Here is a 41762-nt window from a genome sequence, read left to right as displayed (position 1 = left end):
GATGACCCACCAACCGTGTGAGGTCGCATAAGTCAGCGTGGGCGCTCGGCACTCCTCACAGCACACCGCGCACTCCGGCCAGGTCTTCTAACGCCAGCAACCACCGGCGACAATGCCCCACGCACCACCTATGACTTGACACGACCTACAGCCAGCTAGCGCGCCGCTGATGTAATTGCCCCGAGCCCCTTCGACGGCCCGCAGTGATCTGGCCTGACACCATCGACACGTGACTGCCGACCTCCACGTCCACCGTTACGGTCCCTCCGGCCCTGTGCAGGTGCTGACGATTCACGGAGTCACCGAGCACGGGCGGTGCTGGGAACTCTTGGCCGATCGCTTGCCCGAGGTCACCATCGCCGCACCTGATCTACTGGGTCACGGCAGGTCATCGTGGGCGGCCCCGTGGACCATCGATGCCAATGTGTCGGCGCTGGCCGCACTGGTCGATGAACAGGCCGACGGACCGGTTGTGGTGGTCGGACACTCGTTCGGCGGTGCTGTCGCGTTGCGGCTGTCGGTGGCCCGTCCGGATCTGGTAGCAGCGCTGGTGTTGCTCGATCCGGCGGTCGGTCTGGATGGATCGCGGGTACGCGAGGTGGTCGATGGGATGGTGGCGTTCCCCGACTACCCCCACCCGGCCGCGGCGCGCGCGGAGAAGGCGACGGGAGCCTGGGCCGATGTGGACCCCGCTGTGCTCGACGCCGAACTCGCGGAGCACCTCGTCGCGTTGCCGAGCGGACGGTTTAGCTGGCGGATGAGTCTGCCGGCAATGGTGTGTTATTGGAGCGAGCTCGCTCGGGACATCGTGCTGCCTCCAGCCGGAACCCCGACAACGCTGGTGCGTGCGGGGCGGGCGGATCCGCGGTATGTCAGCGACGAGCTCGTCGCCGTCCTCGGGCAACGGCTGGGAGCCGATCTTGTGCTGCACGAATTCGACTGCGGACACATGGTGCCGCAAGCCAAGCCCGCCGAGGTTGCCGCCCTGATCCGCCAGCAGCTGGCAACGCCCTCGCCATGGCATCGGTGACCGACGAGGAGATCGAGCGGGTGCGTGCGCTGGTTGCCGCCATACCGCCCGGCAGGGTCGCGACCTACGGTGACATAGCGTCGGTGGCGGGACTTTCCAGTCCGCGCATCGTCGGCTGGATCATGCGGACCGACTCCGCGGATTTGCCATGGCACCGGGTGATCACCGCCTCCGGACGTCCGGCGCGGCACTTGACCACGCGGCAATTGGAGCTGTTGCGTGCCGAAGGTGTGCTCAGCACCGACGGCAGGGTCCCGCTGGGCCAGGTGCGGTACGAGTTTCCACCCGGGCTGTCAGAGCATTAGCCGGACCAGCGCCGCGGTGCTGGCCAGACCGGGAAACGCCTCGGCTGTGGAACGCGGGTGCAGCGCATGCACCGCCAGCCGAAACATCAACGCGCGCAATAACATCTGTGGCCATTCTGGCAGCGCGCTCCACCGCTCGATGAGCCCGTCGTCAGCCTCTCCCCACGACAGCGCATCCACGACGACCACCCCTGCCGCCCACGACGCGGGCCGCCAGTACGGCGTGATATCGGTGATCCCGGGTGCCGCTGCCCCCACGAAAAGCACTGTGCCGTACAGATCCCCGTGCACCACCTGGTTGGGGCTCCTGGTCGGCTTGCGCAGCGTGGCAAGCTGATTGATCAGATCGATCGATCGCTCGGTATCCGCCGTCGGTGAAGACGACCGGGCACCGGGCGGAATGGACTGCAGCGGCCGTTCCTCCCATGCCGCGCGGTCGGCGGCGATGAAGACGTCTACTTCCGCCCAAGGCGTCGTGGGCCCCTGGGTCAGGAAGCGTGGCCGTTCCAGCTTGCTGGTGGCCTCGTGCAGGCGTACCGCCGCCGAGACGACTTCATCGTGTCGGGCCTCCGGAGTGCCGGCGACGAAAGTGTCTGCCCGCCAGCCGGAAACCACATACCGGCCGTCGGTCGAGCGAACCGGCCGGGCCAACCGGACCCCGTCGACAAACAAGGTTTCGCGCACCCGCGCCGACCAAGCCGCGCGGGCGTGGTCGGCCACCATGGACAACACCACTTCGCCACACCGCCAGCCGCCTTCCCAGCTGGAACCCAACGAGGCGGGCTGCACACCGGTCAAACCAAACGCCGCCAGTACGTGCTCGGGCGGTGGCTCGACACTCACACGGGTCAGCCTAGTCGGGCGACCCGCCATATCCGAGCGGGTCGACACGACCCGCTGAGGAGCCCGACAAATGGGTTCACTACCGGCCGTCTGGACCAGCGGTCGGTATCCGGCTCAGTACATCACCATGTCGGGCTGCATTTGCCTGGCCCACGCCACGATTCCGCCCTGCAGGTGGACCGCATCGGAGAAACCTGCCTTCTTCAGCGCGGCCAACGCCTCGGCGGAACGCACACCCGTTTTGCAGTAGAGCACCGGCATCCGGTCCTGGGGCAGCTTGGCTAGACCCTCACCCGACTTGATGGATGACTGCGGGATCAGTGTCGCTCCGTCGATATGCACGATGTCCCACTCCACGGGCTCGCGGACGTCGATCAGCGCCAGCTTCTTGCCGGAATCCATCAGCGCGCGCAATTCCCGCGGGGTGATCGTCGATCCGCTGGCCGCGTGAGCGGCATCGTCGAACACCACGCCGCAGAACTGTTCGTAATCGACCAGTTCGGCGATCTTGGGCGTCGACGGGTCCTTGCGGATCCTGATCGTGCGGTAGGTCATCTCCAGCGCGTCGTAGATCATCAACCGGCCCAACAGTGTCTCACCGAGCCCGGTAATCAGCTTGATCGCTTCTGTCCCCATCACCGACGCGATCGAGGCGCAGATGATGCCCAACACGCCGCCTTCTGCGCAGGAGGGCACCATGCCGGGGGGCGGCGGCTCCGGGTACAGGTCACGGTAGTTGAGCCCCAGCCCGTTGGGCGCATCCTCCCAGAACACCGACACCTGGCCCTCGAAGCGGTAAATGGAACCCCACACGTACGGTTTGCCGGCCAGTATCGCGGCATCGTTGACCAGATACCGGGTGGCAAAGTTGTCGGTGCCGTCCAGGATCAGGTCGTATTGCCTGAACAGGTCGACGGCATTGCCGGGCTCGAGCCGGTACTCGTGCAGTTGCACGTCGATCAACGGATTGATCGCGACGATCGAGTCACGTGCCGACTGGGCCTTGGACCGTCCGATGTCGGCGACGCCATGAATGATCTGGCGCTGCAGGTTGGACTCGTCGACGACGTCGAAGTCGATGATGCCAATGGTGCCGACGCCTGCGGCAGCCAGATAAAGCAGCGTCGGTGATCCGAGCCCACCGGCCCCGATTACCAGCACCCGTGCGTTCTTGAGTCTCTTCTGCCCGTCGACACCCAGGTCGGGAATGATGAGATGGCGACTGTAACGGGCCACCTCTTCACGGCTCAGCGCCGGTGCGGGCTCAACTAGGGGCGGCAGCGATGTCGACACCGAACATCTCCTCTGTGCAGGTTGTCAGGGCACTGTCAGGGCATCGTCTAACACCCATCACAGCAGCTGTCCGAATCGACGGCAATCAGATCAACACCCACGCCGGCGGTGTTGTTTCCCGGGGTCGCGTCATCGGCCCGCTGCACCGGCTTTTCGAGCGTCGAGCGTGCGGTGGCAGCGCCGGGCCCGTGGTCAGGCGATCGGGTATGGCCAGGGATTGAATCGGCAAGTCTTGCCGTCCGCCTTCACCCATTCGGGGTCGAACTTGGCTGCATCGTCGTCAGATGTGGAGAACGTCTGCTGCATCATCACCGGCGCCAGTCCACCCTGCTTGTCACAAGGCTCGTGACGCAGGTACCCGATGGCGTGGCCGACCTCGTGGTTGATCACGTACTGCCGGTAGGACCCGACATCGCCTTCGAACGGGACGGCTCCGCGCACCCAGCGAGCCTCGTTGATGAAGACGCGCCCTTGCCGGTCCGCTCCGAAAGACGGGTTGTAACAGGAGGTCTCGAGCCGGAACTCGTAACCGCACCCTTCACGCACCGTCAACGGTGACACCAGGGAAATGCGGAAGTCGGGCTTTGCCTTGTCGGTTCCGTCGATCCGGACGAACCCAAATTGCGGATCGTGGGTCCAGCCTTTGGGATTGGCCAGCGTCTGGTCAATCATTTGGGCGAACGCGCTGTCGCCGCCGTACATCGTCGGATCCAGCCCGTTCTCGATCTCGACGGTGTACTTGAAGACCTTTGCCGTACCCTGCCCAACCTGCGGCGTGGTACCCGGAACCACGCGCCACGACTTTTCGCCCCCTTCGGTGAAGGGGCCACCATCGGGCAGTGTTCCGGCCGGCAGGTTGGCATCGAATGCGGCCAGACCGCGAGGCGGCGTATCGATGATCGCCGTCCCCACCGAACCGATGGAGGGCGGGTCATGAGTGGTGGCGGCCACCGCCGACCTGGGTGACGTCGTCCCAGTCACCGTCTGATACACCACCACGGCGGTGAGCACCATCAGGAATGGCAACGCATACGCGCGCCAACCGTAGGTCGACACGAACCGCCCCAGCCAGGTTTGTTTGCGCCATTGGCGCGGCCTGTCGCGGTCAACGCGCGGCCGTCCGGCGGCCTGCCCGAGCGGGTCACGCTGGGCCCGCAGCGGTTCACGCCACGGCTCGCGCAGCACCGGCACCCGAGCGGTGCCGCCCGGCGGGCGGGTGGACGTCATTTCCCCAGGATGGCACAGTCGGCCGTGACTGCCACCCCTGGCGCGCCCGAATACGCCCGCCGGACCCCTTCAACCAGCGTCGACAATGTCTGCTTGGATGTCTGTTCGGATCGGCGGGCGCCTCGGGTAGTAATGTCTTGCGATAAACCGTGCGGGCGCGGGGATGGCAAGTTGCCCGCGAATCAGCACGATCAGATTGAGGACCGATGAGCGATCTCGCCAAAGCTGCACAACGGCGTGCCGTCAGATCGGCCGACCGGATGCGGCCGGTGGAGGTTTCGGCCCAGAACCGCAAAGGCAATCGGCTGCCCCGCGATGAGCGCCGTGGCCAGTTGCTTGTCGTGGCCAGCGACGTCTTTGTCGACCGCGGATACCACGCCGCCGGGATGGACGAGATCGCCGACCGCGCAGGTGTCAGCAAACCTGTTCTGTATCAGCACTTTTCGAGCAAGCTGGAACTATATCTGGCGGTACTCAAGCGGCATGTGGACAACTTGGTATGCGGCGTCCAGCAGGCGCTGCGCACCACCACCGACAACCGCGGACGCCTACACGCGGCGGTGCAGGCATTCTTCGACTTCATCGATCACGACGGCCAGGGGTACCGGCTGATCTTCGAGAACGACTATGTCACCGAGCCCGAGGTCGCCGCGCAGGTGCGCGTTGCCACCGAATCATGCATCGACGCGGTGTTCGCCCTGATCAGTGAGGACTCGGGCCTGGACCCGCACCGCGCCCGGATGATCGCGGTGGGCTTGGTCGGCATGAGCGTCGACTGCGCCCGGTACTGGCTGGATTCCGATCGCCCCATTTCCAAATCGGACGCCGTCGAAGGTACCGTGCAGTTCGCCTGGGGCGGTCTGTCGCACGTGCCGCTTGCCCGCTCCTAGCTCCGCGCGGCTTCTGCGCCGATTCCGAACCCAACCCGGCGGGCGTCGGCGACGCCGATCTCGACATAGGCGATCTTGGCGGCATCGATCAGGAACCGACGGCCCCGGTCGTCGCTGAGGCTCAGCAGACCCGAATCCTCACGCAACGCCGCGCTGACGAGTTCTTCGACCTCATCGGGGGTCTGTGTACTGGCGAAGACCAGCTCGCGCGGACTGTCCGTGATACCGATCTTGACCTCCACGGGGGCCCCTTCCGTTGGTATTGAAGTCGCAGGCGTCTCAGTCAGCAGGCTAGTAGACGCTCTCGGCGCCGACCGCACCCCCAGCCCCTAGCGCCATCATCACGATTGGGTCTAACTCGGCTCGACACGCCAACCGGCACCGGGCCGTTGCCGTGGGCGTCGATAACATCAGCCTCATCAGCAACATGTATCACATCCTGTACCGGGATTCTCGTGACTTTCGAGATTCTCGAGACTCTCGTGACGTCCGGGACTACCCGGACGAGGTAAGCCATGCCGCCGAAGCCGACGACTACGGCTACGACTACGACGACGACGACGACGACGACGGCTACTACGACGGCTACCAGGACGACGGCTACGGCGAGCTGGTCTGGTCGACCGAGAGTCGGTGGCGTCCGGTCGCCGCAATCCTCGGCGTGGTGGTGGCGCTCGGCGCCGTCGCGACCGCAGTCATCATCAACAGCGGCGACAGCGCCACGACAAAAGCGACGGTGGGGGCGCCAGTGGGAGCGCCAACGCCCCGGACGGTGGTCTCCACCACGCCGCGGACGACGGCCCCACCCAGCACGTCACCGAGTCCCCCGCCGAGTACAAGCGCACGGCCCAGCACGTCGGCGCCGCAACTGGCCCCCGAGACCGTCACCACGGTGACGATTCCCAGCGCTGCGCCGACGCGAATCCCGACCGCCGCGCCGCCACAGCCGGGCACACCGCCGTCGGCCGCGCTGAGTCCCCGTGCCGTCTTCTACAGCGTGACCGGGACCAAGCAACTCCTCGACATTGTCAACGTCGTCTACACCGACGAGCGAGGCTTTCCCGTCACCGAGTTCAATGTGGCGCTGCCGTGGACCAAGATGGTGGTGTTGAACCCCGGCGTGCAGACCGAGTCGGTGGTCGCGACCAGCATCTACAGTCGCCTCAACTGTGTGATCGTCAACGCCCAGGGTCAGCCGGTCGTGGCGTCGACCACCAACTCGATCCTGGCGACGTGCACTCGCTGACAGCGGTCAGGCCAGGCCGAGTTCGCGCATCCGTTGGTCGTGTGTCTGCTGCAGACGTTCGAAGAAGGCGCTGAGCTGGCCCAGGCCACCGGAGCCCGCTACCACCAAGTCGACCAGTTCGTCGTGGTCGGCCAGCAGCAATTGAGCTTGCGTGATTGCCTCGCCCAGGAGTCGGCGTGACCACAGCGCAAGCCGGCTGCGCTGTTTGCCGCTGGCGGTGACTGCCGCACGTACCTCGGCGACCACGAACTGGGAGTGCCCGGTCTCAGCCAACGCCGCCCGCACCACGTCGGCAACCTCGTCGGGTAGTGCGTCGGCGATCTGTAGGTACAAGTCCGCGGCCAGCGCGTCACCCACGTAGGTCTTCACCAAGGCTTCCAACCATGTACTCGGCATCGTCAGCCGGTGGTAGTTCTCCAGTGCCGACACGTACTTCGACATCGCCCGTACCACGTCGACACCCCGACATTCCAGGGCATCGCGCAATAGCTCGTAGTGAGCCATTTCGGCGGCCGCGATGCTGGCCATCGAGATCCGCCCCTGCAGATTCGGCGCCATCCGCGCCTCGTCGGTCAGCCGATAAAAGGCCGCCACCTCGCCGTAGGCCAGCAGCGCGAACAACTCGTTGACGCCGGGATGGTCCGCCGGTAACCGTGGCCTGGTCGAATCGGCCACCTGATCGGCGGATGTGGGCGAAGTCATGGCAACACTCTAGTCGCCGGAATCACTCGCACACCGCTGGCAGTTGGCCAACCAGCTATCATGGGATTTGGTAGTGGCTGGATCTGTGCTGCTACTACCGGGAAATGTGCGTGCACGTAGCTGCGCCCGCCCAGATCGAGCAGCGGGCCGGCCTCTCGGCGACATATCGGAGTCGGAACTCGTGCGCGCGATGAACCGCGACAAAGAAGTACCGACACCAGTCCGATACTCGTCACCGAAAGGCTCTTCACCCCCCTAATGACTGCACTTAAAAGCACAACCGAACACAGCTTTGCCCAACTCGGAGTCCGCGACGGAATTGTGCGCGCACTGCGGGAAAAGGGCATTGAGCACCCCTTTGCTATCCAAGAACTCACCCTGCCATTGGCACTGGCCGGCGAAGACGTGATTGGCCAAGCCCGAACTGGCATGGGCAAGACTTACGCGTTCGGCGTGCCACTGCTGCAGCGCATAACCTCCGACACCGCAGTGCGGCCGCTCACCGGCACCCCCCGGGCCCTGGTGGTGGTGCCCACCCGAGAGTTGTGCCTGCAGGTAACCGATGACTTGGCCACCGCGGCCAAGTACCTCACCGCCGAGGAAACCCGTCGGTTGGCGGTGGTCTCCATTTACGGCGGGCGTGCTTACGAGCCCCAGGTCGAGGCGCTGCGCGCCGGCGCGGACGTCGTCGTGGGGACCCCGGGCCGGCTGCTGGACCTGTCCCAGCAGGGCCACCTGCAGCTGGGCGGACTATCGGTGTTGGTGCTCGACGAAGCCGACGAGATGCTGGACCTGGGCTTTCTACCCGACATCGAGCGCATCCTGCGGCAGATCCCGGCCGAGCGGCAATCGATGCTGTTCTCGGCGACCATGCCGGACCCGATCATCACCCTGGCCCGCACCTTCATGGTCCAGCCGACACATATCCGAGCCGAGGCACCGCACTCCCTGGCCGTGCACGACACCACCGAGCAGTTCGTCTATCGTGCCCACGCCCTGGACAAGGTGGAGCTGGTCAGCCGGATTCTGCAAGCCCGGGAGCGGGGCGCGACGATGGTCTTCACCCGCACCAAGCGCACCGCCCAGAAGGTTGCCGACGACCTGAACGAACGCGGTTTCGCGGTGGGCGCCGTGCACGGTGATCTCGGGCAGGTGGCCCGCGAGAAGGCGCTCAAATCGTTCCGCGCGGGCGAGATCGACGTCTTGGTCGCCACCGACGTGGCCGCACGCGGGATCGACATCGACGACGTCACCCACGTCATCAACTACCAGTGCCCCGAAGACGAGAAAATGTATGTCCACCGCATCGGGCGCACCGGCCGGGCCGGACGCACCGGCGTCGCGGTCACCCTGGTCGACTGGGACGAGCTGGACCGCTGGACGATGATCGACAAGGCACTGGGCCTGGGCTCTCCCGACCCCGCCGAAACCTACTCCAGCTCACCGCACCTGTATGCCGAGCTGTCCATCCCGGCCGAGGCCGCGCCCACCGTCGGTCCCCGGCGCGGATCGCAGCCCAAGCGCCGCGCCACCGATCAAGAAGGCCAGCAGTCGGTAACCGCTCGCTCCGGCGCGAGGCGTCGGCAGCGTACCCGCGGCGGCAAACCGCTCACCGGACACCCCGCCACGGGCCCGGCGAATGAGGCCGTCGCAGAGCCGGGGTCCGGTTCCGGGTCGAGTTCCCCCTCGGCGAACGCCGGGAGCACCCGGCGCCGGCGTCGACGCCGCAAGCCCGCCTGCGTCCCGGACAACGCCACCGCCCCGGCCAACTGAGGCCGACGCTCGAGCATGGTCAAACCGGAGCGGCGCGCCAGGGGCGATGTGCTGGCCGCCGCGGCCATCGTCGTGGTCGTCGCCGTGGCCGCGGCACTGATCTGGTGGACCAGCGACGCCCGGGCAACCATCAGCCGGCCGGCCGCGACTCCGGTGCCCAACCCCACGCCGGCCCGGGAAGTCCCGGGCACACTGAAGCAGCTCTGGAGCGCGCCCAGCCCCGCCAGCCGGGTACCCGTCGCGGTCGGCGGGACCGTGGTCACCGGCGACGGACACCACGTGGACGGGCGAGATCCGGCCACCGGTGAGACGCTCTGGAGCTACGCCCGCGACACCGACCTGTGCGGGGTGACCTGGGTCTACCGCTACGCCGTCGCCGTCTACCGCGATGACCGCGGTTGCGGTCAGGTCAGTACCATCGACGGGTCGACCGGACGCCGCGGTCCCGCCCGCAGCAGCTACGCCGACCCGCGGGTTCGCCTATCCTCCGACGGCACGACGGTGTTGTCGGCCGGCAATACCCGCCTGGAACTGTGGCGATCCGACATGGTCCGGATGCTGTCCTATGGCGAGACCGACGCCCGGGTGAAACCGTCAAACCGGGGTCTGCACTCCGGATGCACGCTGGAATCGGCCGCGGCCAGTTCGTCATCGGTGGCAGTTCTCGAGGCTTGCGCCAACCAGGCCGATGTGCGGCTGGTCCTGCTACGCCCGGGCAAGGAAGAGGACGAGCCGGAACAGCGGATCGTGCCTGAACCCGGAATTCGGCCGGGATCGGGCGCTCGGGTGCTGATCGTCTCGCAGAACAACACCGCGGTGTACTTGCCCGGTGAATCCGGCGCGCAGCCACGAGTCGACGTGATCGACGAGACGGGGACCACCGTGGCGAGCACACTGCTGCCCAAGCCGCCGTCACCTGAGGCCACGGTGTCGCAGAGCGGCAACCTGGTGACTTGGTGGACCGGCGATGCACTGCTGGTTTTCGACGGCGGCAAACTGACCCAGCGCTACACCATCGCCGCCGGCGAGACGGCGGCGCCGGTAGGACCCGGGGTGATGATGGCAGGTCAGCTGATCGTGCCGGTTACCGGCGCGATCGGTGTCTACGATCCGGTCAGCGGCGCCAACAACCGTTACATCCCGGTGGACCGTCAGCCGAGCGGCTCGGCGGTGATCCCGGTGGTGGTGGGATCCAGGGTGATCGAGCAGCGTGGCGACTCCGTGGTGGCCTTGGGCTGAACCCGGCGCCCGTCGCCATGGGCGAGGAGACGCACAATCGCACAGTGCCGGCTCTTGGGATGCGATTCGGCGTCTGTTCGCGCAGCTAAATCTAAAGCTCCACAGCGAATGTGGGCAGCGGCTTGCCCGACTTCCAGTGCTTCAGTAGCGCCTGGGCCAGGTCGCGATAGGCCACCGCTCCCTTGTTCTTGCGCCCGGCCATGACCGACGAGCCCGATGCGCTGGCCTCGGCGAAGCGCACCGTGCGCGGAATCGGCGGGGCCAGCACCGGCAGGCCGTAGCGATCGGCGACATCGAGCAGCACGTCGCGGGTATGGGTGGTTCGGGAGTCATAGAGGGTAGGTAGTGCCCCCAGCAACCGCAGATTCGGGTTGGTGATCTGCTGAACGTCAGCAACGGTGCGCAGGAGCTGTCCAACACCACGGTGTGCCAGCGTCTCGCACTGCAACGGAACAATGACTTCGTCGGCGGCCGTGAGTCCGTTGAGCGTAAGCACCCCCAACGACGGTGGACAGTCGACGATGACCACGTCGAACTGGTCGGAGAATTTGGCCAGCGCCCGCTTGAGCGCATACTCCCGGCCGGCACGCATCAACAACATCGCTTCGGCGCCGGCCAAGTCGATGTTGGCCGGCAGCAGTGCCATTCCTTCCATGGTGGTCACCAGCGCGGTGTTCGGCTCCACTTCCCCGAGCAGCACCTCGTGCACGGACACCGGTAGCTTGTCGGGGTCCTGGCCAAGCGAGAACGTCAAACAACCCTGCGGATCCAGATCGACGAGTAGCACCCGCCGACCCTTATCCACCATCGCCGCGCCGAGCGAGGCGACCGTCGTCGTCTTGGCCACCCCGCCCTTCTGGTTGGCCACCGCCAGTACCCGGGTCTCTGTCACAGTGCCATCCTGGCACGTACCCGGCAGTCTGGTAGGGGCGACGGGTCCGGCATGTCGTCCGGCACAATCGGTCGGCATGGGCATACACGAGCACCGGCTGCTGCTGGTCCGCCACGGCGACACCGAGTGGTCAGATTCGGGCCAGCACACCGGCCGAACCGATATCGAGCTGACCGAAGCCGGCCGGATACAGGCTGAGCTGGCCGGAAAGGCTCTGGGCGAACTCGATCTCGACAACCCACTGGTGATCAGTAGCCCACGTAAACGGGCGCTGACCACCGCCGAGTTGGCCGGGCTGACGGTCGATGAGATATCTCCACTGATCGCCGAATGGGACTACGGCGCCTACGAGGGGCTGACGACCGCCCAGATCCGCCAGGTCGAACCAGACTGGCTGGTGTGGACGCACGGATGCCCCGACGGTGAGAGCGTCGCGCAGGTCAGCGAGCGCGCTGACCGTGCTGTCGCGCTGGCACTGGAACACCTGGCGTCACGCGACGTCGTGTTCGTCGGCCACAGCCACTTTTCGCGGGCGGTGATTACCCGCTGGGTCGAGCTACCGCTCGTCGAGGGCACCCGCTTTTACATGCACACCGCTTCGGTCAGCATCTGCGGGTTCGAACACGGGATACGCCAGCTATGTGCGCTCGGAGTGAAGGGGTATCCCGGCAATTGAGCCCCCTTGAGCCGCCCTTCGCGCTGTGCGGACCCGGACGAACTCTGGTCGCCGACGGGGTGCGGACACGTTACCGCGACATACGGGCGGCGCAAGCGGCGCTGCGCTCCGGTTCTGCGCCGATGATATTGGGCGCGTTGCCTTTCGACGTCAGCGAACCGGCCGCGTTGATGGAGCCGACGAGCGTTCAGCGCCTCGAGGCGCTGCCCGGCTGGCCAACCGGCGCGCTGTCGGCGGTTCACATCAGCTCCGCCGTTCCGCCGCTCGCCGAGCACCGCGCCCGAATCAGCTATGCGCGGGATCAGCTTGCTGCACTTGATAATCCGCTGCGCAAGGTGGTGCTGGCCCGGGCACTGCGGCTTACCGCCGACGCTCCGCTGGACGCCCGCGTCATCCTGCGCAGGTTGGTCGCGGCCGACCCGGCGTCCTACGGCTATCTCGTCGACCTGAGCGCCGCCGGCGACGATTATCTGGGGTCGGCTCTGGTGGGCGCCAGTCCGGAACTGCTGGTCGCGCGATCCGGTGACCGGGTCAGCTGCCAGCCGTTCGCCGGGTCAGCCCCCCGCGCTGCCGACCCCGAAATCGACGCCGCCAATGCGGCTGCGCTGGCCGGCTCGGCCAAAAACCGGCACGAGCATCAGTTGGTTATCGACACAATGTACGCGGCCCTGGAACCCGTCTGCGACGACCTGGAAATCGCATCCGAGCCCCAACTGACCCGCACCGCGGCGGTCTGGCACCTATGCACACCAATCACCGGTCACCTGCGCGACACCACCACTACCGCAATCGATTTAGCGCTGGCGCTACATCCCACGCCCGCCGTCGGCGGAGTGCCGACAAGCGCCGCCGGCGAGCTCATCGCCGCGCTGGAAGGCGACCGCGGCTTCTACGCGGGCACCGTGGGTTGGTGCGATGCGCGCGGTGACGGCCGCTGGGTGGTGTCCATCCGCTGCGCTCAGCTGTCAGCGGATCGTCGGACCGCGATCGCGCACGCCGGCGGCGGGATCGTCGCCGAATCCGATCCTGATGACGAAGTTGAGGAAACCACAACGAAATTCGCGACGATGCTGACTGCATTGGGAGTGCAGCAGTGACCGAGAACATCCGCCGCGCCATACCGGACGACATCGCCGATATCGTGGCCATGGTTCACGATCTCGCGGAATTCGAGCGCGCCGCCGATCAATGCACTGTCACCGAAAAGCAAATGTACACAGCGCTTTTCGGCCCATACCCGACGGTTCGAGGACACGTCGTCGACAGCGACGGTCAGATCACCGCGATGGCGTTGTGGTTTCTGAACTTCTCCACCTGGGACGGTGTCGCCGGCATCTTTCGCCGAAGATCTCTATGTGCGGCCAAGCTTTCGCCGCCGTGGCCTGGCCCGCAGGCTGATGGCCACACTGGCCGGTGAATGCCTCGACAACGGCTACACGCGGCTGTCCTGGGCCGTGCTGAACTGGAATTCCGATGCCTCCGATGCCTTCGATGCCTCCGATGCCGTAGCCCTCTACGACGGGATCGGTGGACAGCCGCAGCGCGAGTGGACCAACTATCGGCTGTCCGGGCCGGACTTGGTTGCGTTGGCTGGACCGCGGTGATCGCTGCCGGCCACCCAGCGCAGCGTTGGAGGGCTGAAGAGCAGTACCAGAACCGTCAGCGCCACGATCGCTACCGGGATCCCGAACGCCGGCTGCCGCGAGCCGACGCTCAGATACCATGCCACCGGCAGCAGCAATAGCTGGGTGAACACGGCCACGCCGCGGCCCCAGCGTTTGCCGACCACCAGAGCGCTGCCGCCGGCCAGCACCCCGCCACCAATCAGCACGAACCAGACCGCGGTTCCGAGCCCGTTGACCACGTGTTGATCGGCCCCGGCAAGGCCGCGCACCACCAACACCGCGGCCGTCACCAAGGCCGCTGTGCCCTGTACCACGACGATCAGTCCGGCGCCGCGCACGGTAGTCGGGGCACGAAAAGTCACAGCCCTCAGCGTAGTCACAGCAGCGTTGGCGGACCGTCGGCCCGCCCAGGCTGGGCCATGGGCGGGCCACCGTCCGCCCATCCCGTCACATAGGTCGCAATTTCCACTTGAGTCTCTATACCCGCGGGCACACATTTTGCCTCCGTTACCGCCCCGCATCGTCGCACGGCACAGCCCAATTGCCGCGCTCCTCAACGGGCCCCACCGCCCCGCATCGTCGCACGGCCTAGGCTCATGCCTCATGCGCGCCGTGCTGATCGTCAACCCCACCGCCACTTCCATCACACCGGCCGCCCGCGACCTGGTCGCCCACGCGCTCAAGAGCCGGCTGCAACTCACTGTCGAGCACACCAGCCACCGCGGTCACGGGGCCGAACTCGGTCAAGCGGCCGTTGCCGCCGGGGTGGACGTGGTTGTCGTGCACGGCGGCGACGGCACGGTAAGCGCAGTGGTCAACGGCATGCTGGGCCGCCCGGGATCGACCCCGTCGGGCCCCATACCGGCGGTCGCAGTGGTACCTGGTGGCTCGGCGAACGTCCTGGCCAGAGCGCTGGGGATGGCGCGCGACCCGATTGCTGCCACCAACCAGCTCATCCAGCTGTTCGACGATTACGGCCGGCGTCCACAGTGGCGCCGCATCGGGCTGATCGATTGCGGTGACCGGTGGGCCGTGTTCAACACCGGAATGGGCGTTGACGCCGAGGTTGTAGCGGCCGTCGAGGCCGAACGCAGCAAGGGTGGCAAAGTCACGGCCTGGCGCTACATCCGTGCCGCGGTTCCCGCCGTGCTGCGCTACCGGAATCGCGAACCCGTTCTTACGCTGGAACTTCCGGGCGGTGAGCCGATTCCCGGGGTGAGCTTCGTCTTCGTGTCCAACTCGAGTCCGTGGACCTACGCAAACGACCGGCCGGTGTGGACCAACCCCGGCTGCACCTTCGAGTCCGGCCTGGGCGTGTTCGCCCTCACGACCGTGAAAACGATCCCGACGCTGCGCATCGTTCGGCAGATGTTCGCCAAGAGGCCGAAGTTCGAGTTCAAGCACCTCATCACCGACGATGACGTGGCTTGCGTACGAGTCACCAGCACCGCGGCGCCAGTTGCCTGTCAGATCGACGGGGATTACCTCGGCGAGCGTCAAACCATGACCTTCCGGGCGGTTCCCGACGCGTTGGCGGTGGTAGCCCCGCCCCCCAAAAAATGGTTCTGACCTGCGGCGATCCAAGTTGTGACAGCCTTGGGACGCAAATGTGGGGCGCAATCGGGAGGCAGTGTAGTACAAATGAGTAAGGGCTTTGGTAAGAGAACGTCAAAGTGAGATAGCCCACGCGCTCAGGTAACACTATTGACATCTGTTGAGCCTGTGAAACGATCAAAAGGTTGCATGCAGAGACATGTAGGGGTACGGATACCTTTCTTGTGCACGCGTTAAGCCAGGAAATACGCCCGTGCGCCTTGCTGCGCATTTAGTGAGGAGTAGTGACTAATGGATTGGCGCCACAAGGCGGTCTGCCGTGACGAAGATCCGGAGCTGTTCTTCCCGGTAGGGAACAGCGGCCCGGCGCTCGCGCAGATCGCTGACGCGAAATTGGTCTGTAATCGGTGCCCGGTAACCACGGAATGCCTCAGCTGGGCCCTGAACACCGGCCAGGACTCGGGCGTCTGGGGCGGCATGAGCGAAGACGAGCGGCGCGCGCTGAAGCGCCGCAACGCCCGGACCAAGGCCCGCAGCGGAGTCTGACGACTCGGTAGCACAGCTGTGCGGCCCCGGCAAATGTCGGGGCCGTATTGTTGCGCGCTCATTGCACCATCAACCGGCCACGCCGCCCGATCGGCACCCGCAACACCACATCGGTTCCGCGCTCGGCAGCCTCACGCATACCCAAGGAACCGTCCAACTCCGCTGAGACCAGCGTCCGCACGATCTGCAAACCGAGGCTGTCGGACTTCTCCAGGTTGAACCCTTCGGGCAAACCCCGTCCGTCGTCGTGAACCACGACATCGAGCCAACGCGCCGAGCGCTCGGCTCGTATCGTCACAGACCCACCTTGAGCGGCAGGGTCGAACGCGTGCTCGATCGCGTTCTGCACCAATTCGGTGATCACCATGATCAGGGCCGTCGCGCGGTCGGAGTCCAGCACACCGAGGGCACCTACCCGGTTGATGCGGATCGGCCGGTCCACCGACGCCACGTCGTTCATGATCGGCAAAATCCGGTCGATGACCTCGTCGAGATTCACCTGTTCGTCCACCGACATCGACAGCGCGTCGTGGACTAAAGCGATCGACGACACCCGACGCACCGACTCGATGAGAGCTTCCCGACCTTCGGCATTGGCGGTCCGCCGGGCCTGCAGCCGCAGCAGCGCCGCTACCGTTTGCAGATTGTTCTTCACCCGGTGGTGGATTTCCCGGATCGTCGCGTCCTTGGATATCAGGGCCCGGTCTCGCCGTTTCACCTCGGTGACGTCGCGGATCAGGATGGCGGCACCGGCGCTTGCGCCGTGGACCATCAGCGGCAACGTCCGCAGCAGCACCGTGGCACCGCCGGCGTCGACCTCCATCCGCATACTGGGCCCGCCGGTCAGCAGGTCGCGCACATGCTCGGCCACCTCTTCGGCCTCGAACGGATCCGAAATCAGCGGCCTGGTGACCTCGACGAGGTTGTGTCCCTCCAATTCCGTGGTCAGGCCCATCCGATGGTAGGCCGACAACGCATTGGGGCTGGCGTACGCGACGACACCGTCGACGTTCAACCGAATGAAGCCGTCACCTGCCCGCGGAGTCGAACGCGACATAGCCACGTCCCCGACGTCGGGAAATGTGCCTTCGGACAGCATGTGCAGTAGGTCGATAGCGCACTCCCGGTAGGCCGTCTCCAGGTGACCGGACGCTCGTTGTGCCGCCACCGCCGTTTGATGCTGCGTCAGCACCGCCACCACCCGGCCGCCATACCGCACCGGGGAGGCCGCAACGTTGGGGCCTGGCAGTTCGCCCGAATGGCATTCGGCATCGCCTTGCCATTTGGCGGCGCCTGACGTGAAAGTCTCCGCAACCAGCGGCAGCTTGTCGCCGGCGACGGCGGTGCCCACCGCGTCGGTCTGCAGCACCGTCGGCGCGGTGTTGGGCCGGCATTGCGCCACGCATACCAGCACGCCGTCGTCGCGACGAACCCACATCAAGTAGTCGGCGAACGACAAGTCGGCAAGGAGCTGCCACTCCCCCACCACCGCATGCAGGTGGTCGACGGCGTTGCCCGGCAGGACCGTGTGTTCGGCCAGTAGATCACCGAGAGTGGACATCAAGAACTCCCGAGTCGCTCCCGGTTGGCGGGTATGGGTCCAACGGCTAACTGATCACCGCGATGAGATCGCCGGCCTGAATGACATCGCCCACGGCCACGCTCACCTTGCTGACGGTGCCGTCGACCTCGGCCAGGACGGGAATCTCCATCTTCATCGACTCCAACAGCACCACGACGTCACCCTTACCGACTTGGTCACCTTCGCTAACCACGACTTCGAGCACGCTGGCCACGATCTCGGCGCGAACATCCTCGGACATCTTCACCCCACTCGTTCCGGCCATTTCCCATGCTGACTGCTGGGTCTATCGGGCTGTGATCAGCTCATGTATATCGAACCATAAGGCCTGCGAGGGTTGCGGCGCGCGGGCTACCGCAGCCGCGTCGGTGACAGCGTGAGACACTGGACCCCAACCGCGGGCCCGAGTTGCCCGCTTCTGAGCTCGATACGGAGGTTCGGTGATGGCCAAGCGTGGCCGAAAGAAGCGCGACCGCAAGTACAGCAAAGCCAACCACGGCAAGCGCCCGAACTCCTAGCGCGGCGACGATGCAGACCGCGTAGCGGTCTGAGGAGGAGCCGGGCAATCAGGCTTAGCGCGGCGACGATGCAGACCGCGTAGCGGTCTGAGGAGGAGCCGGGCAATCAGGCTTAGCGCGGCGACGATGCAGACCGCGTAGCGGTCTGAGGAGGAGCCGGGCAATCAGGCCCGGCCGGGCAATCCTTACTCGCTACGACGGATGATGGTTGTCCGGCGTATCTCCAGTCGCACCCGCTCGTGCAGGCTCGCGGGTGCCTTCTCGCCTTTGCACTTGGTTGCTATCAGCAGCTTGATCCGTTCCTCCAGCCCGTAATGCTTCAGGCAGCCGGGGCAGTCCTCGAGGTGTTGGCGTAGCTTCTGGCGTGTCTCGGCTGTGCACTCACCGTCGAGCAGGGTCCATACCTCGGCAATCACCTCGGCACAGCCGACGTAACCATGGGAGTCCTCGCGGTCCGGGCTCGAGTCGCTTGAGCTGACTACATCGCTCATGACGACACCTCCTCGTGGGATTGGTCACCGCGGACAAAGCCCCGCTCTTTGGCGACGTCAGCCAACAGGGCCCGCAGCTGACGTCGACCGCGGTGCAGCCGCGACATCACCGTCCCGATCGGGGTATCCATGATCTCGGCGATCTCCTTGTAGGGAAAACCCTCGACGTCGGCGTAGTAGACCGCCATCCGGAATTCCTCCGGCAAGGCCTGCAGCGCCTCTTTGATTTCGGAGTCCGGCAACGCCTCGAGCGCCTCGACTTCAGCCGAACGCAGCCCGCTCGAGGAGTGCTCGGCGTTGGCGGCCAGTTGCCAGTCGGTGATCGCCTCGGTCGGATACTCCGCGGGTTGACGCTGTTTCTTGCGGTAGCTGTTGATGTAGGTGTTGGTCAGGATCCGGTACAGCCAAGCCTTGAGGTTGGTGCCTTCCCGAAAAGAACGGAATCCCGCGTAGGCCTTCACCATGGTCTCTTGCAGCAAGTCCTCGGCATCGGCCGGATTGCGTGTCATGCGCAGCGCGCCACCATATAGCTGGTCGAGCAGTGGAATCGCGTCGCGCTCGAAGCGCGCGGTCAGTTGCTCGTCCGTCTCCGCATGCGGCTGGGGACCGGGAACCTCCGACCGGGTCTCGCCATCGATGTCGGCCATCTTGATTAACACGGTCCCTTCGGTTGCGGTGTCACCGGACAGCGTCAAAGGCCATGCCGGATTCGCAAGGAAGCGATCCAACTGCTCCTCACATAGCAGGCTCGTCGCAGTTGACACCAGGCTCCCTTCCCCCAATGTAGAGGTCGCGACCGACGGCATTTGCCTCGGTCCGTTGATTCTTGTTATCGCCGGACGGCCGCAAGGACCGCATCAATCAACGGCGTGAGCAGGCACACTATTTCCGAGCCGCACCTCCGACGGTTCGCCGGCGGCCGGACGGGACGCCCGCCGACACCTCCGGCGGGGCCCCGGAGGCTCATCGAGCTACCGAGGCGCGCCGCGGACGTCCCGCAATTCGGATGGGTCGCCGGTCACGTTAATGTGACGCCATGTCCCTTAACGGCAAGACCATGTTCATCTCTGGCGCCAGTCGTGGCATCGGCCTGGCGATCGCCAAACGCGCCGCACAAGACGGTGCCAACATCGCCTTGATCGCCAAGACCGCCGAACCCCACCCGAAGCTGCCGGGCACGGTGTACACCGCCGCCAAAGAGCTGGAGGAAGCCGGCGGTCAGGCCCTGCCGATCGTGGGGGATGTCCGTGACCCAGATTCGGTCGAGTCTGCGGTCGCCCAGACCGTCGAGCAGTTCGGCGGCATCGACATCTGCGTCAACAATGCCTCGGCGATCAACCTCGGGTCCATCACCGAAGTCCCGATGAAGCGCTTCGACCTGATGAACGGCATCCAGGTGCGCGGCACGTACGCCGTGTCGCAAGCGTGTATCCCACACATGAAGGGTCGGGAGAACCCGCACATTCTGACGCTGTCGCCACCGGTGTTGCTGGACAAGAAGTGGCTGAAGCCGACGGCCTACATGATGGCCAAATTCGGCATGACACTGTGCGCGCTGGGGATCGCCGAGGAGATGCGCGACGAGGGGATCGCGTCGAACACGTTGTGGCCACGCACGCTGGTCGCCACAGCTGCGGTGCAGAACCTGCTGGGCGGCGACGAGGCGATGGCGCGGGCCCGTAAGCCCGAGGTGTATGCCGATGCGGCCTACGTCATCCTCAACAAGCCTTCCCGCGAATACACGGGCAACTCGGTGCTGTGCGAGGACGTTCTGGTGGAATCCGGCGTCACCGATTTGTCGGTATACAACTGCATACCGGGGGCCAAGCTCGGCGTCGACCTGTGGGTGGAAGAGGTCAACCCGCCCGGATACGTCCAGCCTTGATCCCGCCTGGCCGGATCGGCAACACCGGGTGTCGCTGCGTGCGCCTGGACTTGGCCGCGCGACCGTCTCAGCCCAGGAACCGTTCGATGACGGGAGCGAGCTCGACCGCGTTGTGCACGAGGTCGATGTGACCCCCGGAATGCAGGTGCAGCCGCGAATGAGGCAACAAGGTGTTCATGATGTGAGCGTTGGCAACCGGAATGATCGGATCATCGGTACCCGCCACGATCAACGTCTCCTGGCGCACCGTCGGTAGCGCGAACAGACTCGTCCACACCGAACCGGCGAGCAGCTGGTGAAGGTAGCCGATCTTCGATCCGGCACGCAATTGCCGCACGAACAGTTGCGCCACGTCGTCGCCGTGGGCACGGACGGTACCACCGTAGAGTTCAGCGGCGATGGATGCCGCATAGTTGGGATCCGAAAAGCGGCGCGGGGTAAGCATTTTCGTCAGAACCCGGGGGTGGCCGGGAACCATGACCACCCCGGTGCCCGTGGCGACCAATACCAGGCGACGGCATCGGCGCGGATTCTGGAAGGCGAACTGCTGCGCCAATGCGCCTCCCCAGGACAGTCCGAGTACATCCACCACCCCGAGATCGAGCTTGCGCAGGAGCCTGCCCAACACCCAGGCGAGATAGGGAAACCCATAAGGCAGAGCGGATATGGGTGATCCGCCGGTCCCGGGAACATCGAATCTGACGACCGTGGAGTCCAGTTCCTCCACCAGCGGATCGAGCACTTCCAGGCTCGCCCCGATGCCGTTGCACAGCACCAACGGCACGCCGGTTCCTTGGCGTACGTTGACTCGGATCCGCTGACCGCCCGCGGAGACGTAGCTCTCGTCGCCGTGTGCGCTCGGGAGGTGGGTGTCAGCCATGGCTCACTTCTCCTTCACATAGGTACCCGGTGCCGGGCCGAGCGGTGGCAGACCCTGTCCGCCAAGCGCCGTCGGCGCGTCGACCTCCGGACCGCTGCGCTCGGCGAGCCAGCTCACATAGTCGGGCCACCACGAGCCCGCGAACTGCTGAGCAGCGTCAAGCCAGTGTTGGGGATCCTCGCCGTCGACCGGACCCGTTCGGAACGACGCCTTCGGGTTGCCGGGCGGGTTGACCAGAGCGGCGATGTGACCGCTGGTCGACAAGACATAACGATTGTCCTTGCTGCCCAGCAGCCGGGCGCTGCGATAGGTCGCCTGCCACGGGGAGATGTGGTCGGCGACGCCGCCGATCACATATGCGTCGGAGGTGATGTTGGCCAGGTCGACCGGGCTGCCGAGCATGGTGACTTCGCCGGGGGTCACCAGCGCGTTCCGTAGCCCCATGAGCACCATGTCGCGGTGCAGTGCCGCGGCCATCCTGGTGGTGTCGGCGTTCCAGAACAACACGTCGAAAGCCGCCGGCTTGCGACCCTGCACGTAGTTGTTCACCCAATACCGCCACACCAGGTCGGTGGGTCGTAGCCAGGCGAACATCTCGGCCATGTCGCGCCCGTCCAGGTAGCCCTTCCTGGCCGAAACCCGAATGGCGGTCTGCGCGGCGCGATCGCTCATGGCCGCGACCGCAAGACCGGCACGGGTCTCGTCGAGCACGGTGACCGCCAACGTAAGCCCAGCCACCCGATCGCCCTCACCGATATGGGCGAGGTGGGCCGCCGTCATCGCCGCGATGATGCCGCCCGAGCAGCTTGCCAGCAGGTGAACGCTGTCGGTCCCGGCGATATTCTGGACCGCGTCCATCGCCTCCACGATCGCCCCACCGTAGGCGTCGAAACCCCAATCCCGATGGCGCGCCTGGGGATTACGCCACGAAATCGCGAAGACCTGTTGGCCCTGCTGCAGGAAGTACTCGACCATGCTGCGTCCCGGTGCGATGTCCATGATGTAGAACTTGTTGATCACCGGCGGCACCATGAGTAACGGAATCGTCCGTACCTTGGCCGTCTGCGGGGTGTACTGGATCAGTTCGAACATCGAGGTTTGCAGCACCACCGCCCCTTTGGTAATGGCGACGGTCTCGCCTACCACGAAGGCGTCGGGCTCGACCATCGACGGCACCCGTGGCTTCGAAAGCATATCCCGGACAAAGGCTTTCACACCCCGCAGGGCACTCAGGCCACCGGTGTCGATCAGGGCCTTCCAGCCGAGCGGACTGATCAGCGGGTTGTTGCTGGGCGCCAAGCCCTCCACCAGGTTGTCGACGACAAACTGCATCTTCTCTTGGTCGCGCCAATCCAGCTCAGCGTCGGCGAGCAACCCTTCGGCCGTCTCAGCACCGGCCAGATAGGCCTGCATGACCCGATGCAGCAGCGGATTCTGTTGCCAGGCAGCGTCACTGAAGCGCTTGTCGGCCCGCGCCGGGGCACGGTGCGACTTCCCCGCCGCGATAGCGCCAAGCTCACGGGTGAGCGTGGCGGCGCGCCCGGCCACGGCGCCGGGGCGCTGGGCGAGGTTGCCACCGAGCCGGGCCCAGGTGGTGTCGGGCATCATCCGGCTGGCAAACGGCCGGGTGGCGCTGGTGAGCAGCAGGTCCAGCGGTGCGGCCAACTCGTCGGGCGTGCTGGTTGGTTTCGGAGATTCGGCCATGGTTATCGTGTGCTTTCACTTGTTGGAACGGTGATTTCGCGTTTGAGGACCTTTCCAGTGGGCCCCTTGGGAAGCGCATCGATGAGCCAGACCCGGCGCGGGTACTTGTAAGCGGCGATTCGGTCCTTGACGTAGTCACGCAGCTCGTCGGGACTGACCACCGCACCTTTCTTCAGCGCGACTGCGGCACCGACCTCCTCACCCAGGGAGTCGTGCGGGATGCCGATGACGGCGGCTTCGGCCACCGCCGGATGCTCGTAGAGCACTTCCTCGATCTCGCGGGGATAGACGTTGTAGCCGCCGCGGATGATGAGGTCTTTGGTGCGGTCGACGATGTAGAAGTAGCCGTCGTCGTCGACGCGTCCGACGTCCCCGGTGGCCAGCCACCCGTCAGGCGTGATCGCGGCCTTGGTCGCCTCGGGCAGGTGCCAGTAGCCCTTCATCACGTTGTGGCCGCGGATCTGGATCTCACCGGTTCCGCCGGCCGGGACCTCGGCTCCACTGGGGTCGACGACCCGCATCTGGACCCCTTCGATCGGCGTGCCGATCGACCCGGCCTTGCGCGGCCGGTGCGGATGATTGAACGCGGCCACCGGAGAACTCTCGGAGAGTCCGTAACCCTCGAGAACGGCTGAGCCGAAGACCCTTTCGAACTCCGCGAGGACCTGGACGGGCAGCGCCGCGCCACCGGACACACAGACCCGCAGTGTCTGCGTCGCCTCCGGTTTGACCTCGTCGGCCACGCTGAGCAATGCCGAGTACATCGTCGGCACCCCCTGGAAGACGGTGACCGCGTCCCGCTCGATCACCTCGAGCGCCTTGCGCGGGTCGAACCGGGGAATGAGCGTCAACGTGGCACCCGCGACTACGGCCGCGTTGAGGCCGCAGGTGAGACCGAAGACGTGGAACAGTGGCAGGCATCCCATCACCACGTCGTCCGGCCCGGTTTCGATCAGGGTGCGAACGCTGACCTCGGCGTTGCGGCCCAGGTTTGCGTGAGTGAGCGTGGCGCCCTTGGGTTTTCCGGTCGTTCCGGAGGTGTGCAAGATGATCGCGACGTCGTCGTCGTCACGGTGCACGGGGCTGTCTTGGGCGGGTAGGTCTGCGATCAGCGCGGCCAGTCCGGGGTCATCCACGAGCCAGCATTGTGCGCCTGCCTCGGCGGCGCCCGTGCTGGCCTCGTCAGCGAAGGCAGGTGTCGCGAACAGGGCTTTGGCGCCGCTGTTGGACAGGTAAAACGACACTTCGCGGGCCTTCAGCAACGGGTTCATCGGGACCGCGACGGCACCGCGGTACATGATCCCGTAGAACACGATGGCGAATGCCGGGGTATTGGGCAACATCACGCCCACCCGATCACCTGGCTCGACACCGGCCCGCTCCAGCAGCGTCGCCACCCGGGCCGCGGCGGCGTCGAGCTCACCGAAGGTGAACTGCAGATCGTCGCAACGCAACACAATGCGTTGGGAGTGGCGGTCTTTCGATGCGACGAGGTTGGCGCTCAGGGTGGCCATCAGGTGCCTCCGAAGGTGCTTGGGTAGTTGTTTCCATGGTCATTGCGGGGGCTTCGCGTCACAATGTCCGCGAACACAACAGTCGGGGCAGTTCGCTGTGACGGCGCACATCGGCAACCGGTTGGGGCATAAAGTTCACAGGATGAGCGCGGCGACACATCCAGCCGGCGTCCGGCATGGCGCCACACCCGATCCGCACATCATCGAACTCGGGAAGCTGATGCTCAGGCGCGCCCCGCAACTGGGCGAGGCGATGGCGGATCTGCTGTGCCGGGAGATCGACGCATATCGCGACGGCACCGTGGTCACCAAGGACGAAGTACTCCAAAGCTGCGTGGCCAACCTCACGTTCATCTTCGACTCACTCGCCGGCGACGCCGATGCGGACGTCTCGCCCGCGGAGCACACCGGCACCATCCGCGCTCTGGCCGGGGTGCCGCTGCCGGCGGTGATGACCGCCTATCGAATCGGTTTCCGATTCATCTGGGAGCAGACCCTGGCCGCCGGGCGAGCCGCGGGCATGCCCACGGAGTCGATCCTGGATGCCACCGCGCGGGTGTTCCTGGCGCAGGACACCTTCACGCAAGCGATGGCCAGCGCTTACCGCCAACAGCTGACCACCCAGATCCTCGAGCTGGAGGAAGAGCGCTCGGCGCTGGTCGAAGCGCTGCTGTCGCGGCGGATCACCGACAGTCATAGTCTCTGGGAGACGGCCGACCTGCTGAGGTTGCCCACTTCGGGGCCGTACGTGGTCGTGGCGGCGGAGCTGCCGGCGATCGGCAAGTCGGGATTGCCCACCATCGAAAGCAAGCTCTCGGCCCGCGACATCCGGTCGGCGTGGCGGCTGTTGCCGGAATTACAGGTCGGCATTGTCCATCTGCGGGGCCGGGATTCGGTCGAGGCCCTCGGCGTACTTGTCGAGGTGCTGCGGCAGTCCGCCACCGCGCGCGTAGGGATCAGCCAGCCGTATCACGAACTCGCCGAAACCAGCGACGCGTTGCGCTGCGCCCGGCTGGCGGTCACCGGAAAGCCGTCGGGCGACTCGCTCGTTGCCGTCTTCGACGACGCCCCGCTCGCGGTCGCGGCGGTCAGCGCCCCGGAAGTCATGGCGAAGGTCAGGTCGTCGGTGCTCGGCCGGCTGGATGCACTGCCGGCCGAGGAGCGCTCGGTGCTGCTCGACACTTTTCAGGCTTGGCTGCACGCGGGCGGCTCTGCCAGCCAGGCCGCCGCGACCATCTACTGCCATCCCAATACCGTGCGGCACCGGCTGCGCCGTTTCGAGGAGCTGACCGACCGGTTACTTTCGCGCCCAACGGATCTCGCCGAGTTGTGTCTGGCCCTCGAAATCCAGCGGCGACTGCCCTGACAGCGCACCCGCCGCAACGGCTTTGTCGCCGGAAGACAAAGCCGGGTCGCAACTTCGTCGATTGACGACATTCATCCGCCCGGGCGCAGTCAGTATGTTTTTCGGATCAGCGCGCGCTGACCAAGCACTGATCTCGAATTCGGTCACCGGGGCCCGGATCACGCAGTGAAGCAACCTTTTTCACCTCTGCACTACAGCGGAAGAAATGTGAGTCACAACATGCAGTACTTGACCATCGCCGGAATGCTCGTTCTCATCCTGTTCCCCGTGCTCGTCCCGGCGGTCATCACCTTTGTGCACGCCCTCACCGCCCCGGCCGCGGGCTGAGCCGGCGACCGGCCGGGCTATTTCGGCTGCAGCACCGCGGCGCCATACCAGTGACAGGCAAGCAATGCCAGTTCCACGTCGAGCCGGTCGCCGCCGATGTCCCGGCCCCGCCGGGCGACGGCGCGGCCGACTCGATACTTCACCGTGTTGAAGTGCATGTTGAGTTCCGCGGCGGCCGTCTTGTAGCTGGCGCCGCAACCCAGGAACACGCGCAGCGTCTCGCGCAGGTGCTCGTCGTTTTCGTCGTCTGCTGGGCGAGCAGACATAGAATCGCCCAAATCCCCATGGAATAGTGCGATTTTGCGTCTGCTCGCGCATAGCTGCGGGTGCCGCAAGTCGTCGTCAGGTAGCGAGCCTGTCTTCGGTAGACAACATTGACCTCAGGTTTGAGCTGCGCCAGACTCCCCGCGGTGCTGCGACCGATTCGGTAGCATCGTCAGTCCGCGGCATCGGCGTATTTGAAATTGGCTATGAAGGGCCAACGGCCTGCCGCGGAACTGCGCGACGCGGGGTTCATATTCGGCACTACAGCAGCTTCATCTGCTCCGACTGCCGCTCGGCGGGCTCTAGCAGTTCCGGCCCGTTGTTGCGCACGCTGTTGACCAAGGTCGACACCTGACGCAGCTCGATGTCGTGCACGTCCGGCGGACGGGCCAGTAACGCCGGATCCAGCGGCGCGTCCGGATTCAGCCAGGCATCCCAGTCGCCTTCGGCCAGCATCAGCGGCATCCGGTCATGGATCTCGGCCATCTGCCCCACGGCGTCGGTGGTGATAATCGTGCAGCTCAGCAGGGGCGCAGCAGCGTTGTCCGGCTTCCAAACCGACCACAATCCGGCCATGAACACCGGGTCGCCGTCGCGGCGGTGCACAAAGAACGGGGTCTTGGCGGTCTTGCGCCCCGGCGCGGCATCGGGATTGGCGCGCCATTCGTACCATCCGTCCATGGGCACCAGGCAGCGTTTGCGCTGCGCCAAATTCCGGAACGCGGGGGACGTGGCGACCTTGTCGGCGCGGGCGTTGATCGGCAACGGACCCTTCGTGTCGGGCGCGCCGTCCGGCGCGGCCTTGGCCCACGGCGGGATCAAGCCCCAGCGCATGAGCCGCACCCGGCGCGATGGCTGGTCGTCCGGCTCGCTGTGGCGCGACACCACCGTCATGATCGTGTTGGTCGGCGCCACGTTGTAGTTGGGCGCCGCGGCCGTGGACCCGGCGCCGGCGGCTTCGTCGATCGCCTTGATTTTCTTGGCCAGCCGGGCGGGATCGGTGGTGACCGCGAATCGTCCGCACATGAGTCCCATGGTGCCTGGTACCCACGACAACCGCCGACACGGCAGGATGTAGTCGTGAGCAGCACCGAGCCCCTGAAGGCGTGGCGGGCCCCGTCCGCGCCGGCACCGGTGCACGCGACGGTGACCATTCCGGGCTCGAAATCGCAGACCAACCGTACTCTGGTGCTGGCTGCGCTGGCGGCCGCGCAAGACCACGGCCCCTCGACGATCAGCGGCGCGCTGCGCAGCCGGGATACCGATCTGATGATCGCCGCGCTGCGAACTCTGGGCCTGCGCGTCGACGGGACGGGCTCCGAACTGACGGTCAAAGGCCGGCTGGACCCCGGTCCCGACGCCCAAGTGGATTGCGGCCTGGCCGGCACGGTGTTGCGTTTCGTGCCGCCGCTGGCGGCGCTGAGCGCAGCCTTGGTCACGTTCGACGGCGATGAGCAGGCCCGGGCCCGGCCCATCGCACCGCTGCTGGATGCGCTGCGCGGTCTGGGCGTTCAGGTCGATGGTGCGGGTCTGCCTTTCCGCGTCCAGGGAATCGGATCGGTCACCGGCGGCACGGTGGCCATCGACGCATCGGCGTCGTCACAGTTCGTGTCGGGCCTGCTGCTGTCCGCGGCATCGTTCACCGAGGGACTGACCGTGCAGCACACCGGTGCGGCGCTGCCGTCGGCACCGCACATCGCGATGACGGTGGCGATGCTGCGCCAGGCCGGCGTCGACGTCGACGACTCGGTTCCGAATCGCTGGCGGGTCGCGCCCGGCGCGGTCAAGGCACGCCAGTGGGATGTAGAACCTGATCTCACCAACGCGGTCGCGTTCCTGGCGGCGGCCGTGGTCAGCGGCGGCACGGTGCGTATCACCGGCTGGCCGGCCGACAGCGTCCAGCCCGCCGACCACATCCTGCGTATCCTGCGACAATTGAATAGCGTTGTCTCGCATACGGATTCAATGTTAGAGGTGCGAGGGCCCGCCGCCTACCACGGGTTCGACGTCGACCTGCGCGACGTCGGTGAGCTCACGCCGTCGGTAGCCGCACTGGCGGCGCTTGCCACCCCGGGATCGGTGTCGCGGCTGACCGGCATCGCCCACCTGCGCGGCCACGAGACCGACCGACTCGCCGCGCTGAGCACCGAGATCAACCGCCTGGGCGGTGACTGCCGGGAGACGTCGGACGGCCTGGTGATCACCGCGGCACCGTTGCGACCCGGTCTCTGGCGCGCCTATGCGGATCATCGGATGGCGATGGCCGGCGCGATCGTCGGGCTGCGGGTCGCCGGCGTCGAGGTGGACGACATCGGCGCCACCACCAAGACGCTGCCGGAGTTTCCGCGGCTATGGGCCGAGATGCTCGGGGAGCCCGGCGGTTGAGGCGCGGCGACTACGACGAATCCGACGTCAAGGTCCGTTCCGGCCGTGGTTCGCGGCCGCGGACCAAAACACGTCCCGAACATGCCGACGCCGAGACCGCCATGGTGGTCAGCGTCGACCGCGGCCGGTGGGGTTGCGTGCCGGGCGGGGACCCGGATCGTCGCATCACCGCCATGCGGGCACGCGAGCTGGGCCGCACTCCCATCGTCGTCGGAGACGACGTCGACGTGGTGGGCGACCTGTCCGGCCGGCCGGACACGCTGGCCCGCATCGTCCGCCGCGGTCCGCGACGAACGGTGTTGCGCCGCACCGCCGATGACACCGACCCCACCGAACGAGTGGTGGTCGCCAACGCCGATCAACTGCTGATCGTGGTCGCGCTGGCCGATCCCCCGCCGCGCACCGGCCTGGTGGACCGGGCACTGATCGCCGCCTACGCGGGCGGGCTGGCGCCCATCCTGTGCCTGACCAAGACCGACCTGGCCCCACCCGAACCGTTCGCCGAGCAGTTCGCCGACCTGGACCTCACGATGGTCGTCGCGGGCCGTGACGATCCCTTGCTCGCGGTGGCCAACTTGCTCGACGGCAAGATCACCGTGCTGCTCGGGCATTCCGGAGTCGGCAAGTCGACGCTGGTCAATCGCCTTGTGCCGGAAGCTGATCGGGCGGTGGGGGAGGTGACCGAGGTCGGCCGGGGCCGGCACACCTCGACACAGTCGGTGGCGTTGCCGCTGGATTGCGGGGGCTGGGTGATCGACACCCCGGGGATCCGCTCGTTCGGGTTGGCACACATCCAGCCTGACGACGTGCTGTTGGCGTTCGCCGATCTGGCCGGGGCGATTCACGACTGCCCGCGCGGCTGTGGGCATATGGGGCCGCCGGCCGATCCCGGATGCGCACTTGACAGCTTGTCCGGGCCTGCCGCGCGGCGGGTTGCCGCCGCCCGCCGACTGCTCGCAGTACTCAGGGAGACGTGACCAGCCGAATACCAAGCTTGTCGGGCGGTACCAGATGCCCTTTGCTGCATCGTATTTCGATCTGCGCAGCGGCGCCGCAGCCCAAGTGGGTCAGCTGGAGCCGGTCGCCGCCCGACAGATGCCGCTTGCCCCATTGGAACATCGCAAAGACCACCGGCATGAAATCGAAACCGGGGTCGGTGAGCACATACTCGTCGCGGCTGCGCTGCCCGGGTTCGCGATAAGGTCGCCGGGCAAGGAGTCCGAGGTTGACCAATTCCGCCAGCCGGGCCGAGGCCGCCGCCTTGGTGATGCCGACGCGGCGGACGAAGTCGTCAAACCGGGTGGTGCCGTAGTAGGCCTCGCGCATGATCAGCATCGCGGACCTGGTGCCCACGACCGACATCGTCTTCTCGATCGGACACGCACCGACCGCCGACCAACCGTCGCGGTCGGCCAGCGGGCCTTCCAGCATTGTCACGAAGATCACCCTCCGAACCAGGTTGTGTTGAGTATACCCAGCCTGGTATAGCTGAGTATACCTACAGATACTCAGCTACCCATGAGGAGGAACCATGAGCCAGGGCCTCGACCGTCATCGACGGAGCCGTCCGCACCCCGGTCGGCAAGGGCAAGGGCACTGGCGCGCTACATGGCGTGGCCCCCGCCGACCTGCTGGCGCACACCCTGCGCGAACTGGTAGCCCGCACCGGAGTTGACCCGGCCCGGATCGACGACGTGATCGCGGGTGCCGTCACCCAGGTCGGTGACCAGGCCGTCAACATCGCACGCAACGCGTCGTTGGGCGCCGGCTTCCCGGAGTCGGTTCCCGGCGTCACGATCGACCGCCAGTGCGGCAGCAGTCAGCAGGCCATCGGCTTCGCCGCCCAGGGCGTGCAGTCCGGCGCGTACGACCTGGCCGTTGCCGGGAGCGTGGAGTCGATGAGCCGCGTTCCGATGGGCGGCTCGGTACTGCACGGCAGCAACCCGCTGGGTGACGCCATGACCCGCCGCTACCCGCAAGGCCTGGTGCCGCAAGGCATCAGCGCCGAGCTGATCGCGGCACGGTGGGGCTTTTCTCGTACTGAGCTCGACGAGTTCTCGGGCGACCAGCCACGAGAAGGCGGCTCGGGCCACCAAGGAAGGGCTCTTCGACAACGAGCTGATCCCGATCGTCGGGCTCGCGTCCGACGAGAGCCTCAGGCCAAGAACCTCGGACTGCGCCCGCTGGCCCGCATCCACACCGCGACGGTAGTCGGCTCCGACCCGCTCTACATGCCGACCGGGGCCATTCCCGCCACCGACAAGGTGCTGCGCCGCGCCGGTTTGACCTTGGCCGACATCGACCTGTTCGACGTGAACGAGGCATTCGCGCCGGTCGTGCTGGCCTGGGCACACGACACCGGCGCCGATCTGACCAAGGCGAATGTCAACGGCGGGGCCTCGCGATCGGCCACCCACTGGGGGCCAGTGGCGCGCGCATCATGACCACGCTGGTCAACGCGCTGCACCAGCGCGGCGGGCGCTACGGGCTGCAGACGATGTGCGAGGGCGGAGGCATGGCCAACGCCACCATCATCGAGCGGTGGTAACACGCGCCGAGCGTGTTCTCGCTGCGAGAAAAAGGCCAAAATTTCGCAGTGATTTCACGCTGGCAACGGAGCTTAGGCCGCCAGATCCTCTGTGGCCGGGCCGATCTCGATAAGCCTGCCGCGCCGCCAACGACGCACCGCCGCAATCGCGCTCTTGAGACCACGACGGCGCCCGCTCGCCGGATCAATGCCTGCGAAACCTGGTTCCAGCTCAGCGAACATCCGCTCGCTGCGGGTCTCCGGCGCGTCGTCGGCATTGTGGCGCAGATACTTGTTGGGCAGCGACAGCTTGGCCAGCGTGCGCCACGTCTTGGCGTACTGCACCAGGAACGGGCCTGTGGTGTAAGGCAAGTCGTACTTGTCGCATACCTCGCGCACCCGCACCGAGATCTCGGCGAGGCGGTTGCTCGGCAGGTCGGGGTAGAGGTGGTGCTCGATCTGGTGGCACAGATTGCCGCTCATGAACCGCAATGCGGGCCCGGCATCGAAGTTGGCACTGCCCAGCATCTGGCGCAGGTACCACTGGCCCTTGGTCTCGCCGATCATGTCCGTCTTGGTGAACTTCTCAGCGCCGTCGGGAAAATGACCGCAGAAGATCACGGCGTTGGACCACACGTTGCGGATCACGTTGGCCACCGCGTTGGCGGTCAAGGTGGACCTGTAAGTCGCGCCGGGTGACAACGAAGTCAACGCCGGGAACGCGACGTAGTCCTTGAACAGCTGGCGGCCGGCCTTGCCGGTGAACTCCCACAGCCGGATCTTGGCGGCGTCACGGTCCGCGCGGCCCTTGAAGATCTTGCCGATCTCCAAGTGCTGCAACGCAACTCCCCACTCGAACGCGATCGCCAGAATGGTGTTCCACACCAGGTTGAAGATGTTGTACTTCTTCCACCGCTGATCCCGGGTGACGCGCAGCATGCCGTAGCCGACGTCGTCGTCCATGCCCAGGATGTTGGTGTACTTGTGGTGCACGAAGTTGTGGGTGTAACGCCAGTGCTTGGACGACCCGGTCATGTCCCACTCCCAGGTCGAGGAGTGAATCTCCGGGTCGTTCATCCAGTCCCACTGGCCATGCATCACGTTGTGGCCGATCTCCATGTTCTCGATGATCTTGGCCACGCCCAGGGTCGCCGCGCCTGCCCACCATGCGCTGCGCCGCGAGCCGGCAGCCAGCATCAGCCGGCCACTCACCTCCAGCGCACGCTGGGCGGCAATGGTGCGGCGGATGTAGCGGGCATCGCGCTCGCCACGAGAGTCTTCGATGTCCTGGCGGATGGCATCGAGCTCAACCGCAAGGTTTTCGATGTCGGCGTCCGTGAGATGCGCGAATGCGTCGACGTCGGTTATCGCCATTTTCTTCTCCCTACGTCGTACGTCTCTGGATCGAATCCGTACCTACGCCATCGTAGGCTACGTATCCGTAAGTTACCAGCGGGTAGCTTTAGATGTCGACCACACAGTCACCCGAGGCGACCGACACACAGGTCTGGATCCGGGTGCCGGGGTCACGCTCCTGACCGGTCCGCAGGTCACGCACGTGGCCCGCGACCAGGTCGACCACACACGATTGACAGATGCCCATGCGGCATCCAAAAGGCATCTGCACACCGGCACCTTCGCCCGCATCCATCACCGATGTCGCGGCATCAGCCGCCGCAGACTTGCCGCTGCGGGCGAACGTGACCGTGCCACCCGCGCCGGCGGGTGCCGCCTTGGACACCGCGAACCGCTCCAGGTGCAGTCGGTCGCTGATGGCGGCTGCGGCCCAGACCTTTTCGGCCTGGTTGAGCATGGCGGCAGGCCCGCACGCCCAGGTTTGCCGGTCGCGCCAGTCCGGCACCTGCTCATCGAGCCGGGCGAGATCCAGACGGCCCTCGGTGCGGGTCTTGCGCACCTTCAGCCGGTAGCCGGGATGATCGTCGCTCAGGGCGGCCAGCTCGGCACCGAACATCACGTCAGCTTCGGTGGGTGCCGAATGTAGATGTGCGACATCGGTGATCTGGTTGCGGCGCACCAATGTTCGCAGCATCGACATCACCGGGGTGATCCCGGACCCGGCGGTGAGCAACAGCATCGAGGGCGGCGCCGGGTCGGGCAGCACGAAGTTTCCCTGGGGGGCGGCCAGTCGCACCACGGTCCCCGGTTCGACACCGGCCACCAGGTGGGTGGACAGGAAGCCTTCGGGCATCGCCTTCACGGTGATGGTGACGGTGCGCGCGGATCCGGACGTCCCGACGGGGCTCGACGTCAGCGAATACGAGCGCCAGCGCCAGCGCCCGTCGACCAAGAGGCCGATGCCGATGTACTGGCCCGGTTGATAGTCGAAACTGAAGCCCCAGCCCGGTTTGATGACCAACGTCGCCGAGTCCTCGGTCTCGCGGCGGACCTCGAGGATACGGCCCCGCAATTCCCGCGCCGACCACAGCGGATTGGCCAGCTGCAAATAGTCGTCGGGCAACAGCGGCGTCGTGATCCGCTCCGCAATCTTGCGCAGCGCGTGCCAGCCCGGATGCCGGTCTGCCCCGGCGACAGTGGGCCGTCTGGTGTCGGCAACCTTGGCGTTGACCACCGCGTATTTCTTACTCATGCGAAGCTCCTGATTGCGGCGCGGCCGTTGGCTTCCGCCTGGGTAGCGGGCAAGCTCAGGCCCGCCTCATAAGGCTACGGTACCGTAACTTACGGTTGCGTAGCTAGGCCCGAATGTGCAAGTTGCGTCACAGGACGGTCTAGCGGGGTTGCAGACGTTATAAGCGGCTGTGGCCGGTGTTTCCCGGTAACCGGGAGCCGGTCAGGCTTCCAGGCGCTTTCGGATGTCGGACAGCCGTTGTGCCAGCTCTGCTTCATCGATGACCCCACGGGCGACCAGTGAATGGGCCAGTGACACCAGCTGGTTCTCCGGGTAGGGCAGGCTGGAATACCGGCTGGCCGAGAGGATGTCTTCCTCATCTCGTCGCTGCTTGAAATCGGGGATGTCCGCGCTGCAGGCGGCGCGGTCGAGGGCGTCGCACAGGCCGTCCAGGCTGGTCTTCCACGGGGGCACGGGATTGGTCACGCCGTACTTTTCGGCCATCCGCGACCAGACCTGGTTGCGTTCCACGATCTGCTGCAACGGCGCGATGGTGCGCTGCTCGATCGGATCCTGTGGCCTCATCTTCTGCCCGTCACCCGGCTGGATGTATCGCGGACCTGGTGGAAGTGATGACGTTGCTCGTGACACCTGGCTTGGGCAGTGCCACACCGATCAAACAGTCGCGGGTGACGATCTCGGCCAGCTGATCCTCGTCCCAGCCCTCGGTTCCCTCCGGGCGCATGGGCATGACCATGAAGCGGTGCTTCTGGTTGGAGTCCTCTACTCGGATAGCGACGTCGTCGGGCAGATAGAGCCCGAATTCCGCAAGCACCTGACGTGGCCAGCGGACCATCCGCCGGCGATAGTTCGGGGTGCGGTACCACTCCGGAGAGTTGCCGAGAATCGGCCGCGGATAACAGGAGCACAATGCGCAGACGATCACATGGTGCAGCGTCGGTGTGTCCTCGAGAATCTGGAACGCGGTAAAGTCGCTGGGCGTACCGAACCCGGTGGGTTCCAGCCAGTCGACGCCCACCTCCTTGCTGGCGGCCATCGCATCGGTGAGCGCGAGTTGCTTGAACTCGGGATCGAGCCACGCGCGCGCCACCAGGTGGGAAGCCGGCGTCGGGTTGATCTGTTCGGCGAACTCGGTGAAGTGCCGGTGCTCTTCGGCGGTGAAAATGCCCTTCTCGATGCACAATTCGCGCAGTGCGATCTCGAGTACCTCGAAGTCGGTGACTTCGTCCACCGTGGGGGCAAGCGCTCGCTCGTGGTCGTGATCGTGGTCGTGGTCGGTCATGTCGAAAACTCCTACCCGCTGGCTGCCTCGAGCCACCGCTCGGGAAGCTCCGTTTGCAGGGTGTCGGTTGTGGTCCCGGTGTAGCCGTCCCATAGCTCGCACAGGTTGAACCGAACGATGTAGAACCACTCCGGCTGCGCGTCGGGACGGTCCCACGTCTCGTCCTCGGGGGCCGGGCTTTCGTATGCGACCGATGCGATTTCGCCCGTGGCGCCCCGTACGTATTCCGGGGTGCGGGTATACAACAACGCGGGCAGTTCGCGCACCACCACCCGGTCGCCGACGCGGAACCTGGGCCGCCCGGCCCGACCGCCATACACCTGCGGATCGCCCTTGCCGACCGCGTGGGTGTGGTGCGCATTGCGGATCACGCCGGCGCCGTCACCTTCTGATTTCGGTTGCGCCTCAAGCTTTTTCCCGTCGAGGCCGCCGGCATAGCGAGCCTTGACCGCTGCCATTCGTTCACTGAGCTCGCCCAGGCTGATGTGATGCTTTTCCACCAGCACCCGCGCGACCGCCCAGAGCCAGCGACCGTAGTAGGGGAAGCCGAGATAGACCGCGCGTCCCACGTCGACGTTGCCGATCCGCCGGCGCTCCTCCGACAGCCAAATGCCGCGCCACGCAAGCACTTCGCAGAGCACATACGTCATGTGCTCCCAGTACTCGTACTGCTTGTTCTCGTACTTCATGGGCGCGTCCGGCTCACCGCCGACGTCATGGTTGGTCTTCATGTACGCCCAGAAGCGATCGTGGTCGAGCAGGTCGGGAGTGGGGGCGTCCGGAAGCTCGGGATAGGCCGACTTCAGCCGGGCAACCAGGTCGAGCTGACGGGCACGGTCAGCGGCGGTACTCATGACCACTCCTGTGGCATCGGGAGCGTTGCGAACGGTGCAGTGATGCTACTACCCGACAGCGCAGCCAGTCTTGGACCGACGTCGCAGGACACCTGGCAATACGCTGTCAAAGCAAGTCGAGCAGGAACGGCAACTCCTGGTTGGCATACCACGCCAGATCGTGGTCCTGGGCGTCACCGACAACGAGCTCGGCGTCCTCGTCGCCGAGATCGGCGGCGTCGATCACGGCTATCGCCGCAGTGACGGCCGGTTCGGCGGCGGCGTTGTCGACATACGCGGCGACGACCCGATCCATCGCAACCGGCGCCGTCAGTCTGACGACGGCGTCGTCGAGATCGGGGCGCAACGTGACGTCATCCACTTCGGCGGCAATAACCACGCGTCGCGGCGGCAGACCCTCGCCTCCGTCGTCGGCCAGTAGACGCAGGGACGCCAGCGCGGTCTCCTGCAGAGCCACTTCCGCAAGTTCGTCGTCGTCGCCCTCGGCATATGACTCCCGCAATTTCGGCGTCACCGCGAAGGCCGTGCCGTTGACCGGCCACAGCGAACCATCGGCGACAAGTTGCCGCAGCATGGCCAGGGTGGCCGGGACGTAGACCTGCATCACGGGCTCAGTCGCCGGGCCCGCGTGATCGCCGCGCTAACCATCGATCAACGTCGCCGCATAGTCTTCGACGTAGCTGGACAATTCACGCGGCGGGCGCTGGTAGTTGCCGCTCACCAACGGATGTTTGGGCAACTTGACCTTCGGTTTCTCCACGTCGCGGTAGTCGATGGTGGACAACAGGTGGGCCATCATGTTCAGCCGCGCATGCTTTTTGATATCGGATTCCACCACATACCACGGGCTGGTCGGGATGTCGGTGTGCACCATCATCTGGTCCTTGGCGCGGGAGTAATCCTCCCACCGGTACAGCGATTCCAGGTCCATCGGGCTGAGCTTCCATTGCCGGACGGGGTCGCTGCGCCGGGCCTTGAAGCGCCGCAACTGCTCCTCATCGGACACCGAAAACCAATACTTGCGCAGCAAGATCCCGTCGTCGATCAACATGTGCTCGAAGATCGGCGTCTGCCGCAAGAACAGCGCATGCTCTTGCGGCGTACAGAATCCCATGACTTTTTCGACGCCGGCGCGGTTGTACCACGACCGGTCGAAGAGCACGATTTCGCCCTTGGCGGGCAAGTGTGCGATATAGCGCTGGTAATACCACTGCCCGCGTTCCCGGTCGGTCGGCGAGGGCAACGCCGCGATGCGGGCCACGCGCGGGTTGAGATATTCGGTGATCCTCTTGATGGTCCCACCTTTGCCGGCTCCGTCGCGGCCCTCGAAGACGACCACCAGGCGCGCCCCGGAATGCCGCACCCACTCCTGTAGCTTCACGAATTCTGTTTGCAGCCGGAATAATTCGGCATGGTAGACGTTGGCCGGGAGCTTGCGCTTGGCCGGCGGTTTTGACTTCTTCTTCGGCTTCGCCGTCTTGGCCGGTGCGCCGTTGGTTATCGCGGTGCTCACAACATCGGATGGTATCTCCACAAGCCATTTCCACTCCGACAATTAGCGAGACGCTTCCAGCAACTCCTCGAGCGACTGGCCGAGCAGGCCGGGCAACAGGTCGACATCGCTCATCGCGTCGCGGTCGGCATTGATCCCGAAATACAACATGCCGTTGTAGGACGTCACGCTGATGGCCAGCGCCTGGTTGTGCAACAGCGGCGGCACCGCGTAAGCCTCCAGTAACTTGGTGCCCGCGACGTACATCTGCGATTGCGCCCCAGGGGCATTGGTGATCAGCAGGTTGAACAACCTCGCCGAATAACTGGTCGCGACCCGGACACCCATCGCGTGCAGGGTGGGCGGCGCAAAGCCGGACAGCGTGACGATGGTCCGGGCGTCCACCAGGCTGGCGGCCGTCGGGTTCGATTCGGTGGCGTGCGCGACCTGGGACAGCCGCACCACGGGGTTGCCCTCCCCCACCGGCAGATCTATCAAGAAGGGCGTCACCTGGCTCATGGCCTGGCCGGGACCCGTCGAATCGAGTTGGTCATCGACGTACGCCGCCAGCGGAGCCATCGCGCGCACCGTCGCCGTCGGTGCCACCGTCTCACCGCGTGACATCAGCCAGTTGCCCAGCGCGCCGGCGATCACGGCCAGCACCACGTCGTGGATGTCACAGTCATAGCGGGCGCGTACCGCCCGATAGTCCTCGAGCCGTCCGCGCGCCACCGTGAATCGTCGATTGCGCGAAACGGTGGCATTGAGCGGACTATTGGGTGCGGTGCCGCGCGCCACGGTGCGCGCCACATCGAGAACCCGGCGGCCCGCGTCGACGAGTTGGCCGTAGTTGGTGACCGCGCCGGCGACCGCGGATCCGACGGCCTGCAGCTGCGCTCCCGGCCCGATAAGCCAGTCACCGATGGCGCCCAGCACCAACCGGGTGTGGCCGGGGTCGCGTTCCGGTATCCAGATGTCTTCGGGGAACGGCGGTGGACGCCGCGTCCGATCGGCGATGACGTGGCCGATGGCCAGTGACGTCACCCCGTTGATCAGGGCCTGGTGCGACTTGGTGTAGAGGGCAACGCGATTCTTTTCCAGCCCCTCGACGAGATACATCTCCCACAGCGGCCGCGACTTGTCCAGCGGCCGGGCAGCCAGCCGCGCGATGAGTTCGTGCAGTTGCTCGTCGCTGCCCGGCGACGGCAACGCCGAGCGCCTGACGTGATAGGTGATGTCGAACTCGGGATCGTCCATCCACACGGGGCGGGCCATGCCGATCTTCACCTCGCGTACCTTCTGCCGGTAACGCGGTATCTGCGGCAGCCGCTGTTCGATGGTGGCCAACAGCGTCTCGTAACTCAATCCGGCCCGCGGCCGGCGCAGGATCATCAGCGACCCGACGTACATGGGGGTGGCGGTGTTCTCCAGCCGATAGAAAGACGCGTCCGTCGTGGACAACCGGGTCACCATTTACGGCCCTGTCCTCCTTGTCAATTCGTCCCCAATCTGGCGGTTGGACCGATGTGGCTCACGGTAACCACTCGACGCGGCCACATTACGGGGCGGGTACACGCCGGCGTGGTGTGTGCAATGATGACCGGCAGTGTGTTTGCCACTCTCCAGCAGGCGCGCGGTCCGCATCTTCTCGTTGCCATCGTTTGACCTGTTTTGATCTGGAGAGTGCCCGTTGAGCATCAGTCCTATTGTCGACCCGCCTCATCGTCCGACTTTCGCCGTTGTCCCGGTAGTCGAGTACGAACCGCCCACGGGAACCATCCCCCGGTGCCGACAATCAACGCACCCACCCTTACGCCAGCGCAGTCTACGGGGGCCTCGCCGGCCCCGCGGCGAGCAGCCGACGAACGAGGGCATGTCGGTGCCCATGCGCCAGGCGGCCGTGTTCACCGATGCGGCATTGCGCCGGGTGCTCGAAGTCATCGACCGCCGTCGTCCCGCCACGCAGCTGCGTTCGCTGCTGGCGCCCAACCTGGTCGACGCGGTGCTGTCGGTCAGCGAAGCGGTGGCCGGTCAGCACGGGACCGCGGTGTTGCGCCGGGTTCGACTGCAACCGGTCGGGTCCTCGGACACCGCGGCGGAGGCATTCGGCAGCTACAGCCGCGGAGACCGGATCCACGCGATCGCCTGTCGTGTGGAACGGGTGACCGCCGGCGGCGGCCCGCGCTGGCTGGTCGTCGCCTTGCACATCGGCTGACGGACTTCGTCTCAGGCGGCGGCCCGCAGCGGCCCGCCGGTGTACCGCGCCACGACCGGGCCCACGATCGCCATGATGAAGACGTACGAGGTTGCCAACGCCGCCACCGTGGGGATCGACGCGCCGACCAATCCGATGATGATCAGCGAGAACTCGCCTCGAGCGATCAGCGCGGTGCCCGCTCGCAACTGGCCGCGCCGTGCCACTCCGTCACGGCGGGCGGCGTACATACCGGTCAGCACCTTGGTCGCGGCGGTCACCGCGGCCAGGACGACGGCCACCGGAAGCATCGGGAGCAGCTCCTTGGGGCCTACCGATAACCCGATCGCCAGGAAGAAGATCGCGGCGAACAGATCGCGCAGCGGACCCAGGACCCTGCGCGCCCGGTCGGCCGTTTCCCCGGTCAGGGTCAGGCCCACCAGGAACGCGCCGACCGCAGCGGATGCGTGCAACGATTCGGCCAGCGCCGCAACCAGCAAGGTGATGCCCAAGACCCGCAGCAGCAGTTGCTCGGAGTCGGGGTGCGCCACCAGGCGGCCGACGTGATGGCCCCAGTAGTAGGACGCGGCGAACGCCGCAAGAAGGGCGCCGATCGCGGCCAGCGTCCCGCCTAGCGCGTCCAGCCAGCTGCCGCGCAATGCCAGCACTGTGAACATCGGCAGGTAGGCGGCCATCGCGAAGTCTTCGAGCACCAGCACCGACAGCACCGCCGGGGTTTCGCGGTTGCCCAGGCGGCGCAGGTCCTCGAGCAGTCGCGCGATGACACCCGACGACGAGATGTATGTGACGCCGGCCAGCGCCAGTACGGCAACGCCGTCCAACCCCAGCAGCCAGCCGGTCACCGCGCCGGGCGTGGCGTTGAGGACGATGTCGACGCCGGCCGACGGCAAATGATGACGCAGGCTGCTGGCGAATTCGGTCGCGGAGAACTCCAGGCCCAAGGTCAGCAACAGCAACACGATGCCGATGGGTGCGCCGGTGCTGACGAAGTCAGCGGCGGCGGCCACCGGCAGGATGCCGCCCTTACCCAGCGCTAGGCCCGCCAACAGATAAACCGGGATCGGCGACAATGCGAACCTACGGGCAAGTGCGCCGAGCAGGGCAAGCATGACCAAGAGGGCGCCGAGCTCGAATAGCAGCGCCTCCGAAACATCCACCGGCTCAGCCTTTGTCGACGATCCGGCGGACTCCGATGATGCCCTCTTCGGTGCCGATCACAATCAGGACGTCGCGCGCCCGCAGCGTTTCCGCGGGGCCGGGCGAAGCGACCACGTCGTCGCCGCGGACGATCGCGACGATCGAAACGCCGGTGCGGGTGCGGGCGCGGGTGTCGCCCAGCGGCCGGCCGACGAACGGACTCTCGGGCTCGATCGAGATCTGACCCGCCTCGAGCCCGGGCACCTCGCGGGTCAGCTCGGTGAACCGCTCGGCAATTCTCGGTGCACCGAGAATCGCGGCCACGGTGTCGGCCTCTTCGCCGTTGAGGCGGAAGACCGGCCGGCATGCGTCAGGGTCCTCCGCGGTGTACAGGACGATGTCGAAATCGCCGGTGCGCCGGGCGATGATGCCGATCCGCTCACCCTTGTGGCTGGTGAACTCGTACCGCAGACCGACGCCCGGCAGCAGCACTTCCTTGACATCCATGCCGCCAATACTCGACGAAATGGCATCGAGAGAGAAGTGCCACCGGCCAAATCTCATAGCTGATGGCGTCCTTGAGCCTCGGCCTTCGAGGTAGTCCCGCGTCAGAACGGTGGGGGTTCGTCGTCGGGTGGGGCGGGTCCGGGATTTCCGGCGGACTCGGCGCGCTGGCTTAGGCGGGCGGTGCGGTTGTGGCGGCGTTCGGTGGCGATGCGTTGGGCGCGGGTGCGTATGAGTTTGATGGAGTGCGAGGGTGGTGGGAGCGGATTAATTTAGGGTGGGTCGGTGATTGTCTGCGGGGTGTGAGTCGGAGGTCCTGGGTGATGGTGTTTGCGGTGGAGCCGGCGGTGGTGGGGGCTTCGGCGATGACGCAGGCGGGGTTGGCG

At 66.0% G+C, this 41762-nt stretch carries 42 protein-coding genes and 3 pseudogenes; 18 read left to right on the top strand and 27 right to left on the bottom strand.

The window, feature by feature from the left end; genetic code table 11:
* Window positions 1–229 precede the first annotated feature (229 nt).
* Entirely contained in the window at window positions 230–1030 is an 801-nt protein-coding gene (locus EET03_RS05910) for an alpha/beta fold hydrolase (protein WP_075543520.1), read from the top strand.
* Window positions 1018–1335: an MGMT family protein gene (locus EET03_RS05905; protein WP_063468892.1), complete on the top strand. Its 318-nt coding sequence runs from the start codon at window positions 1018–1020 to the stop codon at window positions 1333–1335. Before EET03_RS05910 ends, EET03_RS05905 begins: the two co-directional genes overlap by 13 nt.
* Here the strand turns inward: EET03_RS05905 and EET03_RS05900 are convergent.
* From EET03_RS05900 to EET03_RS05890, 3 genes are all read right to left on the bottom strand, one after another.
* The gene (locus tag EET03_RS05900) at window positions 1324–2178 is read right to left on the bottom strand and encodes a TIGR02569 family protein (protein WP_075543521.1); all 855 of its coding nucleotides are present in this window, start codon (window positions 2176–2178) and stop codon (window positions 1324–1326) included. The two genes, EET03_RS05905 and EET03_RS05900, sit on opposite strands and share 12 nt — an antisense overlap.
* A 114-nt stretch (window positions 2179–2292) precedes the next feature.
* Window positions 2293–3471: an adenylyltransferase/sulfurtransferase MoeZ gene (gene moeZ / locus EET03_RS05895; RefSeq protein ID WP_075543522.1), complete on the bottom strand. Its 1179-nt coding sequence runs from the start codon at window positions 3469–3471 to the stop codon at window positions 2293–2295.
* Between the two features lie 192 nt (window positions 3472–3663).
* A complete protein-coding gene (locus EET03_RS05890; protein ID WP_063468894.1) occupies window positions 3664–4698 on the bottom strand; it encodes a DUF3152 domain-containing protein in 1035 nt (344 codons plus the stop codon).
* Window positions 4699–4904: 206 nt separating this feature from the next.
* Between EET03_RS05890 and fasR the strand changes: the two genes are divergently transcribed.
* Complete coding sequence (gene fasR / locus EET03_RS05885; protein ID WP_063468895.1) at window positions 4905–5588, top strand: HTH-type transcriptional activator FasR; 684 nt, start codon at window positions 4905–4907, stop codon at window positions 5586–5588.
* On the opposite strand, the gene EET03_RS05880 is transcribed toward fasR, so the two are convergent.
* Complete coding sequence (locus EET03_RS05880) at window positions 5585–5830, bottom strand: DUF3107 domain-containing protein (RefSeq protein WP_063468896.1); 246 nt, start codon at window positions 5828–5830, stop codon at window positions 5585–5587. The two genes, fasR and EET03_RS05880, sit on opposite strands and share 4 nt — an antisense overlap.
* A 425-nt stretch (window positions 5831–6255) precedes the next feature.
* Here EET03_RS05880 and EET03_RS05875 point away from each other — a divergent pair, with 425 nt between their 5' ends.
* A complete protein-coding gene (locus EET03_RS05875; RefSeq protein WP_099194333.1) occupies window positions 6256–6834 on the top strand; it encodes a threonine AND proline RICH protein in 579 nt (192 codons plus the stop codon).
* Between the two features lie 6 nt (window positions 6835–6840).
* On the opposite strand, the gene EET03_RS05870 is transcribed toward EET03_RS05875, so the two are convergent.
* A complete protein-coding gene (locus tag EET03_RS05870; protein WP_075543524.1) occupies window positions 6841–7536 on the bottom strand; it encodes a ferritin-like fold-containing protein in 696 nt (231 codons plus the stop codon).
* A 258-nt stretch (window positions 7537–7794) separates the two neighbouring features.
* On the opposite strand from EET03_RS05870, the gene EET03_RS05865 reads away from it, so the two are divergent.
* On the top strand, window positions 7795–9309 hold the full coding sequence (locus tag EET03_RS05865; protein ID WP_099194012.1) for a DEAD/DEAH box helicase: 1515 nt from the start codon (window positions 7795–7797) through the stop codon (window positions 9307–9309).
* Between the two features lie 15 nt (window positions 9310–9324).
* Window positions 9325–10548: an Rv3212 family protein gene (locus tag EET03_RS05860; protein WP_075543526.1), complete on the top strand. Its 1224-nt coding sequence runs from the start codon at window positions 9325–9327 to the stop codon at window positions 10546–10548.
* A 91-nt stretch (window positions 10549–10639) separates the two neighbouring features.
* Here EET03_RS05860 and EET03_RS05855 read toward each other — a convergent pair whose 3' ends face one another.
* Complete coding sequence (locus EET03_RS05855) at window positions 10640–11440, bottom strand: ParA family protein (protein ID WP_063468900.1); 801 nt, start codon at window positions 11438–11440, stop codon at window positions 10640–10642.
* A 76-nt stretch (window positions 11441–11516) separates the two neighbouring features.
* On the opposite strand from EET03_RS05855, the gene EET03_RS05850 reads away from it, so the two are divergent.
* The 3 genes and pseudogenes from EET03_RS05850 (at window position 11517) to EET03_RS05840 (ending at window position 13720) form a co-directional block, all read left to right on the top strand.
* On the top strand, window positions 11517–12116 hold the full coding sequence (locus EET03_RS05850; RefSeq protein WP_063468901.1) for an acid phosphatase: 600 nt from the start codon (window positions 11517–11519) through the stop codon (window positions 12114–12116).
* The gene (locus tag EET03_RS05845; RefSeq protein WP_099194011.1) at window positions 12080–13213 is read left to right on the top strand and encodes an isochorismate synthase; all 1134 of its coding nucleotides are present in this window, start codon (window positions 12080–12082) and stop codon (window positions 13211–13213) included. Before EET03_RS05850 ends, EET03_RS05845 begins: the two co-directional genes overlap by 37 nt.
* Window positions 13210–13720 (top strand): annotated as a pseudogene (locus EET03_RS05840) (GNAT family N-acetyltransferase). Before EET03_RS05845 ends, EET03_RS05840 begins: the two are co-directional and overlap by 4 nt.
* Here the strand turns inward: EET03_RS05840 and EET03_RS05835 are convergent.
* Window positions 13672–14103, bottom strand: a complete 432-nt coding sequence (locus tag EET03_RS05835; protein ID WP_075543528.1) for a hypothetical protein — start codon at window positions 14101–14103, stop codon at window positions 13672–13674. The pseudogene EET03_RS05840 and the gene EET03_RS05835 overlap by 49 nt on opposite strands.
* A 241-nt stretch (window positions 14104–14344) precedes the next feature.
* On the opposite strand from EET03_RS05835, the gene EET03_RS05830 reads away from it, so the two are divergent.
* Window positions 14345–15310: a diacylglycerol/lipid kinase family protein gene (locus EET03_RS05830; RefSeq protein WP_099194010.1), complete on the top strand. Its 966-nt coding sequence runs from the start codon at window positions 14345–14347 to the stop codon at window positions 15308–15310.
* 276 nt (window positions 15311–15586) lie between these two features.
* A complete protein-coding gene (gene whiB1 / locus EET03_RS05825; RefSeq protein ID WP_023371700.1) occupies window positions 15587–15841 on the top strand; it encodes a transcriptional regulator WhiB1 in 255 nt (84 codons plus the stop codon).
* Between the two features lie 58 nt (window positions 15842–15899).
* Here whiB1 and EET03_RS05820 read toward each other — a convergent pair whose 3' ends face one another.
* Together EET03_RS05820 and EET03_RS05815 are read right to left on the bottom strand one after the other, a co-directional pair.
* Complete coding sequence (locus EET03_RS05820) at window positions 15900–17402, bottom strand: sensor histidine kinase (RefSeq protein ID WP_075543530.1); 1503 nt, start codon at window positions 17400–17402, stop codon at window positions 15900–15902.
* 46 nt (window positions 17403–17448) lie between these two features.
* A complete protein-coding gene (locus EET03_RS05815; protein ID WP_036391739.1) occupies window positions 17449–17664 on the bottom strand; it encodes a biotin/lipoyl-binding carrier protein in 216 nt (71 codons plus the stop codon).
* Window positions 17665–17866: 202 nt separating this feature from the next.
* Here EET03_RS05815 and EET03_RS32925 point away from each other — a divergent pair, with 202 nt between their 5' ends.
* Complete coding sequence (locus EET03_RS32925) at window positions 17867–17941, top strand: 50S ribosomal protein bL37 (RefSeq protein WP_003416889.1); 75 nt, start codon at window positions 17867–17869, stop codon at window positions 17939–17941.
* 185 nt (window positions 17942–18126) lie between these two features.
* Here EET03_RS32925 and rsrA read toward each other — a convergent pair whose 3' ends face one another.
* Both rsrA and EET03_RS05800 read right to left on the bottom strand, forming a co-directional pair.
* Window positions 18127–18432 (bottom strand): mycothiol system anti-sigma-R factor, encoded by a 306-nt coding sequence (gene rsrA / locus EET03_RS05805; RefSeq protein ID WP_075543531.1) that lies wholly within the window; start codon window positions 18430–18432, stop codon window positions 18127–18129.
* On the bottom strand, window positions 18429–19079 hold the full coding sequence (locus EET03_RS05800; RefSeq protein ID WP_167470590.1) for a sigma-70 family RNA polymerase sigma factor: 651 nt from the start codon (window positions 19077–19079) through the stop codon (window positions 18429–18431). The genes rsrA and EET03_RS05800 overlap by 4 nt, the downstream gene beginning before the upstream one ends.
* A 389-nt stretch (window positions 19080–19468) precedes the next feature.
* Between EET03_RS05800 and EET03_RS05795 the strand changes: the two genes are divergently transcribed.
* A complete protein-coding gene (locus EET03_RS05795) occupies window positions 19469–20317 on the top strand; it encodes an SDR family oxidoreductase (RefSeq protein WP_075543532.1) in 849 nt (282 codons plus the stop codon).
* 67 nt (window positions 20318–20384) lie between these two features.
* On the opposite strand, the gene EET03_RS05790 is transcribed toward EET03_RS05795, so the two are convergent.
* The 3 genes from EET03_RS05790 to EET03_RS05780 are packed head-to-tail and all read right to left on the bottom strand — an operon-like array spanning window position 20385 to window position 24415.
* On the bottom strand, window positions 20385–21197 hold the full coding sequence (locus tag EET03_RS05790) for an alpha/beta fold hydrolase (protein WP_063468909.1): 813 nt from the start codon (window positions 21195–21197) through the stop codon (window positions 20385–20387).
* Between the two features lie 3 nt (window positions 21198–21200).
* Complete coding sequence (locus EET03_RS05785) at window positions 21201–22901, bottom strand: PHA/PHB synthase family protein (protein ID WP_075543533.1); 1701 nt, start codon at window positions 22899–22901, stop codon at window positions 21201–21203.
* A 2-nt stretch (window positions 22902–22903) separates the two neighbouring features.
* Window positions 22904–24415, bottom strand: coding sequence for a long-chain-fatty-acid--CoA ligase (locus EET03_RS05780; RefSeq protein ID WP_075543534.1), 1512 nt, complete (start codon window positions 24413–24415; stop codon window positions 22904–22906).
* A 142-nt stretch (window positions 24416–24557) separates the two neighbouring features.
* On the opposite strand from EET03_RS05780, the gene EET03_RS05775 reads away from it, so the two are divergent.
* The gene (locus EET03_RS05775) at window positions 24558–25781 is read left to right on the top strand and encodes a PucR family transcriptional regulator (RefSeq protein WP_082274733.1); all 1224 of its coding nucleotides are present in this window, start codon (window positions 24558–24560) and stop codon (window positions 25779–25781) included.
* Between the two features lie 344 nt (window positions 25782–26125).
* On the opposite strand, the pseudogene EET03_RS05770 reads toward EET03_RS05775, so the two are convergent.
* Window positions 26126–26407 (bottom strand): annotated as a pseudogene (locus EET03_RS05770) (helix-turn-helix domain-containing protein); the annotation flags it as partial.
* Window positions 26408–26633: 226 nt separating this feature from the next.
* Window positions 26634–27398, bottom strand: coding sequence for an SOS response-associated peptidase (locus EET03_RS05765; protein WP_075543536.1), 765 nt, complete (start codon window positions 27396–27398; stop codon window positions 26634–26636).
* A 72-nt stretch (window positions 27399–27470) separates the two neighbouring features.
* Here EET03_RS05765 and aroA point away from each other — a divergent pair, with 72 nt between their 5' ends.
* A complete protein-coding gene (aroA, locus tag EET03_RS05760; protein WP_099194332.1) occupies window positions 27471–28757 on the top strand; it encodes a 3-phosphoshikimate 1-carboxyvinyltransferase in 1287 nt (428 codons plus the stop codon).
* Complete coding sequence (gene rsgA / locus EET03_RS05755) at window positions 28754–29734, top strand: ribosome small subunit-dependent GTPase A (protein WP_075543547.1); 981 nt, start codon at window positions 28754–28756, stop codon at window positions 29732–29734. Before aroA ends, rsgA begins: the two co-directional genes overlap by 4 nt.
* Here the strand turns inward: rsgA and EET03_RS05750 are convergent.
* Complete coding sequence (locus tag EET03_RS05750; protein ID WP_075543548.1) at window positions 29721–30194, bottom strand: winged helix-turn-helix transcriptional regulator; 474 nt, start codon at window positions 30192–30194, stop codon at window positions 29721–29723. The two genes, rsgA and EET03_RS05750, sit on opposite strands and share 14 nt — an antisense overlap.
* A gap of 116 nt (window positions 30195–30310) precedes the next feature.
* Here EET03_RS05750 and EET03_RS05745 point away from each other — a divergent pair.
* Window positions 30311–31305 (top strand): annotated as a pseudogene (locus tag EET03_RS05745) (thiolase family protein).
* Between the two features lie 72 nt (window positions 31306–31377).
* On the opposite strand, the gene EET03_RS05740 reads toward EET03_RS05745, so the two are convergent.
* The 8 genes from EET03_RS05740 to EET03_RS05705 form a co-directional block, all read right to left on the bottom strand.
* A complete protein-coding gene (locus EET03_RS05740; protein ID WP_075543538.1) occupies window positions 31378–32658 on the bottom strand; it encodes a fatty acid desaturase family protein in 1281 nt (426 codons plus the stop codon).
* Window positions 32659–32746: 88 nt separating this feature from the next.
* A complete protein-coding gene (locus tag EET03_RS05735) occupies window positions 32747–33892 on the bottom strand; it encodes a ferredoxin reductase (protein ID WP_075543539.1) in 1146 nt (381 codons plus the stop codon).
* A gap of 201 nt (window positions 33893–34093) precedes the next feature.
* On the bottom strand, window positions 34094–34456 hold the full coding sequence (locus EET03_RS05730; protein WP_063468917.1) for a hypothetical protein: 363 nt from the start codon (window positions 34454–34456) through the stop codon (window positions 34094–34096).
* A gap of 10 nt (window positions 34457–34466) precedes the next feature.
* Complete coding sequence (scnC, locus tag EET03_RS05725; protein WP_075543540.1) at window positions 34467–35174, bottom strand: thiocyanate hydrolase subunit gamma; 708 nt, start codon at window positions 35172–35174, stop codon at window positions 34467–34469.
* 11 nt (window positions 35175–35185) lie between these two features.
* On the bottom strand, window positions 35186–36028 hold the full coding sequence (locus tag EET03_RS05720; protein ID WP_075543541.1) for an SH3-like domain-containing protein: 843 nt from the start codon (window positions 36026–36028) through the stop codon (window positions 35186–35188).
* A gap of 106 nt (window positions 36029–36134) precedes the next feature.
* Window positions 36135–36635: a DUF6912 family protein gene (locus EET03_RS05715; RefSeq protein ID WP_099194009.1), complete on the bottom strand. Its 501-nt coding sequence runs from the start codon at window positions 36633–36635 to the stop codon at window positions 36135–36137.
* A gap of 33 nt (window positions 36636–36668) precedes the next feature.
* Window positions 36669–37541 (bottom strand): polyphosphate kinase 2, encoded by an 873-nt coding sequence (ppk2, locus tag EET03_RS05710; protein ID WP_075543542.1) that lies wholly within the window; start codon window positions 37539–37541, stop codon window positions 36669–36671.
* A gap of 42 nt (window positions 37542–37583) precedes the next feature.
* Window positions 37584–38993 carry a WS/DGAT/MGAT family O-acyltransferase gene (locus EET03_RS05705; RefSeq protein WP_063468921.1) on the bottom strand — a complete coding sequence of 470 codons (1410 nt, stop codon included), beginning with the start codon at window positions 38991–38993 and terminating at the stop codon, window positions 37584–37586.
* Between the two features lie 217 nt (window positions 38994–39210).
* Between EET03_RS05705 and EET03_RS05700 the strand changes: the two genes are divergently transcribed.
* Window positions 39211–39735 carry an Rv3235 family protein gene (locus EET03_RS05700; protein WP_075543543.1) on the top strand — a complete coding sequence of 175 codons (525 nt, stop codon included), beginning with the start codon at window positions 39211–39213 and terminating at the stop codon, window positions 39733–39735.
* An 11-nt stretch (window positions 39736–39746) separates the two neighbouring features.
* On the opposite strand, the gene EET03_RS05695 is transcribed toward EET03_RS05700, so the two are convergent.
* Window positions 39747–40892 (bottom strand): cation:proton antiporter, encoded by a 1146-nt coding sequence (locus tag EET03_RS05695; RefSeq protein WP_063468923.1) that lies wholly within the window; start codon window positions 40890–40892, stop codon window positions 39747–39749.
* 4 nt (window positions 40893–40896) lie between these two features.
* Complete coding sequence (locus EET03_RS05690; RefSeq protein ID WP_075543544.1) at window positions 40897–41379, bottom strand: cation:proton antiporter regulatory subunit; 483 nt, start codon at window positions 41377–41379, stop codon at window positions 40897–40899.
* Window positions 41380–41762 lie beyond the last annotated feature (383 nt).

Source organism: Mycobacterium innocens, from assembly GCF_900566055.1.
GTDB classification, from domain to species: Bacteria; Actinomycetota; Actinomycetes; order Mycobacteriales; family Mycobacteriaceae; genus Mycobacterium; species Mycobacterium innocens.
The sequence above is the reverse complement of the archived record's forward strand: the minus strand, read 5'-3'. Positions and strand labels throughout refer to the sequence as shown.

What these genes read in the sequence shown, in the direction of transcription:
- EET03_RS05905 (WP_063468892.1), top strand. Translation starts at nt 1,018, where the DNA reads ATGGCATCGGTGACCGACGAGGAGATCGAGCGGGTGCGTGCGCTGGTT.
- EET03_RS05890 (WP_063468894.1), bottom strand. Translation starts at nt 4,698, where the DNA reads ATGACGTCCACCCGCCCGCCGGGCGGCACCGCTCGGGTGCCGGTGCTG.
- fasR (WP_063468895.1), top strand. Translation starts at nt 4,905, where the DNA reads ATGAGCGATCTCGCCAAAGCTGCACAACGGCGTGCCGTCAGATCGGCC.
- EET03_RS05870 (WP_075543524.1), bottom strand. Translation starts at nt 7,536, where the DNA reads ATGACTTCGCCCACATCCGCCGATCAGGTGGCCGATTCGACCAGGCCA.
- EET03_RS05865 (WP_099194012.1), top strand. Translation starts at nt 7,795, where the DNA reads ATGACTGCACTTAAAAGCACAACCGAACACAGCTTTGCCCAACTCGGA.
- EET03_RS05860 (WP_075543526.1), top strand. Translation starts at nt 9,325, where the DNA reads ATGGTCAAACCGGAGCGGCGCGCCAGGGGCGATGTGCTGGCCGCCGCG.
- EET03_RS05850 (WP_063468901.1), top strand. Translation starts at nt 11,517, where the DNA reads ATGGGCATACACGAGCACCGGCTGCTGCTGGTCCGCCACGGCGACACC.
- EET03_RS05845 (WP_099194011.1), top strand. Translation starts at nt 12,080, where the DNA reads ATGTGCGCTCGGAGTGAAGGGGTATCCCGGCAATTGAGCCCCCTTGAG.
- EET03_RS05830 (WP_099194010.1), top strand. Translation starts at nt 14,345, where the DNA reads ATGCGCGCCGTGCTGATCGTCAACCCCACCGCCACTTCCATCACACCG.
- whiB1 (WP_023371700.1), top strand. Translation starts at nt 15,587, where the DNA reads ATGGATTGGCGCCACAAGGCGGTCTGCCGTGACGAAGATCCGGAGCTG.
- EET03_RS05820 (WP_075543530.1), bottom strand. Translation starts at nt 17,402, where the DNA reads ATGTCCACTCTCGGTGATCTACTGGCCGAACACACGGTCCTGCCGGGC.
- EET03_RS05815 (WP_036391739.1), bottom strand. Translation starts at nt 17,664, where the DNA reads ATGTCCGAGGATGTTCGCGCCGAGATCGTGGCCAGCGTGCTCGAAGTC.
- rsrA (WP_075543531.1), bottom strand. Translation starts at nt 18,432, where the DNA reads ATGAGCGATGTAGTCAGCTCAAGCGACTCGAGCCCGGACCGCGAGGAC.
- EET03_RS05800 (WP_167470590.1), bottom strand. Translation starts at nt 19,079, where the DNA reads ATGGCCGACATCGATGGCGAGACCCGGTCGGAGGTTCCCGGTCCCCAG.
- EET03_RS05795 (WP_075543532.1), top strand. Translation starts at nt 19,469, where the DNA reads ATGTCCCTTAACGGCAAGACCATGTTCATCTCTGGCGCCAGTCGTGGC.
- EET03_RS05790 (WP_063468909.1), bottom strand. Translation starts at nt 21,197, where the DNA reads ATGGCTGACACCCACCTCCCGAGCGCACACGGCGACGAGAGCTACGTC.
- EET03_RS05785 (WP_075543533.1), bottom strand. Translation starts at nt 22,901, where the DNA reads ATGGCCGAATCTCCGAAACCAACCAGCACGCCCGACGAGTTGGCCGCA.
- EET03_RS05780 (WP_075543534.1), bottom strand. Translation starts at nt 24,415, where the DNA reads ATGGCCACCCTGAGCGCCAACCTCGTCGCATCGAAAGACCGCCACTCC.
- EET03_RS05775 (WP_082274733.1), top strand. Translation starts at nt 24,558, where the DNA reads ATGAGCGCGGCGACACATCCAGCCGGCGTCCGGCATGGCGCCACACCC.
- EET03_RS05765 (WP_075543536.1), bottom strand. Translation starts at nt 27,398, where the DNA reads ATGTGCGGACGATTCGCGGTCACCACCGATCCCGCCCGGCTGGCCAAG.
- EET03_RS05740 (WP_075543538.1), bottom strand. Translation starts at nt 32,658, where the DNA reads ATGGCGATAACCGACGTCGACGCATTCGCGCATCTCACGGACGCCGAC.
- EET03_RS05735 (WP_075543539.1), bottom strand. Translation starts at nt 33,892, where the DNA reads ATGAGTAAGAAATACGCGGTGGTCAACGCCAAGGTTGCCGACACCAGA.
- EET03_RS05730 (WP_063468917.1), bottom strand. Translation starts at nt 34,456, where the DNA reads ATGAGGCCACAGGATCCGATCGAGCAGCGCACCATCGCGCCGTTGCAG.
- scnC (WP_075543540.1), bottom strand. Translation starts at nt 35,174, where the DNA reads ATGACCGACCACGACCACGATCACGACCACGAGCGAGCGCTTGCCCCC.
- EET03_RS05720 (WP_075543541.1), bottom strand. Translation starts at nt 36,028, where the DNA reads ATGAGTACCGCCGCTGACCGTGCCCGTCAGCTCGACCTGGTTGCCCGG.
- EET03_RS05705 (WP_063468921.1), bottom strand. Translation starts at nt 38,993, where the DNA reads ATGGTGACCCGGTTGTCCACGACGGACGCGTCTTTCTATCGGCTGGAG.
- EET03_RS05690 (WP_075543544.1), bottom strand. Translation starts at nt 41,379, where the DNA reads ATGGATGTCAAGGAAGTGCTGCTGCCGGGCGTCGGTCTGCGGTACGAG.